The 57,671-nt window shown below is 40.3% G+C and carries 50 protein-coding genes, 2 pseudogenes and 1 riboswitch (2 of these 53 only partly in view); of the genes and pseudogenes, 32 read left to right on the top strand and 20 right to left on the bottom strand.

Annotated features, from left to right (window positions below; all coding sequences use genetic code 11):
* The 6 genes from ACU696_RS12245 to mntP all read left to right on the top strand — a co-directional run.
* On the top strand, positions 1-688 hold the 3' portion of the coding sequence (locus tag ACU696_RS12245; RefSeq protein ID WP_004911271.1) for an L-serine ammonia-lyase. 677 nt of this gene lie to the left of the window's left edge; only the last 688 of its 1,365 coding nucleotides appear in the window; its start codon lies off the left edge, out of view; its stop codon occupies positions 686-688.
* Between the two features lie 665 nt (positions 689-1,353).
* Positions 1,354-2,322: a PTS mannose transporter subunit IIAB gene (manX, locus tag ACU696_RS12240; protein WP_204163271.1), complete on the top strand. Its 969-nt coding sequence runs from the start codon at positions 1,354-1,356 to the stop codon at positions 2,320-2,322.
* An 80-nt stretch (positions 2,323-2,402) separates the two neighbouring features.
* On the top strand, positions 2,403-3,206 hold the full coding sequence (locus ACU696_RS12235) for a PTS mannose/fructose/sorbose transporter subunit IIC (protein WP_004253851.1): 804 nt from the start codon (positions 2,403-2,405) through the stop codon (positions 3,204-3,206).
* A gap of 12 nt (positions 3,207-3,218) precedes the next feature.
* Positions 3,219-4,070, top strand: a complete 852-nt coding sequence (locus ACU696_RS12230; protein ID WP_102138691.1) for a PTS mannose transporter subunit IID — start codon at positions 3,219-3,221, stop codon at positions 4,068-4,070.
* Between the two features lie 89 nt (positions 4,071-4,159).
* The gene (locus ACU696_RS12225; RefSeq protein ID WP_115167164.1) at positions 4,160-4,618 is read left to right on the top strand and encodes a DUF986 family protein; all 459 of its coding nucleotides are present in this window, start codon (positions 4,160-4,162) and stop codon (positions 4,616-4,618) included.
* A gap of 151 nt (positions 4,619-4,769) precedes the next feature.
* A riboswitch (yybP-ykoY riboswitch) is annotated at positions 4,770-4,914 on the top strand.
* Between the two features lie 46 nt (positions 4,915-4,960).
* Entirely contained in the window at positions 4,961-5,542 is a 582-nt protein-coding gene (mntP, locus tag ACU696_RS12220) for a manganese efflux pump MntP (RefSeq protein ID WP_004911288.1), read from the top strand.
* Between the two features lie 31 nt (positions 5,543-5,573).
* Here the strand turns inward: mntP and rlmA are convergent, their stop codons facing one another.
* Complete coding sequence (rlmA, locus tag ACU696_RS12215) at positions 5,574-6,398, bottom strand: 23S rRNA (guanine(745)-N(1))-methyltransferase (RefSeq protein WP_004911290.1); 825 nt, start codon at positions 6,396-6,398, stop codon at positions 5,574-5,576.
* A 133-nt stretch (positions 6,399-6,531) separates the two neighbouring features.
* On the opposite strand from rlmA, the gene ACU696_RS12210 reads away from it, so the two are divergent.
* Complete coding sequence (locus ACU696_RS12210) at positions 6,532-7,002, top strand: GNAT family N-acetyltransferase (protein ID WP_042851840.1); 471 nt, start codon at positions 6,532-6,534, stop codon at positions 7,000-7,002.
* A gap of 112 nt (positions 7,003-7,114) precedes the next feature.
* Here ACU696_RS12210 and ACU696_RS12205 read toward each other — a convergent pair whose 3' ends face one another.
* Together ACU696_RS12205 and alr are read right to left on the bottom strand one after the other, a co-directional pair.
* Positions 7,115-7,852, bottom strand: a complete 738-nt coding sequence (locus ACU696_RS12205) for a phosphatase (protein ID WP_109912498.1) — start codon at positions 7,850-7,852, stop codon at positions 7,115-7,117.
* 218 nt (positions 7,853-8,070) lie between these two features.
* Positions 8,071-9,300 (bottom strand): alanine racemase, encoded by a 1,230-nt coding sequence (alr, locus tag ACU696_RS12200; protein ID WP_109912497.1) that lies wholly within the window; start codon positions 9,298-9,300, stop codon positions 8,071-8,073.
* A 366-nt stretch (positions 9,301-9,666) separates the two neighbouring features.
* On the opposite strand from alr, the gene ACU696_RS12195 reads away from it, so the two are divergent.
* Positions 9,667-10,761: a porin gene (locus tag ACU696_RS12195; protein ID WP_109912496.1), complete on the top strand. Its 1,095-nt coding sequence runs from the start codon at positions 9,667-9,669 to the stop codon at positions 10,759-10,761.
* A gap of 561 nt (positions 10,762-11,322) precedes the next feature.
* Here ACU696_RS12195 and guaA read toward each other — a convergent pair.
* Both guaA and guaB read right to left on the bottom strand, forming a co-directional pair.
* Positions 11,323-12,900 carry a glutamine-hydrolyzing GMP synthase gene (guaA, locus tag ACU696_RS12190; RefSeq protein ID WP_109912450.1) on the bottom strand — a complete coding sequence of 526 codons (1,578 nt, stop codon included), beginning with the start codon at positions 12,898-12,900 and terminating at the stop codon, positions 11,323-11,325.
* An 85-nt stretch (positions 12,901-12,985) separates the two neighbouring features.
* Positions 12,986-14,452, bottom strand: a complete 1,467-nt coding sequence (gene guaB, locus ACU696_RS12185) for an IMP dehydrogenase (RefSeq protein ID WP_004253607.1) — start codon at positions 14,450-14,452, stop codon at positions 12,986-12,988.
* 171 nt (positions 14,453-14,623) lie between these two features.
* Here guaB and xseA point away from each other — a divergent pair, with 171 nt between their 5' ends.
* On the top strand, positions 14,624-15,991 hold the full coding sequence (xseA, locus tag ACU696_RS12180; RefSeq protein ID WP_209101588.1) for an exodeoxyribonuclease VII large subunit: 1,368 nt from the start codon (positions 14,624-14,626) through the stop codon (positions 15,989-15,991).
* 62 nt (positions 15,992-16,053) lie between these two features.
* Here the strand turns inward: xseA and ACU696_RS12175 are convergent, their stop codons facing one another.
* From ACU696_RS12175 to maeB, 5 genes are all read right to left on the bottom strand, one after another.
* Complete coding sequence (locus tag ACU696_RS12175; protein ID WP_109912448.1) at positions 16,054-18,312, bottom strand: TonB-dependent receptor domain-containing protein; 2,259 nt, start codon at positions 18,310-18,312, stop codon at positions 16,054-16,056.
* Positions 18,313-18,452: 140 nt separating this feature from the next.
* Positions 18,453-20,585, bottom strand: coding sequence for a S9 family peptidase (locus tag ACU696_RS12170; protein WP_110731975.1), 2,133 nt, complete (start codon positions 20,583-20,585; stop codon positions 18,453-18,455).
* Between the two features lie 12 nt (positions 20,586-20,597).
* Entirely contained in the window at positions 20,598-21,401 is an 804-nt protein-coding gene (locus ACU696_RS12165; protein WP_004911322.1) for a cell envelope integrity protein TolA, read from the bottom strand.
* 142 nt (positions 21,402-21,543) lie between these two features.
* Positions 21,544-22,413 (bottom strand): ChaN family lipoprotein, encoded by an 870-nt coding sequence (locus ACU696_RS12160; RefSeq protein ID WP_245211116.1) that lies wholly within the window; start codon positions 22,411-22,413, stop codon positions 21,544-21,546.
* 118 nt (positions 22,414-22,531) lie between these two features.
* On the bottom strand, positions 22,532-24,811 hold the full coding sequence (gene maeB, locus ACU696_RS12155; protein ID WP_109912445.1) for an NADP-dependent oxaloacetate-decarboxylating malate dehydrogenase: 2,280 nt from the start codon (positions 24,809-24,811) through the stop codon (positions 22,532-22,534).
* Between the two features lie 544 nt (positions 24,812-25,355).
* On the opposite strand from maeB, the gene ACU696_RS12150 reads away from it, so the two are divergent.
* From ACU696_RS12150 to ACU696_RS12135, 4 genes are all read left to right on the top strand, one after another.
* Positions 25,356-25,976, top strand: coding sequence for a LuxR C-terminal-related transcriptional regulator (locus tag ACU696_RS12150; protein ID WP_004911325.1), 621 nt, complete (start codon positions 25,356-25,358; stop codon positions 25,974-25,976).
* Positions 25,977-26,122: 146 nt separating this feature from the next.
* Entirely contained in the window at positions 26,123-26,494 is a 372-nt protein-coding gene (locus ACU696_RS12145; RefSeq protein WP_164528763.1) for an ArsC family reductase, read from the top strand.
* Between the two features lie 13 nt (positions 26,495-26,507).
* Positions 26,508-27,638 (top strand): succinyl-diaminopimelate desuccinylase, encoded by a 1,131-nt coding sequence (gene dapE / locus ACU696_RS12140; RefSeq protein ID WP_209101658.1) that lies wholly within the window; start codon positions 26,508-26,510, stop codon positions 27,636-27,638.
* The gene (locus ACU696_RS12135; RefSeq protein WP_209101593.1) at positions 27,635-28,303 is read left to right on the top strand and encodes a M15 family metallopeptidase; all 669 of its coding nucleotides are present in this window, start codon (positions 27,635-27,637) and stop codon (positions 28,301-28,303) included. The genes dapE and ACU696_RS12135 overlap by 4 nt, the downstream gene beginning before the upstream one ends.
* Before the next feature lie 60 nt (positions 28,304-28,363).
* Here the strand turns inward: ACU696_RS12135 and ACU696_RS12130 are convergent, their stop codons facing one another.
* Complete coding sequence (locus ACU696_RS12130; protein WP_004911334.1) at positions 28,364-28,756, bottom strand: DUF454 family protein; 393 nt, start codon at positions 28,754-28,756, stop codon at positions 28,364-28,366.
* A 244-nt stretch (positions 28,757-29,000) separates the two neighbouring features.
* Here ACU696_RS12130 and ACU696_RS12125 point away from each other — a divergent pair, with 244 nt between their 5' ends.
* Both ACU696_RS12125 and ACU696_RS12120 read left to right on the top strand, forming a co-directional pair.
* Positions 29,001-29,252, top strand: a complete 252-nt coding sequence (locus tag ACU696_RS12125) for a hypothetical protein (protein WP_004911337.1) — start codon at positions 29,001-29,003, stop codon at positions 29,250-29,252.
* 147 nt (positions 29,253-29,399) lie between these two features.
* Positions 29,400-29,591, top strand: a complete 192-nt coding sequence (locus tag ACU696_RS12120) for a YpfN family protein (protein WP_109912443.1) — start codon at positions 29,400-29,402, stop codon at positions 29,589-29,591.
* Here ACU696_RS12120 and ACU696_RS12115 read toward each other — a convergent pair.
* Entirely contained in the window at positions 29,572-31,593 is a 2,022-nt protein-coding gene (locus ACU696_RS12115) for a tRNA(Met) cytidine acetyltransferase TmcA (protein WP_209101595.1), read from the bottom strand. The genes ACU696_RS12120 and ACU696_RS12115 overlap by 20 nt on opposite strands.
* A 7-nt stretch (positions 31,594-31,600) precedes the next feature.
* Positions 31,601-32,053: a DUF441 domain-containing protein gene (locus ACU696_RS12110; RefSeq protein ID WP_004911348.1), complete on the bottom strand. Its 453-nt coding sequence runs from the start codon at positions 32,051-32,053 to the stop codon at positions 31,601-31,603.
* A gap of 582 nt (positions 32,054-32,635) precedes the next feature.
* Here ACU696_RS12110 and ACU696_RS12105 point away from each other — a divergent pair.
* The 5 genes and pseudogenes from ACU696_RS12105 to ACU696_RS12085 all read left to right on the top strand — a co-directional run.
* Positions 32,636-33,061: a PPC domain-containing DNA-binding protein gene (locus ACU696_RS12105; RefSeq protein ID WP_109912441.1), complete on the top strand. Its 426-nt coding sequence runs from the start codon at positions 32,636-32,638 to the stop codon at positions 33,059-33,061.
* A gap of 36 nt (positions 33,062-33,097) precedes the next feature.
* Positions 33,098-33,679: an ECF transporter S component gene (locus ACU696_RS12100; RefSeq protein WP_209101598.1), complete on the top strand. Its 582-nt coding sequence runs from the start codon at positions 33,098-33,100 to the stop codon at positions 33,677-33,679.
* Positions 33,680-34,384: an energy-coupling factor transporter transmembrane component T gene (locus ACU696_RS12095; RefSeq protein ID WP_164528761.1), complete on the top strand. Its 705-nt coding sequence runs from the start codon at positions 33,680-33,682 to the stop codon at positions 34,382-34,384.
* Positions 34,375-35,238: an energy-coupling factor ABC transporter ATP-binding protein gene (locus ACU696_RS12090; protein WP_109912440.1), complete on the top strand. Its 864-nt coding sequence runs from the start codon at positions 34,375-34,377 to the stop codon at positions 35,236-35,238. The genes ACU696_RS12095 and ACU696_RS12090 overlap by 10 nt, the downstream gene beginning before the upstream one ends.
* Positions 35,225-35,866: pseudogene (locus tag ACU696_RS12085) on the top strand (ABC transporter ATP-binding protein); the annotation flags it as partial. The gene ACU696_RS12090 and the pseudogene ACU696_RS12085, both read left to right, overlap by 14 nt.
* Before the next feature lie 232 nt (positions 35,867-36,098).
* Here the strand turns inward: ACU696_RS12085 and purC are convergent.
* From purC to dapA, 3 genes are all read right to left on the bottom strand, one after another.
* On the bottom strand, positions 36,099-36,812 hold the full coding sequence (gene purC / locus ACU696_RS12080; RefSeq protein ID WP_004911363.1) for a phosphoribosylaminoimidazolesuccinocarboxamide synthase: 714 nt from the start codon (positions 36,810-36,812) through the stop codon (positions 36,099-36,101).
* A gap of 525 nt (positions 36,813-37,337) precedes the next feature.
* Entirely contained in the window at positions 37,338-38,390 is a 1,053-nt protein-coding gene (gene bamC, locus ACU696_RS12075) for an outer membrane protein assembly factor BamC (protein WP_004911365.1), read from the bottom strand.
* Between the two features lie 16 nt (positions 38,391-38,406).
* On the bottom strand, positions 38,407-39,315 hold the full coding sequence (gene dapA / locus ACU696_RS12070) for a 4-hydroxy-tetrahydrodipicolinate synthase (protein ID WP_004911368.1): 909 nt from the start codon (positions 39,313-39,315) through the stop codon (positions 38,407-38,409).
* A 287-nt stretch (positions 39,316-39,602) separates the two neighbouring features.
* Here dapA and ACU696_RS12065 point away from each other — a divergent pair, with 287 nt between their 5' ends.
* Positions 39,603-40,160: a glycine cleavage system transcriptional repressor gene (locus ACU696_RS12065; RefSeq protein WP_004253549.1), complete on the top strand. Its 558-nt coding sequence runs from the start codon at positions 39,603-39,605 to the stop codon at positions 40,158-40,160.
* Positions 40,161-40,174: 14 nt separating this feature from the next.
* Positions 40,175-40,645 (top strand): thioredoxin-dependent thiol peroxidase, encoded by a 471-nt coding sequence (gene bcp / locus ACU696_RS12060; protein ID WP_004911370.1) that lies wholly within the window; start codon positions 40,175-40,177, stop codon positions 40,643-40,645.
* Between the two features lie 47 nt (positions 40,646-40,692).
* Here bcp and ACU696_RS12055 read toward each other — a convergent pair whose 3' ends face one another.
* Positions 40,693-41,757 (bottom strand): AI-2E family transporter, encoded by a 1,065-nt coding sequence (locus tag ACU696_RS12055; RefSeq protein ID WP_004911372.1) that lies wholly within the window; start codon positions 41,755-41,757, stop codon positions 40,693-40,695.
* A 195-nt stretch (positions 41,758-41,952) separates the two neighbouring features.
* Between ACU696_RS12055 and bepA the strand changes: the two genes are divergently transcribed.
* Both bepA and arsC read left to right on the top strand, forming a co-directional pair.
* On the top strand, positions 41,953-43,416 hold the full coding sequence (bepA, locus tag ACU696_RS12050; RefSeq protein WP_004911374.1) for a beta-barrel assembly-enhancing protease: 1,464 nt from the start codon (positions 41,953-41,955) through the stop codon (positions 43,414-43,416).
* Between the two features lie 12 nt (positions 43,417-43,428).
* Positions 43,429-43,785: an arsenate reductase (glutaredoxin) gene (gene arsC, locus ACU696_RS12045; RefSeq protein ID WP_109912437.1), complete on the top strand. Its 357-nt coding sequence runs from the start codon at positions 43,429-43,431 to the stop codon at positions 43,783-43,785.
* 43 nt (positions 43,786-43,828) lie between these two features.
* On the opposite strand, the gene hda is transcribed toward arsC, so the two are convergent.
* The 3 genes from hda to upp all read right to left on the bottom strand — a co-directional run bounded on the left by hda (position 43,829) and on the right by upp (position 46,678).
* Complete coding sequence (gene hda / locus ACU696_RS12040) at positions 43,829-44,530, bottom strand: DnaA inactivator Hda (protein WP_036957653.1); 702 nt, start codon at positions 44,528-44,530, stop codon at positions 43,829-43,831.
* A 127-nt stretch (positions 44,531-44,657) separates the two neighbouring features.
* Positions 44,658-45,953, bottom strand: a complete 1,296-nt coding sequence (uraA, locus tag ACU696_RS12035) for a uracil permease (protein WP_004253542.1) — start codon at positions 45,951-45,953, stop codon at positions 44,658-44,660.
* 98 nt (positions 45,954-46,051) lie between these two features.
* Positions 46,052-46,678 (bottom strand): uracil phosphoribosyltransferase, encoded by a 627-nt coding sequence (gene upp / locus ACU696_RS12030; protein WP_004253541.1) that lies wholly within the window; start codon positions 46,676-46,678, stop codon positions 46,052-46,054.
* 355 nt (positions 46,679-47,033) lie between these two features.
* Between upp and purM the strand changes: the two genes are divergently transcribed.
* The 8 genes and pseudogenes from purM to ACU696_RS11990 all read left to right on the top strand — a co-directional run.
* Complete coding sequence (purM, locus tag ACU696_RS12025) at positions 47,034-48,074, top strand: phosphoribosylformylglycinamidine cyclo-ligase (RefSeq protein WP_004911381.1); 1,041 nt, start codon at positions 47,034-47,036, stop codon at positions 48,072-48,074.
* Positions 48,074-48,712 carry a phosphoribosylglycinamide formyltransferase gene (purN, locus tag ACU696_RS12020; protein ID WP_109912435.1) on the top strand — a complete coding sequence of 213 codons (639 nt, stop codon included), beginning with the start codon at positions 48,074-48,076 and terminating at the stop codon, positions 48,710-48,712. The genes purM and purN overlap by 1 nt, the downstream gene beginning before the upstream one ends.
* 233 nt (positions 48,713-48,945) lie before the next feature.
* The gene (gene speG / locus ACU696_RS12015) at positions 48,946-49,533 is read left to right on the top strand and encodes a spermidine N1-acetyltransferase (protein WP_004911388.1); all 588 of its coding nucleotides are present in this window, start codon (positions 48,946-48,948) and stop codon (positions 49,531-49,533) included.
* A 54-nt stretch (positions 49,534-49,587) separates the two neighbouring features.
* Positions 49,588-51,657, top strand: coding sequence for a polyphosphate kinase 1 (ppk1, locus tag ACU696_RS12010; protein ID WP_109912434.1), 2,070 nt, complete (start codon positions 49,588-49,590; stop codon positions 51,655-51,657).
* Positions 51,658-51,661: 4 nt separating this feature from the next.
* Entirely contained in the window at positions 51,662-53,191 is a 1,530-nt protein-coding gene (locus tag ACU696_RS12005; protein ID WP_109912433.1) for an exopolyphosphatase, read from the top strand.
* A 360-nt stretch (positions 53,192-53,551) separates the two neighbouring features.
* A pseudogene (gene mgtE / locus ACU696_RS12000) lies at positions 53,552-54,838 on the top strand (magnesium transporter); the annotation flags it as partial.
* 584 nt (positions 54,839-55,422) lie between these two features.
* A complete protein-coding gene (locus ACU696_RS11995; RefSeq protein WP_004911396.1) occupies positions 55,423-56,775 on the top strand; it encodes an MFS transporter in 1,353 nt (450 codons plus the stop codon).
* 246 nt (positions 56,776-57,021) lie between these two features.
* Positions 57,022-57,671 carry the 5' portion of an MdtA/MuxA family multidrug efflux RND transporter periplasmic adaptor subunit gene (locus ACU696_RS11990; protein ID WP_109912431.1) on the top strand. 595 nt of this gene lie beyond the right edge of the window, so the window shows 650 of its 1,245 coding nt (coding positions 1-650); it begins with the start codon at positions 57,022-57,024; its stop codon lies beyond the right edge, outside the window.

Below are 57,671 nucleotides of genomic sequence, written 5' to 3'. Positions count from 1 at the left end.
CGAAGGTGTTTTACCGGGCCCATTACGAGTACCTCGTCGTGCACCGGCACTTAACCGAATGGTGACCTCAACAAGTAAGCTATCTAATGACCCAATGAATGTGGTTGACCTGATCAATATGTATGCCTTAGCCGTGAATGAGGAAAATGCTGCAGGTGGTCGCGTTGTCACAGCCCCGACTAACGGTGCATGTGGTATCGTCCCTGCCGTATTAGCTTACTATAACCATTGTATAGAACCTGTAACGCCTGAGTTATATATGCGCTATTTCTTAGCTTCAGGCGCTATTGGTATTTTATACAAAATGAATGCGTCCATTTCAGGTGCTGAAGTTGGCTGCCAAGGTGAAGTCGGTGTGGCATGTTCGATGGCCGCGGCTGGCCTGGCCGAATTATTCGGTGGTAGCCCTGAGCAAGTGTGTATTGCTGCTGAAATCGGCATGGAGCACAATTTAGGTTTAACTTGTGACCCTGTCGCTGGCCAAGTTCAAGTTCCTTGCATTGAACGAAATGCAATCGCCTCTGTTAAAGCAGTGAATGCCACACGTATGGCTCTACGTCGAACAAGCGAACCACGAGTTTCACTTGATAAAGTCATTGAAACTATGTACGAAACAGGGAAAGACATGAATGCAAAATATCGTGAGACATCCCGAGGCGGGTTAGCCATCAAAGTACAATGTGACTAATTTTTAATCCTTAAGCACCCTTTTCTATTCTGTTATCACTTTAAACAGGATTTTGAGGGTGCTTTTTTAGCATGTATTAAAAAGTTTTTTCTATTTTTGCTATGCTTCTCTTCCCATATAGTCCAATTCAACTAATCAATTACCCACAGTTTTTTCATTGAATTAACTCAATTTTCTTATACTCAACAAACCACATCAAAACAAAATTCATACTATTTTGTGCTAAAGACTGTTTTGACATGACGGAGAGACAACCGTTCCCCATTGAAATTTGGTTGTTTTTCACTCTAAAAATCAATATTACACTATTTTTTTGGCTATTTTTGTTACCGATAACAAAATTATATACCAATAAATTATAAATATTTAGTTTATTGATTTTTTCAAATAAAAATAAACAGCAACTAACTGCAATTTAATATCATTTTTTAGATGTATTCTTATTTTTCTGACGCGAAACAAGTTTTTAGGATAACACGAGATGATATGCTAATAATGTAATTGATACTAACAACACCATGAGTTAGCTCATGAATATTATGAGACGTTTGTAATTATTCAGCTAAAATTATCTTACAGGGGAAACTGATAAAAAGGAGTCTAACTTAAGTGTCCATTTTATCAACAGATGATATTTTGTTTTATCTATCTATGAGGGAAAAATAGTGAGTATAGCTATTATGATTGGTACACACGGAGTCGCTGCAGAGCAGCTTCTTCGAACAACCGAGATGTTAATAGGCGAACAAGAAAATGTGTCGTTTATTGATTTTATCCCTGGGGAAAACGCAGACACCCTATTTGATAAGTACACCCAAAAGCTAACTGATTTAGATACATCAAAGGGTGTCTTATTCCTTGTTGATACATGGGGAGGCAGTCCATTTAACGCCGCTAGTCGCATTGTTAATGAAAATAGTAATTATGACATTATCACAGGCGTGAATGTTCCAATGTTAGTTGAAACCTTCATGTGCCGTGATGATGATCCATCTATGAATGAGCTAATCACTGTCGCACTTGAAACAGGACGCGGGGGGGTTCGTTCATTTAAATTCAAAGAAGCTGAAGTAGAAGTAGAACCCGCTCCTGTAGCAGCCAGTACCCCTGCCCCAGCACCAGTGAAAGCTGGCCCTGGCGAACATATGGTGATCGCACTTGCCCGTGTGGATGACAGATTAATTCATGGACAAGTCGCAACACGCTGGACGAAAGAAACTCAAGTTAAACGCATTATTGTGGTCAGTGATGACGTGGCTAAAGACCAAGTTCGCTCAACATTGCTGAAACAAGTCGCACCACCAGGTGTCACCGCGCATGTTGTCGATGTGGCTAAATGTATTCGCGTTTATAACAACCCGAAATATGCCGGTGAGCGTGTTATGTTGCTTTTCACTAACCCAACTGATGTTAAACGTATCGTCGAAGAAGGCGTTGACGTGAAATCCGTGAATATTGGTGGCATGGCATACCATGATGGGAAAACTATGGTTACAAATGCCGTTTCTATCAACCAAGAAGACATTGATGCATTTAACTATTTGAACGACAAAAATATTGAACTTGAAGTCAGGAAAGTTTCATCAGATAGCAAAGTTTACATGATGGACTTGATTAATAAGCTCAAAAAATAATTTCTATCGCAATTTTTATATTGATTTTAATCCATTACTCAAAACAGATTTTAAAACTTTTGGTTACAGGAGATTAAACAATGGAACTTACCGTTGTTCAAATAGTAATGGTCTTTATCGTCGCGTGTATCGCGGGGATGGGATCAATCCTTGATGAATTCCAATTTCACCGTCCTCTCATTGCTTGTACACTTATAGGTATCGTTCTGGGAGATATGAAAACGGGTATCATCATCGGTGGTACATTAGAAATGATCGCACTTGGGTGGATGAATATCGGTGCTGCTGTTGCACCTGATGCCGCTTTAGCCTCGATTATTTCAACTATCCTCGTCATTGCCGGTGGTCAAAGTATTGGTGCAGGTATTGCCATTGCCATCCCACTTGCAGCAGCCGGTCAAGTATTAACCATTATCGTTCGTACTGTGACAGTTGCATTCCAACATGCTGCCGATAAAGCCGCCCTCAATGGCAATTTAACGGCTATTGGCTTTATTCATATATCTGCATTATTACTGCAAGCGATGCGTATCGCAATACCCGCGTTGATTGTTGCCATTTCGGTTGGTACATCAGAAGTACAACAAATGTTGGATTCTATCCCACAAGTTGTTACTGATGGTCTTAATATTGCGGGTGGTATGATTGTCGTTGTCGGTTATGCGATGGTCATCAATATGATGCGCGCAGGCTACTTAATGCCATTCTTCTACTTAGGTTTTGTTACCGCAGCATTTACTGACTTCAACCTAGTTGCACTTGGGGTAATCGGTACTGTGATGGCTATTTTATATATCCAACTCAGTCCAAAATACAATAAATCACAAACTGTTGTTACCCAAGGAAATAGTAGCAATAACAACCTTGATAATGAGCTAGACTAGGAGGAACGTATAATGGTAGATATCACAAAACCGACAGCTAAAAAGCTTACACAAAGCGATATTCGCGGCGTATTCTTACGGTCTAACCTATTGCAAGGTTCTTGGAACTTTGAACGTATGCAAGCCCTAGGCTTCTGCTATTCAATGGTTCCGGTTATTCGTCGTCTTTATCCAGAAAATAATGATGATAGAAAACAAGCAATTAAACGCCATCTTGAGTTCTTCAATACCCATCCATATGTTGCAGCGCCTGTTCTGGGTGTCACAATGGCAATGGAAGAGCAACGTGCCAATGGTGCAGACATTGATGACGGTGCAATAAATGGTATCAAAGTCGGTCTAATGGGGCCATTAGCCGGTGTTGGTGACCCCATTTTCTGGGGAACTGTTCGCCCTGTATTTGCGGCTCTCGGTGCCGGTATCGCAATGACAGGTAGCTTACTTGGCCCTCTACTGTTCTTTGTTTTGTTTAACCTTGTACGTTTATTAACCCTTTACTATGGTGTTTCATATGGCTACAAAAAAGGGATTGATATTGTTCAAGATATTGGTGGCGGTTTCCTACAAAAGCTCACCGAAGGAGCATCCATTCTCGGTTTGTTTGTCATGGGGGCATTAGTAAACAAATGGACACATGTCAATATCCCACTTGAAGTTTCACGGATCAAAAACCCAACAACGGGCACTGAAGATATTACCACGGTCCAAATGATCCTTGATCAACTCATGCCAGGCTTAGTCCCGCTATTGCTAACCTTCGCCTGCATGTGGCTGTTGCGTCGTAAAGTCAACGCGTTGTGGATTATTATCGGCTTCTTTGGCTTGGGTATCCTTGGTGCTTGGCTGAACTTCTTGGCGCCATAATTTTCCATCATTATTTGAATTGGGAGGTTGCAGCCTCCCTTTTTTAATTTTAAGCTCTGCATTATGTTTACTTATCCAAGGGCTCACAAATGACCTTCAATGATGCCATTCTTGCTATAATCATTTTGATCATGCTTGTTTATGCGATTTATGATGAATTCATTCAGCATTTGTTAAAGGGTAAAACCTTATTAAAAATTAATCTAAAAAGAAAACATCGAGCAGATGCTATTATTTTTATTGTTCTAATTTGTATCGTTATTTATACAAATATTGTACGCCATGGTAATTTATTAACCACTTACTTATTATTGATTACTATTTTCATGTCAATTTATTTGGCATTTATAAGAACACCAAAGCTATTTTTTAAACAAACTGGTTTTTATTTTGCCAATGCCTTTATATTATATGACAGAATAAAAACAATGAACTTATCCGAAGACGGTATATTAATAATAGGTTTAGAAAAAAAGAAAATTAACATCCAAGTTTCACATCTTGATGATTTACAAAGAATTTATGAATTCCTTATTAATCATAAGTAAATAGACTTTATATTGTCACTAAAAACAAGGTTAATTATTAATTTAATTAACCTTGTTTTTACCAATAACCTTGTTGATAATAATTCTCACTACCGTTTAATATCCACAATTAATTAAGTGTTGCCTTTAATATAAATTATGGTATCTTTCTTTCCACGTCATTGGGGAGTAGCCTGTTCTGGTTTCATATATAATACCAGAAAGTCCGTATCAACATACTCGTTTGGTTTCAAACGTGGTGCGGACACCAAAATTCGGTTGGCAAGACCATAGACACATAAATAAGCCTTTTGGTTGGGGGTAATTTATGTGTATATGGAATCACCCAACCGAGGTTCTGTTATGAGTTTCTATGCTACCCTTATCTTAGCCCTTGCCCTGTCAATGGACGCCTTCGCTGTTGCTATTTGTAAAGGTGCAGTGCTTCATAAACCCCGCTTTAGAGAAATTCTCCGTACTGGTTTTATCTTTGGTTTTATTGAAGCCATTACCCCCATTATTGGTTGGGGCATCGGTATTTTAGCCAGCCAATATGTTATCCGCTGGGATCATTGGATTGCATTTGGTTTATTATTTGTTTTAGGTGCTAGGATGATCTGGCAGAGCATTAAAACAAAAGATGAAGAATGCTGTTCTAAACCTTCTAGTCATAGCTCAACAAGCCTGATTTTTTCTGCAATAGCCACCAGCCTTGATGCGATGGCCATCGGCTTAGGCTTAGCATTCTTACAAGTAGATATCGTTCATACTGCAATGACTATTGGCTTAATGACAATGATCATGGCCACTATCGGTATGATGATTGGCCGTTATGTAGGCCCATTACTCGGAAAAAAAGCAGAAATTATCGGTGGATTGGTACTAATAGGTATTGGTTTTAATATCTTATTTGAGCACCTTGAATTATTTATGTATGCCCATTAGTTTTTGTGCCCCCTATATGGGGGCAATAGCTCTACTCTGCATTAGATTGATAAACACGAATTAAAAAATCAGCCGTATATTCTTTCACCTCTGCTTTCTGTAAATCCTCTTTAACCTGTTCTGATGCACGCCAAGCAAATGGTGTCATCATCAATAATTCATAAGCTTCTTGCCCAGTCAGCGCCATCTTATAATTTAGTTGGCAACTATCTATTAACGAAAAATTTGGCAGATCTTCATCTTTCGCTGGGTGTAACTTAACCTCATCGTAGATTAACGCTTTTAATTCTTGCAGATGTTCCGCCGCAGGCGTAACGGTTATTAACATACCTTTAGAAACTAATACACGACTTAATTCTTGTGCCTTGCAGGGTGCGTAAATTCGTACAATTCCCCCCAAGCTGTTATCAGAAAATGGCAAGCGATGACTTGTACCAACGCAAAAACGAACGGATTTATAGCGTTTCGCCGCATAACGAATCGCAGCCTTCGAAACATCTAGGCCTAAAACTGTATATTTTTCAAAATGTTTTGCAAGTTCTCGTGAAAAATAGTCTGTGTAATACCCTTCTCCGCACCCAATATCCAGCAGGCTAGTACAAGATGATGGAATAAACTGAATAAGTTTTTCTGCCACCTTTCCACGCATAGGGTGGTAATGCCCTGCATCAAGAAATTGCCTACGCGCTTGCATCATTTCAGCATTATCACCGGGGTCTTTAGAACGTTTATGCTGTACAGGTAACAAGTTAACATAGCCTTCTTTTGCACAATCGAACTGATGATTTTCTGCACAACGATAACTGTTATTAGCAAGATTTAGTGGTGTAAAACAGAGAGGACATTGATAATTCATAGCAGTCACTGATTTAAAAATAAGGGGGAGTATACCATATTCAAATTAGTTTTCTTTCTGTTATATATCTTGCTTTTTAACTGTATTTTTTGTTCTCTAAAAGTAATAAAAAAACATTAGCGGGTGTCTCATGATAAAAATTAGGTTAGCAACCCCCGATGAAGCCGAACTTCTTTGGTCTATACGTAACCAAGCAATTCGCCATGGTTGCACAACGAGTTTTGATGCAAAAACGATCCGTGCCTGGACACCTGATGAAATGCCGGTAAGTTATATACACATTGTGAGGAATAACCCATTCTTTGTCGCGGTAAATAACAATGATGAGCCCGTTGCAACTGGTTATCTTAATTTAGAGGCTAACAGTGTTGATGCCATATTTACCTTACCACAATACACTGGCTGTGGAGCTGCTAGCTTAATATTAGATGCCATTAAAGCTGAAGCCAAAAAGAGAAATATTAAAAAATTGGTATTAGATTCATCACCAAATGCTGAACGCTTTTATCAGAAACATGGTTTTACTTCGATTAAACATGCTAGCTACTACTCTTGTCTCGCACAAGTCGAGTTAGATTGTGTTCAAATGGAAATTGAAATATAACTTTCAATTTAATTGGAGTTAAAAGCCACTAAGCTATTCTGTGGCTTTATTCTATTTAATATTGACTGTATTTTAGGCTAACTGTATTTGTGAATGCAGTTTTGAATAACAACTAAAAATCAGCAAATTCGGCAATAGGCTTACGCCCATGGGACACTAAAAAGTCCAATACACGACGTGGAGAAACATTTAAAATTTGTGATTGTGGAAAACTAATTGATTCCAACATTTCAACTACGCGATCAAAACGGCCGAGATACCCGGCAAAATGTGAGTCTGAACCTAATGCAACCCACCCGCCAGTTTCTTTAACTGCCTTAGCTATTTCTAAGCAATTCTGTTGACTACCCGCTCTTGAATGTAGGAATGAAGAGTTATTCATTTCCAAAGCAACATTACACTCTTTCGCGGCTTGCGCTACTGCTTTGATATCAATAGGATATTTAGGGTTGCCTGGATGGGTAATTATTTGCACTTTACCACTACGGATCGTGGCAATCATAGCTTCTGTATTATCAGCTAAACTTTGGGGCTCAAGAACCGGTTCATGAAAACCAGCTAAAATAATATCTAAATGACGAGCGATCTTTTCATTGCAGTCTGTCTCACCCAACTTGTTCTTTATATTTGCTTCAATACCGTACAATAAACCAACACCATCAACAATTCTCGGCAAGATAGGCATATTACCAAAATGCCACTCATGTGGAGCATCTTGCATTTCAGGCCCGTGGTCGGTAATCGCAAATAGTTTGACACCACGGCTTGCGGCCTCAGCGAAATATTCATTAACTGTACTATAAGCATGGGTGCTGGCAATAGTATGCGCATGTAAATCAACTTGATACATAAATGATATCCTTCTATTTTTTCTACTTGCCTTCCGAGCCTACCTGCTCAGGAAAGATTCAACCAAGCTAACATATCAATTTAAAAGTTTCGATAGTCATTCACCTAAACAGCATTTTATCAACATATTGCAATATATTAGATAATATCCTAAGAAACTTTCAGGATAAAAAAACCCGCGATTATTGCGGGTTAAAATACACAGAATTAAAAATTAACTTAATCAACTAAGATACGTTTATTAGTCGCTCCCCACAAAATTGACATTTCGGTAAATAATGCACCACTGATATCCTCAACCTCTTCGGCAGTAATTTCAGCATTACCTTGTTTACCAAAAAATACAACTTCATCTCCTGGGCTAACGTTTTTTAAATCAGTAACATCAACCATGACTGTATTCATTGATGTTTTTCCTAAAACAGGAACTGTTTGGCCATTAATTAATGCATGTCCCGCATTGCTAAATACACGGCGATAGCCATCCGCATAACCTACAGGGATATTTGCTAATACAGAATCACGTTTCAAGGTATACGTTCTATCATAACCCACTGTATTTCCCTTTGGATAATGATTCACAGAGGCAATGCTCGATTTCAGTGTCATCACGCGTTTATAGTCATTTGTCGCAACGGTATCGCCGTAGAAAATGCCACCGACACGTACCATATCCAACCATGATTCAGGTACCGTAATAGTTGCATAAGTATTCGCGACATGTAATGTAATGTCTTCACGCTTTAGCCCTGTCGTATTCAATACTTGTTGAGATTCTTTCTTGAATTTTTTGAGGTCCTTACGGATCTGAGTTTCATCCTCTTCTGGATAATGAGACATAATACCGACGATTTTTAACTGAGGTAATTGTGAAATCAGCTTAGCTTCATTAAGGCCAGCAAGTGTACTCACCTCTAAACCGTTGCGCGACATCCCGGCTGAGTTCAGTGCCAGATGAATAGGAATCACTTTATTCTGCTTTTTCGCAATCGCATTTAAGCGCTGCGCCATTTCTAAATTACCGATTAACTCTTCCGTTTCATATTGTGTAGCCTGAGCCATTTCTTGCTCTGTCGCACTTCTCACTCGCATTAATCGGCCTTTAAAACCTAAATCTCTCACGGTCTTAAGCTCTTGATTATTTGTTACCCCAATGCATTGCACATTATTTTCAATCATTATTGGTGTAACTAAAGAAAGGTCATGCCCATATGCATCTCCTTTCAAAACGGCACACAGCGAAGATTTATCTCCTAGTAGGTTTTGTACTTTCTTAATATTAAAATCTAATGCGCTGCGAGATATTTCAATCCATGCGTTATTAACCACCACCGGTTGGTTTTGTGTCGCATATGTTTCTACCGGTGTTGTGATATTGTTTGGCTGTTGACAAGCTGTTGCAGCAACCAGTAAAGGGAGTAATGCCAGATACTTCAAACGAAAAGCCACGTGTTGTTCCTTATCTCTAGTGATTTTTACCAAGACATTATTTTTATAATTCTAGGTGGAAATAGACAAAATATGTATCGGTTTTAAATAATACCAACCTTCATACCCCGAACAAGTAATAATTCACTTTTTTTGCATAAAAAGACAAAATATCTTTTTCGAGTTAATTTTTCTTTTTTAGAAATAAAACATTTGGTTGAAATCATCGTAAATCAAATTATTTTTATTATTTAATAGGTTATGGCAATAATTTCACTAACATTTACTTTTGTTACACTTTTTATTTGGCGAATTAACATGCTTAAATGATAATAACTATCAATTAGGAATTTTTACTAAATATCACTCAATCCATAAGGCTATGTTATGAAGTACAAATTACTCACACTCATTATTCCAACACTACTTACTGTCAATGTTGCTAACTCCGCTGAAATGTACAATAAAGATGGTAATAAACTTGATGTATACGGACAAATTGATGTCCGCCATCATATTGCCAAAAACCGTAGTGGCGAAGATGGTGACGACTCACGTGTCAGACTAGGGCTAAAAGGTGATTCGCAAATCACCGACCAGCTCATTGGCTTTGGGCGTTTTGAATGGGAAACGAAAACTAACCAATCGGAATCAACTGAAGAAAATAGCAATCGTTTAGCTTATGCAGGCTTAAAATTTGCAGATTACGGCTCCCTTGATTATGGCCGCAATTATGGTGTTATTTATGATACCAATGCTTGGACAGACGTATTACCACTCTGGGGAGCGGATACGATGGATCAAGAAGATAATTACATGCTAAGCCGTAACCGCAATTTACTCACTTATCGCAATAATAATGCTTTTGGTTACATTGACGGTTTAAGCTTCGCACTACAATATCAGGGTAAAAATGGTGAAAAAAACCTATCATCCGGAGATGAATTAACCGATAACGGCGATGGTTTTGGCTTATCGACTGCTTATGAGTTAGGTTATGGTATTTCCCTTGGCGGTGGTTACTCCTCATCTTCCCGCACACCAAAACAAAAAGATGCCACAACCAGTAGTGCAACGGGTAAACGCGCCGAAGCATGGAACGTAGGAGGGAAATTTGAATACGAAGACCTCTATCTCGCCGTCATGTATGGCCAAACACTTAATATGAGCCGTTTTGGTAATGATGATATGGAGTCAATAGCAAATAAAACTCAGAATCTTGAAGTGGTTGCCTTATATTCTTTTGACTTCGGTCTAACCCCATCAATTGGCTATAACTATTCCAAAGGTAAAAACTTAGGCAACTTTGGGGATAAAGAATTAGTGAATTATATTGCCATCGGCTCAGCTTATGACTTTAATAAAAATTTGAGTGCTGTTATCGATTATAAAATCAACTTGTTAAACGATAATGATTTTACTGACCATTACAAAGTGAATACTGATAACGTGCTTGGCTTAGGGTTAGTGTATCAATTCTAAAATTATTATCCCTAGCGTAAAGTAAAAGCATCCGTTATAGACGGATTGCTTTTACTTTATAATCCTGTTGCTCAATCATGCATTAAATATCTAACTGAATTTAATATATCAGTAAGCCCTACTTTCCCCTCATTAAAATTATCTCTCATCATTTTATAAAAGTTTTAAAATTCGTAATCAGGTAAAAATTTATTATTGCTACAGCATGGCTTCAAAAATACCACTTTAGGTGATATTTATTATCCCTCATCGATAAGTATATATTGACCTAATATCCATTTTATTACCGTTACGATAGACGTCATTGAAGCACAGATATAGTATTTGCGAGTACTCTATTGAAGGGCTTTTTAGGTTACCTAAAAATCTAAGAGCATCTATTATAACCATTGTTACTTTTTTCATTTCAGTTCCACCTATAAGCATATTAATCAATAAAGTGATCATCACTTAACCAGAATAAAATGACCTACTCGTCACCAAAAAACAAAAAGGCACCAGTAACTAACTGATGCCTTTGAATTTATCGATAACTAAAAACTGTTATCAACAATTGCTATATTATTCCCACTCAATTGTTGCAGGCGGTTTACCGCTGATATCATAAACAACACGGGAAATGCCATCGACCTCATTAATAATACGGTTTGAAACTCGGCCTAGGAAATCATATGGTAAGTGCGCCCAATGCGCGGTCATAAAGTCGATAGTTTCTACTGCACGTAATGAAACCACCCAGTCGTATTTACGGCCATCACCCATGACACCAACAGAGCGGACAGGTAAAAATACGGTAAACGCTTGGCTAACTTTATGATATAAATCAGCTTTGTGCAGTTCTTCAATAAAGATAGCATCTGCGCGACGTAATAAGTCACAGTACTCTTTCTTCACTTCACCTAATACGCGAACCCCTAAACCTGGGCCAGGGAATGGGTGACGATACAGCATGTCGTACGGGAGACCTAACTCGAGACCAATTTTACGGACTTCATCTTTAAACAATTCTTTTAATGGCTCAACCAAACCAAGTTTCATGTCATCCGGCAGACCACCGACGTTATGGTGAGACTTAATAACATGCGCTTTGCCAGTTGCTGATGCCGCTGACTCAATAACGTCTGGATAAATAGTCCCTTGAGCCAACCATTTGATATTAGGCAGCTTAGATGACTCTTCATCAAATACTTCGATAAATACATGACCAATTTTCTTACGTTTAGCTTCTGGATCGCTGATCCCAGCTAACGCATTTAAGAAGCGATCTTCTGCTTTAGCATGGATAATGTTCAGGTCAAATTTACCTGCAAACATTTCCATCACTTGGTCTGCTTCGTTTAAACGTAATAAACCGTTATCAACAAATACACAGGTTAAACGTTTACCAATTGCGCGGTTTAATAGCAACGCAGTAACCGATGAGTCAACACCACCCGATAGCGCGAGCAGTACATGGTCATCACCAATTTGCTCTTTTAAACGGGCTACCGTGTCTTCAATAATTGCAGCTGGCGTCCACAGTGCCTCACATTGGCAAATATCTTTCACAAAGCGCGTTAAAATATTTAGGCCTTGGTGAGTGTGAGTCACTTCTGGGTGGAATTGAACACCATAGAATTTTTTCTCTTCATTTGCCATGATGGCATATGGGCAGCTTGGCGTGCTGGCAATAGTTTTAAAATCCGCAGGAATAGCGGTAACTTTATCACCATGGCTCATCCAGACATCAAGTACTGGCTTGCCAGCTTCGTTCAGAGAGTCATGAATATCACGGAATAATTCACATTGCTCAGTGATTTCAACATTGGCATAACCGAACTCACGTTCACCAGAGACCTCAACTGCGCCACCCAGTTGCATTGACATGGTTTGCATGCCATAACAAATACCTAATACAGGAACACCTGCATTAAATACGTAATCAGGAGCACGTGGACTATCTGATTCAGTCGTACTTTCTGGCCCACCAGAAAGAATGATACCGTTTGGATTAAATTCTCGAATTTGTTCTTCTGTAACGTCCCACGCCCAGAGTTCACAGTAAACGCCAATTTCACGGATACGACGGGCGATCAGCTGTGTATATTGCGAGCCGAAATCAAGAATAAGAATGCGATGTTTATGGATATTTGTTGTCATTTGAGGAGAATTCCAAAAATTCAAGTCAAAAATAAGAATCGGTGACGCAATCGAACGAATGCGCCACCCTGAGAAATTTTATCGATTATTGCCCCAAACGATAGTTTGGAGATTCTTTCGTGATAGTAACATCATGGACGTGGCTTTCTTGGATACCGGCTCCACTGATACGAACAAATTCTGCTTTTGTTCTCAATGCATCAATAGTACCACAACCTGTCAGCCCCATACAGGAGCGTAAGCCACCCATTTGTTGATGAATGATTTCTTTTAATCGGCCTTTATACGCTACGCGGCCTTCAATACCTTCTGGCACTAATTTGTCTGCCGCATTATCTGATTGGAAGTAACGGTCTGACGAGCCTTTAGACATTGCACCAAGTGAGCCCATACCACGGTATGCTTTGTAAGTACGGCCTTGGAATAAAATAGTTTCTCCTGGAGACTCTTCAGTTCCTGCGAACATTGAGCCGACCATCACACACGCAGCGCCTGCCGCGATAGCTTTAGAGATGTCACCGGAGAAACGAATCCCACCATCCGCAATAACAGGAATACCCGTACCTTCAAGTGCTTCCGCCGCTTCAGCAATAGCCGTGATTTGTGGTACACCCACGCCAGTGACGATACGCGTAGTACAGATTGAACCCGGACCAATTCCCACTTTAACCGCGCTAACACCTGCATCCGCTAAGGCTTTCGCCCCTTCCGCTGTTGCAACGTTACCACCAATAATTTGTAAGTCAGGGTATTTTTGGCGAGTTTCGCGGATACGTTGTAGTACGCCTTCTGAATGACCATGTGATGAGTCAATTAATAAAACATCAACGCCAGCAGCCACCAGCGCGTCAACACGTTCTTCATTCCCTGCGCCTGCACCAACCGCAGCACCAACACGTAAACGGCCTTGCTCGTCTTTACACGCGTTTGGCTTACGTTCTGCTTTTTGGAAGTCTTTAACCGTGATCATCCCTAACAAATGAAAGTTATCATCGATCACTAAGGCTTTTTCTACGCGCTTTTCGTGCATTTTTTGCAAAACGATTTCGCGTGCTTCGCCTTCTTTCACGGTGACTAAACGTTCTTTTGGCGTCATCACCGCAGTAACAGGTTGGTCTAAATCTGTCACGAAACGAACATCACGGCCTGTAATAATACCAACTAATGAGTTATCGTTTGCCACGACTGGATAACCAGCAAAACCATTGCGCTCAGCCATTTCTTGCACTTCACGAATAGTGGTATCCGGCGTTACTGTAACAGGGTCCGTTACGACACCACTTTCATGTTTTTTTACGCGGCGAACTTCTTCCGCTTGGCGCTCAATAGTCATATTTTTATGGATGAAACCAATGCCACCTTCTTGTGCTAAAGCAATAGCAAGGTCAGATTCTGTGACAGTATCCATGGCTGCAGAAAGCATAGGAATGTTCAGGCGGATGTTTGCAGTCAGTTGAGTTGATAAGTCTGCGGTATTCGGTAATACCGTTGAGTGTGCAGGAACGAGTAAAACGTCGTCGAAAGTTAGTGCTTCTTTTTTAATGCGTAACATAGGCAATATCCCACCAGGCAGCGTTATGGAAAGGTATAAAATATTGCCGCGGCATTATACACACCGAAAACGGTTGCTTCCAGCACTTTTTTGAAAAAAAACTTGATAACTCCTATAGCTGCGTTAGTATCTATCGATTAAGTCATTGTTTTAAAATTTGATCTGGCTCACATGTCGACTTCACAAAATAGCGCAATTTACTCTGTTAGTAAGCTTAACCAATCGGTTCGAGAACTTCTCGATAGCCAAATGGGGCGTATTTGGTTAACAGCTGAAATTTCCAATTTTTCACAACCCAGTTCAGGTCATTGGTACTTAACCTTAAAAGATGACCGAGCGCAGGTGCGAGCGGCCATGTTCCGTGGGCAAAATGCACGAGTCACTTTCCGCCCACAAAATGGCCAGCAAGTTTTAGTTCGAGCGACAGTGACCTTATATGAACCTAGAGGTGACTATCAATTAATCCTTGAGAGCATGCAACCAGCCGGTGAAGGCTTACTGCAACAACGTTTTGAGCTATTAAAACAAACACTAAGTGCCCAAGGTTTGTTTGATATTATTCATAAAAAACCACTACCTAGCCCAGCTAAATCCGTCGGTATCATTACCTCGGCAACGGGTGCAGCCCTACATGATATTTTAAATATTTTACGTCGTCGCGACCCTTCCCTGCCTATCATTATCTACCCAACGGCCGTTCAAGGTGAGATGGCACCAGCACAAATTGCTCGGATGATTGAGCTAGCAAATTTGCGTCAAGAATGTGATGTGTTGATCGTCGGTCGCGGGGGCGGTTCACTTGAAGATTTATGGGCATTTAATGAAGAAATCGTTGCTAGAGCCATTTTTGCTAGTCAACTGCCTATAATTAGCGCTGTTGGTCATGAGACCGATGTGACGATTGCCGACTATGTGGCGGACGTAAGAGCACCCACCCCATCTGCAGCGGCCGAGCTTGTTAGCCGTAACCAGTTAGAAATGCTCCGTCAGCTAAAATCTGCGCAGCAACACCTTGAAATGGCAATGGATTATTATGTAGCAGGTCAACAACAAAGGTTTGCTCGTTTGCATCACCGTTTACAGCAACAACACCCACAATTACGTTTGGCACGGCAACATAATCAACTTAATTTATTGCAACAAAAACTTGCGCAGTCGATGACTCGACAACTACAAAATTCAACATCTAAGTTCGAAAGGCTCGACCGTCGTTTACTGCAAAATGATTTGCGCCCTCAATTGCAAAAACAGCAACGTCAGTTGCAGCAGACACAGTATCATTTGCAGAATATGGTCACGAGTTTGGTTAACAGTTACCGCCAACGTTTCGCTGTCGCTTGTTCAAAAATGGAAGCAGTTAGCCCATTAGCCACCTTAGCTCGCGGGTTTAGTATCAGTGAAACCGCTAAAGGCACCGTACTGAAAAAAACCACCCAAGTGAAAGTTGGCCAACCACTGAAAACTCGCCTGAATGATGGCTGGGTTGAAAGCCAAGTTACTCATATTGAGAAGGTTAAAGTAAAAAGAATATCGAAATAATTATTTTAACCACTTATCTCGATAAAAATAACGGGATAAGTGGTGTTAAATTTATACGTTGATTAGAAACGCACCTGTCCACCAATCATATAAGTACGCCCTCTTGCTGTTGCATTATTTTTACCGCGTTCTTCCATAATAGCGGTAGAATTTGCACGATTTAATGCATCCGAATAATTTTTATTCGTGATATTATTAACCGTCATCATCAATTTAAAGTTTTTATTAACTTCATAGTCTGTATATAAATCAATGATTGTAGGTTGTTTTTCATACTTATCTTTTAGTGCATTTCCATCGTTATCAACGATAGACTCTACACCAATTCGTTTTGAAGGACCGGTCCATGTAATAGTTGTACCTACGGTTAATTTTTCATCCAATAAACGCACACCTGAATCCAAGGTCACATAATAATCAGGAAGCTCAGTGAAATCTCCCGCACTAAAATCAGCAACCTTAGCTATGGAGTTAGGTTGATCCCCAGTTTCTTTGGTATAGGATAATGTTGAATAAACTATACCTGCATCATAATTAGCCTGTAATTCATAGCCACGAAGATTAACATCATGAGGCTCATTGACATACATATAGCTTTTACGCATAAATTCTGGGAATTCTTTGTCCCATACATCATCATTCATTAAACACCAAGCCAGTTCAGCATTTGATCTTGGGCGACAAAGTAAATAAGGCTTACTCGTAATATAGTCTTTAATTTTTGTATGGAACCATAATGCCTTCATATTAAATTGGTCACCTTCAAAAATTAAATCCGGTTTAAAGCTATTAAAACCAACTTGCCATGTCTGTGATTTCTCTTCTTTTAAGAATGGGTTCATTGAATTACCACCTTCTTGAGAATAAAAAACTTCTTGCGTATTCGGCGCTCTCATTGAATGCGCATAACTGACAAATGGCTGGAATTCAGGAATAATTTCTGCTGATAATAAAACTCCGGGGTTAAAACCATTACCCCGTAAATTTAAAGTTGCAGCTTCCTGTGGAAAACAAAAATCTTGATCACCACATGCAGGTTTAAAACCTTTTAAGTGATAATTCATATAATTCAAATCAAAAATTGCTGTATAGATCCCATACTTGGCTTCCAATTGTGTATATGCGCTCGCAAGATCTAACGACCCACTTGGCGAGAATGGATTATAGTTCAACGTATCTTGGTCAATAACAGAACTAACCTCTCGCTCATACTTCGTTTTAGATAACTTAGAACCTATTTTCCATTCAAAATCAATATCACCATAGGAAAACCGGCTTGTATTAGAAAGATTAAGACCATCGCCAATATTTTTGGATTTACCTTGCCTTAATGCCCAACCTAATGAGTCACCTTCAAATTGTTGGTCATTTTTTCCATGACTCGCTAAAACCTCAACATCAATTAATTCATTTAGCGGCGTATATTTATATTTAATATAATAATCTTCACTATTAATCTTTCTTCGTGTGAGCTTATTTTGTAAGAAACGACCACTGAATTCTAATTCATGGCTGTCATTAGGTTTATATTTCAATTTAGCTAATTGCGATTGTGGCTTTTGTTTGAAAGTGGAGTCGGTGGCAAATTCATCACTATCAAACCCATCACCATTTTTATAACTGCCAGGAATATTATGGCCGCTAACCGCAATTAAACCGCCAAAATAGCCATCATCTTGCAATAATGTCTTTCCTGCGACCGCTACCATGCCATTATAACCGAGACCATTATCTCCCCAGCTAGCTTTACTACGCAGCCCATATACATTATCTTTAAAAATCACATCATCAATACCGATAGTACGAAAATTTGCACTCCCTGCTAAAGCGTTAACACTATTGCCTCCATTTAATTGCCCTTTCTCTACTTCAACTTCAACAATAAAATTTGGATCAATTAAAGCGCCAAAATCATTATTTGGCTGTTGTCCATGTGTATATTGACTTGGGGAAATTCCATAATAACTTTGCGTGACACCATCCACCATCATATTCACGCGACCAAAACCACTCAACCCGCGAATATTGACATTAACGGTACCTTGGCTGGCATCCATTTGAGTATAGGTTCCGGGCATGGTACGAATAATTTTATCCATCGACTGCAATTTATTTTCCGTACCCACCGCGCTATAAGCACCCGGTTTTTCCAATGCTTTGACTAATGGCGTTTGTTTCTGCGCACCTGAGACTTTTAATTGGCTAAAATTAACCACACCTTCTTTCTGCTTATTCTGCTGCTGCGTATTTTCAGCCAAAGCAATCCCTTGGGAGCTAGTGGCAATAATGCTAGCAACCATAATTATTGTTTTATTATTCATTAAACCATTCCTGTAAACGTACTGTGTGTCATACGCTCACACTGCTAGCACAGGCCAAATAAAGCCTGTGAAGAGGCTCAGCAACAATGTCATTCATATTGTTGCTGGCCTGAAATCACCTAAATTTTATAGGTTAATTATTATTTTAAATATGGAAAATATTTATCTTTATTTTCAAGCATGAGAATAAAACTATATTCTTGGGCGATATCATCTAGTGCATTAAAACGCCCTGATTTACCACCATGCCCCGCATTCATATTAGTTTCTAATAATAATAATGAATTGCCTTGTTTAATATCTCGTAATTTAGCTACCCATTTTGCAGGTTCCCAATATTGAACTTGAGAGTCATGTAACCCTGTCGTCACTAAAATATGTGGGTAATGTTGTGCTTTGATATTGTCATAAGGGCTATACGCTTTAATTCTCCAGTAATCTTCTTCATTTTCAGGGTTACCCCACTCATCGTATTCCCCGGTGGTCAGAGGGATTGATGGGTCTAACATTGTGGTTACCACATCAACAAATGGAACAGCGGAAACAACCCCCTCGTATAAATCAGGCGCCATATTCACAACCGCTCCCATTAATAAGCCACCCGCACTGCCCCCCATGGCATACACATGTCCTGCTTTACCATAACCTTCTGATAATAACCCTTTGGTTGCATCAATAAAGTCAGTAAAGGTATTCATCTTGTGGATTGTTTTGCCTTGTATGTACCAATTTTTACCTAAATCACCACCACCACGAATATGTGCAATCGCGTAAACAAAGCCACGATCCAATAAAGACAAACGAGATGAACTAAATGAAGGATCAATGCCATACCCATAAGCGCCATAACCATAGACTAACAATGGATTTTGGCCATGTTTGAATAGATCTTTACGGTAAACTAAAGAAACTGGGACTTTTACCCCATCTTGTGCAGTAACCCAAATACGCTCACTTTGGTAGTTTTGCTTATTAAAATCTTTAACTTCTTCTTGTTTTAACAGCTGCTTTTCTTGAGTCAGCATATTAATTTCATATACTGAAGACGGTGTGGTCATTGATGAGTAACCGTAGCGTAGTTTATCCGTATCTGGCTCAGGGTTATTTCCGATCCACGCCATGTATGTTGGGTCATCAAAGCTCACTTGGTTTTCTTTATTAGTTAACCAACTGATTTGGCGAATATTCACTAAACCATTTTGGCGTTCTTCCACAACTAACCAATTATTAAATAAAGCAAAACCTTCAAGATCAACCCCATCACGCGGTGCAATAAAGCTTACCCATGGTGCTGAAATATTGTCTGCAATATATAAACCAAATAATGGATGCTGGTGATTAGAACGAATATAGAATTTACCATTGAAATGGTCAGGATAGTACTCAACCCCCGTTTGACGTGGTTTTAAAATTTTAACGTCATTTTGTGGCTGATTGGCATCAATTAAACGGTACTCAGAGGTTTCAGTACTCGTGATCCCCATTAAAATAAAATCTTTTGAAGTCGATTTCGCTAAACTAACGTAAAAAGTATCATCCTTTTCTTCATACACCAGTTTATCTTGAGTTTGCTGTGTACCATATAGATGTTTAACCACTTGATAAGGTAGCAATGTTTGCTTGTCCTTATTCACATAGAATAGCGTTTGGTTGTCATTAGCCCAGACAATATTACCTGAAGTATTGGTTAATACATTTTCCTGCCACTTGCTCTCATCAATTTTGCGAAATGATACTGCAAATTCATTACGTCCTTGGCGATCTTCAGCAATCGCTAGCGTGGTATTATCCGGCGAAATCGCTAACGCTCCCATACGATAATATTCAGTGCCTTCGGCTCGTTCATTACCATCAACTAATACAACCCATTCATCTTGGCTATTTACAGGGCGTCTTTCAAAGATAGAATAATTTTTCCCCGCGACAACTCGTGAACGGTAGGTATAACCATTATAATCATAGGGAACTGACTCATCGTCCTGCTTCATACGTGAAAACAATTCATCGTAAATTTCTTTTTTTAACGATTCACCTTTTGCAAGTTGCTGCTGCGTATAATTATTCTCTTGCGTTAAATATTCAATAATTTCTGGAGACTCGCGTTGATCATCTCTTAACCAATAATAGTTATCTACACGGGCATCTCCGTGAGTGGTGATAGTATAAGGTTGTTTTTTGGCTATTGGTGCTGACATTCTATCCTCCGCAGCACTGGTTGCTGCATATAAACCAAGTAATGTAATAAAACAAAACTCAGTGAGTTTATTACGCATAATTTATCCAATCTATTTTTCATTAAGAGTAAAATCAATAGGTATCCTGACAGTTACCCGCCCATTGATTAAAATTTCAGCTGGGGGTTCAGGTAAAGGTGCTGCTCTCGATAGCACCTGCAATGCTTCTCTATCCAAAGATCGTGTTCCTGATGAACTTACTAGGTCGCTACCAAGCAAAAAACCTTGTGGGTCAACCGTAAATGTTACTGTTGATTGACCGACTCGCCCCCGCCTTACGGCGTCTTCAGGAAACCGCTTGTATTTATTTAGTTTCCCCAATACTTGTGCTTCCCATAGCCTTTTCGCGTTATCTACCGATTGTGACTGGCTATTAAATTCTGCGGCAATTTTTTGAGTTTGTAATGGCGCTGCAGCATCACTGGTGACAGGGGCATCATTGGCTTTTGAATCAGTCGCTTGTTTTTGTTCAACCGCCTGCTTTTCATGCTTTTGTTTTTTGACTTCAGCAGTTCGTTTTGTACTCACCGCTTTAGCGACTTGCACTTCAGCCTGCTCATTGATGGCTAATGGTGGGATAATTTTCTCTTCCGATGGGGCTTCATGAGCCTGGCTCGCCACCGATAACTCTTGTAGTTGGCCAATGTTAGCTTCTGTCAATTGTTCGGCTTGCGATTCAATTGAAATTTCCATCACCACTGATGGCGGAGGCAATAACTCATCCCATTGTTGATTGTGAGTTACCCATATATACAACCCAACAACCCCAATATGAAGAGCAATTGCCAATGCGAAGCCCCCACTTATCTTCGTTGTTCGCTTTAAATACTCATTTTCAAATGTTGTTATAATCATTTTTATCTTATGCACTGACGTATTTATGTATAAATGCAAATGATAATTAATAACAAATGAAAATGGAAATCATTTCTTACTGGAAATAAAGATTACTTCACAAAATTAACTTTTTTGAAATCATTAGCTTGCTATTACTTAGTCATCCTTTAGGCGTGTACCACACAAAATCAGCATGTAAATGGTCTATTTCTTCACCTCTTTCTGAAATAATTAATACTTTTACGGGTTCTTCGGGCGCTAGGTCTTGCACATGTAAAGGCACACCAATTGCTCTTGTTGCATGATAGCCACCTGCGAATAGAAGCGCGGGTGTAGGTGCATTTAATAACGACTCTGCCATACGGCGGTCACGCAACTGCTGTATAAAGGTCATTTTAGCCACTTGTTCCACTGTCAGTTCCCCACCATGAGAACTTTCAATCGTTTTACTGATAAGTTCTTGAACAATGGGTTGAGCTGAATATTGCCCCGTTACTGATGACGGGTTAGCGTAGGCGGCAAGTACCTCTTTTTTATCTAGGTTTGCCGACAGTAGCGGATAAGGCGAGCTCAGCAAATGGCGGATTAAAGCCCCATATTGCTCCCAAGGCCAACCACTATTCCAATTTAAGGCGGACTGTAGCTTTTCGTCACGAATATAAGGGTTATTTTGCATCTGCGCCTGTACACGGTTCACACTATTTTGCTGCGACGGTGTCAACATTTCGAGTAGAACCGCACCTTGAGGCCGTATTTTTGGCATTTCTTGTGCAAGCCATTGCTCAATTTGGTGGTGATAATGGTTATCATGCTTTTCTCCGACAATGACGCGTGGAGATTGAGCAAGCTGCTCGATTAATTGCTGAGGTGTTAAAGACTTACCTGTTGCTAAGTCAATAATTTGGTTGCTTACTGTTAGTTGGCTATCTAATTGTACGATTGTCGGTTCAATTTTTTGTGTACAACCGATAAGGAAAAATAACCCAACCATTAAAGTGGCTATTTGAGAGGTCAATCTTATTGAAATCATTATGCTTTCCATCTTATGTTATCAAGCTAATAAGATACAGATAATGATAATCATTTTCAATAAAAAGGCTCCTATAAAATCATAGAAGCCTTTAATACGTATTAATTAATATTAACCGTTAGAGTGGATTGGTTTGCGCTTCAACCACTGCTAATGCCACCATATTCACGATACGGCGTACCGACGCAATTGGTGTCAAGATATGTACCGGCTTCGCAACCCCCATCAATACCGGGCCGACCGTCACGCCATCAGAGCTTGTCACGCGCAGTAAGTTATAACTAATACGTGCAGCTTCCATATTTGGCATAATTAATAAATTTGCTGAACCTTTTAATGGGCTATCAGGCATCACATCTTTACGGATCGATTCAACTAATGCGGCATCCGCATGCATTTCACCATCAATTTCAAGATGAGGGTCACGTGCTTTGATCATCGAGAGCGTATCACGCATTTTTTGTGCTGATGCGCAGTCTGAAGAACCAAAGCTAGAACGCGATAACAGAGCCACTTTTGGCTCAATACCGAAGCGTCTTACCGTATCCGCTGCCATTAACGTGATTTCTGTTAACTCTTCCGGAGAAGGGTCTTCATTAACATAAGTGTCTGCGATAAACGTATTACCCGTTGGTAATAACAATGCATTCATTGCACCGGCAGCATGAACACCTTCGCGGAAACCAAATAAATCTTTAACAACTTCATAATGTTCACCATAGCTGCCCACGGTACCACAAATCATCCCGTCAGCTTCACCACGTAACACCATGATCCCACCAATTAAGGTTGGGTTATTAATCACTGCACGACGTGCCATTTCTTGTGAAACACCACGACGTTTCATGATTTGGTAGTATTCTTGCCAGTATTCTTTATAACGCGGGTCGTTTTCGTTATTGACCACTTCAAAATCTTTACCTAACTCAATGTGTAGGCCAAGTTTTTGAATACGCATTTCAATCACACTTGGGCGCCCAACTAAGATTGGGAAAGCCAAACCTAAAGAAACCAGCTCTTGTGTGGCATGTAATACACGCTCTTCTTCCCCTTCAGCTAAAACAATACGTTTTTTGGCAGTCTTAGCTTGAGAGAAGATAGGTTTCATGAATAAATTTGTCTTATAAACAAACTGATTTAATTTTTCGATATAGACATCGAAGTCTTCAATTGGACGCGTTGCTACCCCTGAGTCCATTGCTGCTTTTGCCACAGCAGGTGCAATTTTAACAATCAAACGTGGGTCAAATGGCTTCGGAATAATGTATTCAGGGCCAAAGAATAAATCTTGGTTACCATAGGCTGAAGCCACTTCTTCACTTTGCTCTGCCAATGCAAGGTCTGCAATGGCATACACACAAGCCAGTTTCATTTCTTCATTAATCGTTGTTGCACCGACATCTAACGCACCACGGAAAATGAATGGGAAACACAACACGTTATTAACCTGATTTGGGTAATCAGAGCGGCCAGTACAGATGATGGCATCAGGACGAACTTCTTTCGCCAATGGTGGCAAAATTTCAGGCTCAGGATTTGCTAGCGCTAGGATCAGTGGATCTTGCGCCATGGTTTTCACCATTTCCGGCGTTAAAAGACGTGGACCTGAACAACCTAAGAAAATATCCGCATTAGGAATAGCATCCGCCAAAGTACGTTGGCCGTTATCTTCAATGGCATACGCAGCTTTGGTGACATCCATGCGTTCATCACGCCCCTTATAAATCACCCCCTTAGAATCACAGACGGTGATATGTTCACGTTTCAGTCCCAACGCGACTAATAAATTCATACAAGCGATTGATGCTGCGCCAGCGCCAGAAACCACAAGGCGGACATCACCAATTTCTTTTTTTACAATTCGTAATCCATTGATAACAGCAGCTGTACAAATGATAGCGGTTCCGTGTTGGTCATCATGGAACACAGGGATTTTCATGCGCTCACGGAGCTTTTGTTCAATATAAAAGCATTCTGGTGCTTTGATATCTTCTAAGTTAATACCACCAAAAGTCGGCTCAAGAGACGCAATGATATCAACTAATTTGTCTGGATCTGTTTCATCAACTTCAATATCAAAGACATCAACACCAGAAAACTTTTTAAATAGTACACCTTTTCCTTCCATGACTGGTTTACCAGCCAAGGCACCAATATTACCTAACCCAAGGACGGCAGTACCATTAGAGACAACCCCGACAAGGTTACCTTTAGCAGTGTAACGATAAGCTTTAAGTGGGTCATCTGCAATTTCAAGACATGGAACTGCAACACCTGGTGAGTATGCTAATGCGAGATCTCTCTGGGTTGTTAGTGGTTTAGTTGGGGTAACCGTAATTTTCCCAGGATGTGGAAACTCATGAAAATCAAGAGCACTTTGTTTTAATTTGTCATCCATCGTCAAGTCCTTTCAAAATAAGTAAGGTAAGAGCGATAACAGTATAAACACATCTCACTAGCAAATCATGATCATACCGGCAATTTCCAGAAAAATCTTTCAATTACAATAGAGTTAGGTCACTGTCCGAGTAAAACATAGTCACCTTGGTTATATTGTTCATAGCGCAACCCTGCTTTAATTTTAAAAAGCACGACTAAAAATAATTTATTATTAATTTTATTAGGTTAATATATATAAATAATTAATTGCATAATAACACAATGAAATCCCACCTTAAATATGTTCATCTGTTTAACTTTAATTTAACTATTCGATATTATTTTTTCTATTTTAATGTATTATCAACAAGCACAATATTATTGGTATGGAACTATAAAATATTAAGCAAACGATTAATATCAATCTCACTTCTCCATACTGCTGATTATATAATTATTAAAACTCCAATTAAATATAATAAACGTACCGAAATTAAATTGTCTATTTTATAGGAAATACCTGAGTAGACGTTGGCATTTGAGACATAAAAAAGGAACCCTCTATGTCTAAATATACAGTAATGATTATTGACGATCACCCTATTATACGCTTGGGATTGCGGCAGCTCATAAATACCGACACACACTTTATTATCACAGCAGAGTGCGCTTGTTGTTATGAAGCTTTAAGCATGGCAAAGCAGTTAAAACCTAATTTAATTATTATAGATACCAATATTCAAGGTATTAAAACATTTGAAACTATACGATTACTTCGTAAACACTGCAATGATAGCTACTTATTAGTGTTATCTGCATCGACAATTAAAACAGATATATATGGTGCTATTGACGCAGGAGCACAAGGTTATTTATTAAAAAACAGTGAACTTGATATGCTATTCTACAGTATGAAGAAAGCCTCTAAAGGGCAATTGGTTTTTAGTGAAAAAATTTATCAACATCTTATTTCACGTCATCATTATAGTGACCCACTATCCGCATTGACAAAACGAGAGTCTGAAATTTTGCATGAAATGGCTGTGGGTTTAAAAAATCGTGAAATATCTAACTTACTTTTTATTTCAGAGGAAACCGTTAAAGTTCACATTCGAAATATTCTTAAAAAATTACGCGTTCGATCTCGCCTTGAGGCTAGCTTAATTTATATGCGTTCAAGATAATCTATTTTTAATATATTAATTATCGGGGCTAAATTACATTTAATGTAATTATAAGGTTATTATAGATTTCTCACATTTGGGCTAGATCCCAAGTGAGTTTTGCCGCATTATGTAAGGATTATCGCTAGTTTTTTGAGGAAAATCATATGCCCAATACACCTAACTCTCCTTATATTATGTACGGAATTAAAAACTGTGACACCATTAAAAAAGCACGCCGTTACTTAGAAGACAATGGAGTTAACTATCAATTTCATGATTATCGTGTTGATGGTATTAGCGATGAACTGCTTTCTATCTTTATGGAACATATTGATTGGGAAGTGTTAGTCAATAAACGAGGAACAACTTGGCGAAAATTGACTGATGATGAAAAAAATGCAGTTATTGACGCAGATAGTGCTAAAAAAGTGCTAATTGCAGAGCCTGCCATGATCAAAAGACCCGTACTTGTTTCTCCAGATAACCGATACTTAGTTGGGTTTAACGCTAATGACTACCAAAACTTCATTCGATAATCAGGTGGATTTAATGGATTGTCCCGTTATTCAGCTTGCCAAAGAACTAATTGCACGCCCTTCTATCAGCCCCGATGACCAAGGCTGCCAAGTGATCCTTACCAAGCGCTTAAACCAACTTGGTTTTACCATTGAACCAATGCATTTTGGTAGCACATTAAATTTTTGGGCTCATCGAGGCACTCAAGGACCAACCCTCGCATTTGCAGGTCATACCGATGTTGTACCAGCAGGCAATAGCGAAAATTGGCAGACTCCTCCGTTTAACCCAACAATTATTAATCAACATCTGTATGGCCGTGGTGCAGCTGATATGAAAGGTTCTGTCGCAGCAATGGTTGTCGCAGCAGAGCGCTTTGTCGAAAAACACCCTCACCATCAAGGGCGCTTGGCCTTTTTAATCACATCAGATGAAGAAGCTGATGCATTAGATGGCACGGTTAAAGTTGTTGAAACATTAATGGCTCGTAATGAGCGTGTTGATTATTGTTTAGTCGGTGAGCCATCAAGCCAATCTCATTTAGGTGACATCATAAAAAATGGGCGTAGAGGCTCTATTACAGCAAATTTGACTATTTTAGGAACGCAGGGGCATGTAGCTTATCCACATCTAGCTGACAACCCGGTGCACCGAGCAACCGCTTTTTTGCAAGAGCTCACTTCAACTATCTGGGATAACGGCAACGAATTCTTCCCTGCTACCACCATGCAAATTGCCAATATTCATGCGGGTACTGGGGCAAGTAATGTAATCCCCGGTGAGTTATTTGTTCAATTTAATTTTCGTTTCAGCACAGAATTAACCGACACACAAATACGTGACAGGGTCACAAGCATGTTAGACCGTCATGGCCTCGTATATAAAATAGAATGGTCATTATCTGGTCAGCCATTTTTGACTGAAAAACAAGAACTTGTCACTGCAACCTTGCAGGCAATCCATGAACTAACGGGTCTTAACGCAGAGCTATCTACCAGTGGTGGTACATCTGATGGTCGTTTTATCGCTCAAATGGGCACTCAAGTAATTGAGCTTGGCCCATTGAATACCACTATACATAAAGTTGATGAATGCGTTAGTGTCAAAGACTTGCAACAACTGGCCTTAATTTATGAGCGAGTCATGGAGCTATTGTTATTATGATCACCATCGCAATGTTAACAGGCCGTTCCACGGACCATTTAGTGACACTTGGCGGCACTCATCGTCTACAATTTAATGCCACTAAGGCATTTTTAGCCATGCAACAAGCTGCAGTAAAAGCGGGCTTCAAGTTACAATCTGCAAGTGCATTTCGTGATTTTTCACGTCAACAGTTAATTTGGAATGAAAAATTCACTGGTCTCCGCCCTGTTCTTGATGCACAAAGCCAACCTTTAGATATTACAACGCTTTCAGAAGGTGAGCTGTGTGAAGCTATTTTACATTGGTCTGCATTACCCGGAGCAAGCCGTCATCATTGGGGAACCGAAATAGATGTTTATGACCCATTACGGATCCCAGCAGGGCAAACTTTGCAATTAGAGCCTTGGGAATATGAAACTGGCGGCTATTTTGCTGAATTAAACCACTGGCTCACGGATAACATGGCGACATTTGATTTTTACCGTCCCTTCACGGCAAAAAATGCAGGGGTTGCCTATGAACCTTGGCATATTAGTTACTGGCCGTTATCCTATGAAGCTGAACAGCTGTTAACGCCAGAAGTCATTACGCAAGTTCTTGAGCAAGAAGATATTCGTGGGAAAAATTGGTTAAGCACTAACTTAGATTATGTATTCGAACGCTATATTAGAGCTCCTGAATAATTTCTAAGCTAACAAAGCAATTTCTATAGCGCCAATGCCCCATAGATGATGCGACATCATTTATGGGGCTTCTTTATTTTGTTTGGAAATTTGTTCATCAACAACTGGAAGCCGATACATAAAAATAAGCAGCCAACACAACAGTGCCAATAAACCAATTTTTAACCATAAATAACTAACAACCCAGATTGATAGTGAAAAAGTGAGAACTATCAATATAATTGCTTTTGGTTTTGCCCCTTTCGGTAACCCTTTATGCTTTTGCCAGTGACGAATATACCCCCCAAACCAAGAGCGATATAATAACCAATGATGAAAACGTGGAGATGAACGAGAAAAGCACCATGCCGCCAATAATAAGAAAGGTGTGGTAGGCAAAACAGGAAGAACGACGCCAGCAAAAGCCAGCGCAACGGCTAACCATCCAATAACAATGAGGAACAATTTTTTCAAAATCACCCCTCCTCCCGAATAAATAAATTAAATGGTAAAAACCGCATAAAATCTGTGGTAACTCATAATAATATCAATGGTATACTCTAATGGTAAACAAGCTTAATGAAAAGTCGCTTTTGCCTGTTGATGCGATTATTATTCTCTTGTTCTACGACGAAAAGAGCGCTAATAGCCCCAGTCATTGACTTGCAAAGCCTGAGAAAATGACAGGAGCCTAAACTTAAGACTATTAGGAAGCCCCATGAATCATTACTCTTTTTTTATGAAGGCCGGAAAGGTAATTGCTATCGTTACACCAAATGAGCAAGAGACCCAAAAGCTAATTGCTGCCGGATATGAAAAGCAATTTGAAGAGATTGAAGCCGTTTCAACAGAAAAAGCACTTGAACGCTTTGCTAATATTCGCGGTGAAGAGGTTAAAAATATCTACGCACTTACAGGCTCTGATATTTTGCTTGGCATTGTTGGTGCATTTGCCATGGTATTTAAATAAACAATAAGCTCTGTAGGTATATTTTCTGTAGCTATCTCTGAAAAAACACACAGTTTCATATAAAGTGTAAATGGTACTCTAATGGTATAAATTTTAAATAATTTAAAATCAACATTTAGCTTTTACCCAGTTTCATAGAGGTAATGTATGCAATGGTTAGCCGACTACTGGTGGATAATTTTACTCTTATTGGTAGGTATTATCTGGAATTCAGTCAAAGAAATGATGAAATTGGACCCCAAAAAGTTTTTAGATGACAAGCCAGAAATTCCCCCACATCAAGATAATAACCACCTTTGGGATGATGAAGACGATTGGCCTAAAGACAAGAAGAAATAACCTTTTGCTTTATTTCAGCTAAAAGCGCTGGTTGGTATTGTTTTACCTGTATACCAACCTCTTCTCTTACTCGTTGTAACCATTGCTTTTGCCCTGTCATACCAATATCCGCACAAATCTGTGCGATAGGCTCGCCTGACAGCAAGTGCCGTCTGAGCAGCGCAAGCCCGGCTGTTTCTTCCCTTAATAAACGCATAATCGCACTTTGGCTCGCAGAAATAGGCCGTTTAAACTCACTAAAACCGATCAGTTCTATCCAATCATCAGGGGTTAATTGCTGCTGCTCACTGGTTTCTAAAGCAAACTCAGACAGATCATTTCGCCAATAAATATCGCGTTTTAATTGCATTTCCCCTTGCTGGCAAAGTCGCCTTGCTCGATCTGATAGCGGTAATATCGCCATTGCCGTGAAACAACCACTACTCGCTTCTTTGTGCGAACCTATTCGCATTAACCGAAAGCCCGCTTTTTGCCAAAATGCGACTAAGTCTGGTGTTAATCCAAAACTAACAGACAAAAAATCTAATCCTTGCTCTGTAGCAATTGCTTTCTGTTTTTCTAAAAGCGTTAAACCAATTTGGCGCCTACGGTGGTTCGCATCAACGGCAATACGCATCACTCGGCGAGATAGCCATTGTGCCGCAATAGGGAAATAACTATGAGCTGCTAAAGATTGGACAACTAAATTTCCTCTTGGTCGACGAAGCCCAGCCCATATTTGCCAGCTCAATGATTCGGTCAACTGTCCTTCATCTACCATCCATAATGCACCTATATAAGCACAATTATGAGACTCGGTTTTTGCCACCATAAAATGTTGCTGTTGGGCATCCAATAGACGTCGTAAATCTAATGGTGACGTTCGATAATGTGCACTCATCAATAAGCCATAAAACGCTTTTAATTGCTCATTATTTTCCGCTAATGATGCCTGGGTTAACGCTTTATATTCAATATTTCCAGCAAAAACCGTTTGAGTGACGGGTTCTTGCAGCAATAAAGCCTCATTGACCCATAATTCTAAGGGGTCATTAGCCGCATAGCGCATTGGGTTATCAAGTTGCAGTAAAGTGAAATGGGCTAAACTTGCACAGAATTTTAGCGTAAATCCACGCCCTGTTCCTTCATAGCCATCGACTGTCGTGGTTAATAAAACTCGAGGGAAATACCCCACTAGTTCTCGTAAAATATAATTAGGGATTGCAGAAGCTTCATCTATGATCAGCCAATCTGCGGTTATATTTTCATTGCTACGGCAGTATGCGAGTAAGCTATCTGGAGACCAAAAATTAATCTTTTTACCTGCATGCCGGCTTAAGACTTCCGTTGCCACTTTTGCAGGAGCACAACACCAACACTCTCCTGCAAAATGCTGTATTAACATCCCTGCTATTGCCGATTTACCGCGCCCCCTCGGAGCTATCAAGCCCCAAACTCCATGTTCCGCGCTTAATAATCGGCTAATTATTTGCTGCTGCTGTTCTGTTGGCTGGCCTGTCGGTGCTTGCCATAATGGTTTGTTTTTTAGTAATGAAAAATCAGGCTCATTCCCTTGTTTATAAAATAAAATATCGGGAGATGTTTGGAAAGTTCGCTGCAAGTGATGTACAAAATTCGGTGTCGAAATGAGCCCCAATTGTTCATTCCAGCGCAAGCTGTCTAGATCGGTATTTGTCGCCCACTCTTTTTGAGGCGCCGTACATAAAACTAACAAGCTCCCTGCTTTTAATGTGCCAGCAAGCATGGCTAGTGCTTCACTATGAAACCCTTTACGTACATCAAAAATGCCATGTAAAAATTCACGGCCCAATAATAGATGCGCATTTTCAGGGGAAACCCCTTGCGGTAAGTTTGATGAAATCGTTAACCAATCGCCATCAATAGCAACTTGAAGTTGTTTTAGTTGTTGTTCTACCCATGCATCGTCGCCAGAAAGAACCATAAGACGACGCATACCAACTATATGCAGTTGTTCTATAATGACAGGAAGTAATTTCACCATCGTAATACTATGATTTACCAATTAATAGTGACAAAATCCCAGCAGCGATTAAGGGCCCTACCGGTACACCACGGAATAAAGCAACGCCAATGACGGTTCCAACCAGTAAGCCTGCAACCGTAGACGGTTGATGGGACATTAATGTGACGCCCCTACTACCCAACCAAGAAACTGCGATCCCAATAACAATTGCCAAAATCGATTTCCAATTCAAAAATGAGCTTAATACCTCATTAGCCGTTATTTTACCACTCGCAATTGGAGCCATAACACCGATTGTTAAGATAAGTATCCCAATGGTTAAGCCATATTTTTCAATCCATGGAAAATAATTATTTAATGGTGTTATTCTGACCACCAATAAAAATAGCATCGCAAGGGTGACTGTCATATTATGACTAATGATACCTAACCCGGCTAAGACCAGTAAAATGATTAATGTTGGATCAACATGACTCATAGATTTGTCCCTGTAAAACGCACAATTATAATTTATTAGCAGCAACTAGGCTGATTTAAAAACATGTTATTGGCTCATCATCAAAGAAGCAAATATTAACGCCAACTCTTTTTATTTTTACGGCGACGATATTTTTAATTAATAAAAAATCTCACTATCTCCACACAATTAATTAACTAAAATGCGACATTTTAGCTGTTCTTTATTATCTATTTAATACTTTTTAAAAGATGTATTCTCAGCATATTTCACGGTAACAAGCTTAATTGTACAAAAATTAGCATGGCAATACAGATAATCCCCACCACCAGTAAAACTTAAGCTAAATATTCGGAATATTCATCACTGTTTATTTTTTTATTTCTGCGTTTTTCTTATATTTATCATGATAAAAACTAACTTGTAGTGCCTTTTGCTGAAGATAGGTCTAAATATCTTTACAACCAGACAATCCATCTCAATTGCGTATAATAATCACAGATAATTAATACAGAAAAATCATAACTTAGCATTATTTATAATTTTAATGATTTAAATGGTTGTGCGACGCTCTGCATAAGCACAATTATTAGGATTAAGAATATGAACCAATCTTTATCGCCCTATTCAAACGCGCGTTTTATTGCTATTCGTTTAATCCCTGGCGAAGACGCACTTTTAACATTAAGACATAAAATTGAGCAACATGGCCTACAAGCTGCGTTCATTGCTAGCAGTGTCGGCAGCTTAACTGACGTTGCACTACGTTTTGCAGGCCAAGAAGAGACCTTTCAAACAACAGGTAAATTTGAAATTGTTTCATTAATTGGCACTTTAGATGCCAAAGGCGAACACCTGCATTTAGCTGTCTCTGATGAGCAAGGGCAAGTCCTCGGTGGTCATATGATGCCAGGTTGTACGGTCAGAACAACATTAGAGCTGATTATTGGGGAACTGGAAAAGGTAAATTTCATTCGTGAACCTTGCCCGTTATCAGGTTATGAAGAACTTATCATCACTTCTCGCTAATTTTATTATTCCATTACTGTAAGGAATGACTTTGTCATGGGTAAAACGTCGATTATTTCTAGTCGTACACTGACTTTAATTGTTTTTTCTATTGCCATTAATATGGTTATTGGCCAATTAAGTTCAATGCTAAAACTGCCTATTTTTCTGGATTCTATAGGAACGTTAATTTGTGCGTTATTAGCAGGCCCTTGGGTTGCGTTATTAAGTGGTTTATTAACTAATTTATTATGGGGTTTACTCAGTGGGCCAATTGCCGCTGCATTTGCACCTGTTGCGATGATGATTGGACTCAGCGCTGGGTTATTAGCTCGCGCAGGTGGTTTTCGCACCTTACCAAGAGTGGTTTTATCCGGTGTAGTGATTACTTTTGCATTAATGATAGTTGCTGTTCCTATACGTACATACTTATTTGCAGGAACAACCGGTAGCGGAGCAGACTTTTTTGTCGCGTATTTCCATGCTGTTGGCGATAACTTATTAGAATCAGTGGCAATTACGGTATTAGGCGCCAATATTGCGGACAAAGTTGCATCTGCCATTATTGCTTGGCTACTCGTTCGACAATTACCAGAATGTGTCCAACGTAATTATCCAAATATGGCGAAGGTCAGTTAAATGCATCCATTCACCTCGCTGACAATTTGGTTTTGGCTCAGTGTAAGTTCGCTTTTCTTACCTCTGAACTGGCTATTAATTGTGCTAGGTTGCAGTACTTTCGCTGCTTTATTATTTTGGCGACCTGCACGTCATCGTTGGCGCATTGTTGCATGGATTATGCTCCCCATGGCGGCAGGGCTTTGGTTAATTCACGGGGGTTGGCTAGCTCAACAATTAACCGGGGATGCCTTAAAAAATAGCCGTCCTGAATTTGCACTAGCATTGTGGTTTAAGTTATTAACGATTATTAGCGCTTCTCAGCTTTGGTTGCAATATGTACCGACTGAACGCTTTATTCGTGCGTTGTTTGCTAGCCGTTTACCTGCTAGTTTTGCATATCTACTCGCGGGTCCGTTATTGCTTGCAGAACAATTTCGTCAGCAATTAAACACCATCCGTGAGGCACAATTGGCAAGAGGCGTCCCTCTTGACGGGCGCTTTTGGCAACGTGTTACATCATTACCGGCCCTATTATTTCCACTTGCCAGTAATACTCTTAGTGATCTGAGTATTCGTGGAGCCGCATTAGATATGCGTGGTTTTCGCTATTGCGCTAAACGCACGACATTGAACCCACCTACGGATAGTTCATTCCAAGCCCTACTTAGGTATGGGCTAGTTTTGTTAATTTTTATTGAAGGTGGTCTCTCTCTATGGTGGTGAATCTACAACAAATGCGCTTCATTCCACAAAGCGCGGAGCTGTCCTTATTAGGACCGATAGATCTTCAGCTTAATGCAGGCCAATGGCTATGTGTATTTGGCGGTAATGGCAGCGGGAAAAGCACACTAGCGCAAATACTTGCAGGTTGGCATAGTGACCTTATTCAAGGGAAAATAGAAGGAACCGCTGAAGTATTACAAGTTCCCTTAGCTGACAGCTCTGTGGTTCAGGTATCAGTATCACGCCAACTTGTTCAGCAATCCCCCCAATTACAACTCTCGGGTTGCGCGTTTACCGTTGAACAAGAAATTGCGTTTGGGCCTGAAAACCTTGGCTTGTCACCCAGTGAAATTAGTCAACGAGTTGAACACGCGATTGCGCTCACGTTTTGTGAAGCTCTACGTACGCGCCATCCTGCGACATTATCGGGTGGTGAAGCACAACGCGTCGTGTTAGCAAGTGCATTAGCGATGCAACCTAAACTCCTCTTGCTCGATGAAGCCTTTAGTCGGCTAACACCCAGTGCAACACAACGTATTTTAGTGCAATTGCAACACTATACAGAACACACAAACTGCAGCATTATTTTTTTTGAACGCAATTTATTACCTGCCATCAGTTTCTGTGATTCATTCCTTTTGTTGAGTACTGGCAAAGCCTTTTTAGAATCTGGGAAAGTGGTTGCTATAGGCTGTTTGGATGATGTTTTTCTTGATGCTATTGAAACAATCAATATGCCAGAGGCTTGGCGTGCTATAGGTGAACTGGTCAAATTAGGGCATTGGCGAGACACAATTCCCCACAATGAAGCGCAATTGCTACAGATGTTTAAGGAGCGGCATGTTACAGCTTAAAAACCTGAGCTATCGTTGGCCAAGCTCTACTATTGATAATATACAATCTTTATCTCTATCTATTCACCCTGGTGAATGGGTCGCTTTAGTTGGGAATAATGGCGCAGGTAAATCAACATTATTACGCCTGCTCGCAGGGTTATTGCGCCCTACACAAGGTGATATTCAGCTTGATAGCCAGCCGCTTAACCTTCTTTCCTCACCACAAAGAGCCAACCATATCGGTATTTTATTCCAAGAAGCTGAGAAACAAATTTTTCATAGTTGTGTGCGTGATGAGATTGCTTTTGGTTTAAAACGCCAAAGATATCATAAACGTGATATTCACGCGCGAGTACAGCAAGCACTTGAAATTTGTCACTTAGTCGATGTAGCAGATAAACACCCTTTAGATTTACATGCAGGCCAACGCAGGATGGTTGCTGTTGCCTGTTTAGAGGCCGTTTCACCTAAGTTATTGCTGCTTGATGAACCAAACCGTGACTTCGACGCTTTTTGGCTGCGCAAATTTGAACATTGGCTAACCTTGCAACGCGAAAAAGGGGTAACCGTCGTTTCTATTAGCCACGACCTTGATTTTGTTGCCCGCCATTTTCAACGCGTATTGCATTTATCAAATGGCCAACTCATCGCTGACGGTCAGCCAACGGAAATATTAAGCCATCCAGAGTTACAAGTCGAAAGCCCATTGCCCGCGCCTACGTTGACGTCACTTAGTCAACAACTACAAATAAAGACTACTGATACCGCCCTCTCATCATGGATTACACATTTTATTAGCCAACAATCACCCTCGATTAGCGACTAAAAAAATAGCCTGCAATGCAGGCTAAAATCTCATTCAAATTATAGGAAATTGATTAATCTAGCTGTACGCCAATACGGCGTGCGACTTCTTCGTAAGCTTCGATTAAGCCACCAAGGCTCTGACGAAAACGGTCTTTATCCATTTTATTGAGCGTTTCTTTATCCCATAAACGGCTGCCGTCTGGTGAAAACTCATCGCCTAATACCACTTGGCCTTTATACAAGCCAAACTCCAGTTTAAAATCGACTAAGATTAACCCTGCATCCGCAAAAATCTTACTGAGTACTTCATTGGCTTTGTAGCTTAGCTCACGCATTTTTGCCAAGTTTTCTTTGCTCACCCAACCAAAGGTTTCACAGTACGATTCATTCACCATTGGGTCGTGTTTGGCATCGTCCTTTAAAAATAAGTCAAATAGTGGCGGATTTAACACCATGCCTTCTTCAACACCTAAGCGTTTTACTAGTGAACCTGCGGCACGGTTACGGATCACACACTCAACAGGCACCATATCTAACTTTTTCACCAGGGCTTCTGTGTCAGACAATAATGCTTCCATTTGTGTTGGAATACCGGCTGCTTCTAATTTGCTCATAATGAAATGGTTAAATTTGTTATTTACCATACCTTTACGGTCAAACTGCTCGATACGCTCACCATCGAGTGCTGATGTATCATTACGGAACTCCAGAACCAGTAGATCAGGATCCTCTGTGGTATAGACTGTTTTTGCCTTACCACGATACAACTCAGCTTTCTTTTGCATCTTACACACTCCAGGGATGTGATTAAACTAAACAAAAATCAACCTGCACAGCAGATTCAGATAAGTAACAGAAGAACAAAAACCAATTAAATGGCCTATTCATTGTTAATTTTCTGCTCTGTTTCAGTCAGTTACTGAAATTCACCATGTGAAACGCTAACTAGCTGATATTCAATATTTTATAATTCACTGTTAATCATGATAATAAAATTCCCGAGCAGACGCAAACGATTACTTAACCATAAACACTGATTTTTTGTCCATTTGTTTTAGGTGAAAACATGAAAGATAAAATTAGCCTACCAGAGAAGGAAAATTCAAATTGATGAAATGCTATTTAATAACTAACTAAGTATATAGATTACGAGTAGCATGAAATAAACAAAATACAGAGTTGATAACCACCAGCCTATGCGTATGAAGCTTAATATCTTTACCCCAATACAAACCCATCCAATTTAAATAAAAAAACCGCAGCTTGTATTTAAGCTACGGTTTAATTAGTCATCTCAAAATGTTGAATGATTACTTTTTGGCAGGCGCTTTACTAAATGCTGCTTTCAGCGCTGCAACCATTTCATCATTTTGTTTTTGTGTTAAAGGCACACCTTTGGTGGTGATAAATTGCAGTGTACTACGGTTATTTAAGTCACCAACCTGCACTTTATAATCTGCTTCTGGCACAGTTGGGTCATCAATACCCAAAGCCTGCCATTCTGAGCTGCTTAAACCTTTGTAAGTTACCATCACAGAACCACTTGAGCGCGTACGGTCACCCACTTTCATACCAACACTTTCTAAGGTGTGAGGTAAACGTTCCCATACTGCATCAAATGGCGCACGAACCACAACTAAAGGTAAGCCAGTATCATCACTACCGGTTTGAACATCAATGATACCGTAGGCATTTTGGATACTATTTTTGTTTGAAGTATCACGTAACGTATATAAGTTATCGGTTAATTCATTCAATAACAGCTTGTTATAACGTTGAGTTTCGACAACATCCGTAATTGTCTCTCCCCCTTGACGTAAGCCTAAGCTAGTTACCGTTAATGCCATCATACCGTTTTCTGGCTGCACTGTAACTTTATGGCGACTCTCAATCGGTACGTTTTCATCTGCGCGATCCCATTTCACCCAATCGGTTTCAATTGAGCGAGAGCCATCGTCTTTAGATGAAACTGGAATCCCTCTTTGCTCTAAGATCATCGTAACTTGTGACCAAAGTGCACTATTTTCAGGTGTATTTTCTAGCAACAAACGACTTGCTTGAGCGCTATCCTCTGTACGAGAACCCGCTAATTGCGAAATTGTCAGTACTGGTGGACGAATGTCTAACGCTTTTCCTATTGCCCCTGTTGATGTGGCTTTAGGGATATCATACTCACCATTTTGTTCTGGTAATGTAAGCCCCTGTGGCACATTCAACACTTTCAATGGCGCAGCATTGAGATATTCCTCATCACCACTGACCTGACGTTTATAGCGCTGATCGCTGGAGCAGGCTGCCAGTAACACAACAAGTGACAGGCCAGCAACCTTCATAACCTTCGATTTTTGCAATAATGTTGCCATTAAAATTCCCTAAATTTTACAGTAATCCAGCGAGTTTCAAGGCTTCCTCAACTTTTTGCTGGCCCGAGGTGGTTAACGGTGTCATTGGCAACCGTAATGTCCCATCTGCAATCAGACCTAAGCGATGACAGCCCCACTTCGCTGGAATTGGATTTGGTTCAACAAATAACTGAAGATGAAGCCCCATCAGTTTTTTATTTAATTCACGCGCCTCAGTATATTTGCCTGCAAGCGCTAAGTCACACATTTTTACCATCTGTGCGGCCGCAACGTTAGATGTGACCGAAATAACGCCTTTACCACCTAGTTGCATGAAATCAAGCGCCGTTGCGTCATCACCTGTTAACAGTACAAAATCATCATCAACCAGTTCTTTGATTTGATGAACCCTAGCTAAGTTCCCTGTTGCCTCTTTAATTGCAACAATATTCGCCAGTTTTGCTAAACGCCCCACAGTTTCAGGCAACATATCACAGCCAGTGCGTGATGGTACATTATAAAGAATCTGTGGCAAGCTGGTGTTTTCTGAAATTGCCTTAAAGTGTTGATATAGCCCTTCTTGAGAAGGCCTATTATAATAAGGTGTTACCGTCAGGCAAGCAACCACACCGCTGTTTTCAAACTCATTTGTCAAAGAAATAGCTTCAGCGGTAGCATTTGCACCGGCTCCTGCAATAATAGGAATACGACCATCTGCTAATTCAAGCGTCGCTTTCACGACATCCACATGTTCTTTGTGCGTTAAGGTTGCTGATTCGCCAGTTGTACCAACAGAAACAATCGCAGTTGTTCCACTTTCAACATGATAATCCACCAACTTTTTCAGGCTCGCTTTATCTAAACGCCCTGCCGAATCCATTGGTGTAATAACTGCAACAATGCTTCCCGTTAAAAAATCTTTATAATTTGCGTTTCCATTAGCCATAGCGATACCCCCTTAATAATTGAACTACCATGTTACTTTTTCATTTCAAAGAAGAAAACCACCCAATAGCAAGAATTTAATGAATTTTGTTAATGCCGAGGACATTAACTTAAATAGAAGTAATAATTCACTGATATTTCTCGCAAGAGTCTATTTACCCCCTTGGCAGATTGCCTTTTTTATGGTTTCCTTACCCTCATAGCCAGTCAGTTGTTAGCGCTAGAATTTTACTGCTATATTCTAATTAAATGTTTAACTGATATAATTAAAATACTAAGGAATAGACTTTGCCTAAGACTGAACAGCAATTTCTTGTCATTACTGCGCTGGGAACAGATCGTCCGGGCATTGTGAATACTATTACACGTCTCGTCAGCGAGTGTGATTGTAATATTGAAGATAGTCGCTTAGCGATGTTTGGCAAGGAATTCACCTTCATTATGATGCTCTCCGGCAGTTGGAATGCTATCACCCTTTTAGAAGCGACATTACCACCTAAAGGCGCCGAGCTCGACTTGCTTATCGTAATGAAAAGAACTCAGAGTGTGCAAACAACCTATTACCCATCGACAGTAACAGTGAATGTTGTTGTCGACGATGCACCTCGTATTGTCGAGCAATTCACAAATTTATTCACAACTTCGCAGTGTAATATCGCAGAGCTTGTTTCTAAAACACAACCAGCCAATAATGATATGCCCGCTCAACTGGAAATTCAGATTACTGCACACGATCCGTTGGACGATAATGGCATAATTATAAAAAATAAATTTCAACAACTATGTACAATGCTAAATGCTAAAGGCAACATAAGTATTGTTAACAACCCCAACATGCAAAGTTAACGGAGATATATTTAATGAACCCATTGAAAGCCGGTGATAAGGCGCCTCAATTTAGCCTTCCTGACCAAGATGGTGAGCTCATCAATCTTTCTGATTATCAGGGTCAGCGCGTATTAGTTTACTTTTATCCTAAAGCGATGACTCCTGGCTGTACTGTTCAAGCGTGTGGTCTACGTGATGAAATGGATACACTTAAAGCGAAAGGTGTCGAAGTATTAGGTATTAGCACAGACAAACCAGAGAAACTATCTCGTTTCGCTGAAAAAGAGATGTTGAACTTCACTTTGTTATCAGATGAAGACCACCAAGTATGTGAGCAATTTGGGGTTTGGGGTGAAAAACAATTCATGGGGAAAACCTATGATGGGATTCATCGCATTAGCTTCCTTATTGACCCTACTGGGAAAATAGAGCACGTCTTTGACAATTTTAAAACCAGTAACCACCACGAAATCGTGCTTGATTACATCAATACACACGCTTAATCGTTACTTCTTAGTGCTGTATGCCCCCATACAGCACTATTACTAACCTAGTTCGTTGACTCCGTTGGCTCTTCCGGCCAGACATGAATAACCGCTTTAATCAGTGTTGCTAAAGGTATTGCAAAAAACACGCCCCAAAAGCCCCATAACCCACCAAACACCACAACAGATAAAATAATCACTAGTGGATGTAAATTCACGGCTTCAGAAAACAATAAAGGCACCACAACGTTGCTATCCAAACCTTGAATAACTAAATAAAACAACATTAAGTACCAAAATTCACTACCAATACCGTACTGAAAGAGCGCAACAATAACCACGGGGATCGTGGCTGCGACCGCACCAATGTAAGGGATTAATACCGCTACCCCGACAAGAACCGACAGCAATACGGAATAGCGCAAGTCAAAGTAAGCAAAACATAAATATGTTGCCACCCCAACAATCACCATTTCAGTAACTTTTCCTCGCAAATAATTGGTGATTTGTTCATTCATTTCGACCCAAACTTTACCCACTAACAAACGATTTTTCGGTAACAGCTTGAGGAAGCTTTTGCTAATACGCTCTTTATCTTTTAAAAGAAAGAATGTCATCAACGGCACTAGAACTAAGTAAACTGCTAAAGTAAAAATACCTATTAATGAAGCAACTGACGCTTTAACCACAGAGTCTGCAATACCCGACATACGGCTACGCAGGTTATCTGCCATCATATCGATAATGCCGACATCCACTAGTGCTGGATATTGCTCTGGCAGTTTTTGTGCAAATTCATTGAAACGGTTAACCATATTTGGCAGATCGGCCATCAAATTAATCCCTTGCTGCCATGCGGTTGGTGCAATAATTAAAATAACCATGGCACTTATTCCGGCGAATAAGGTCAAAATAATACCGACAGCAACTGAACGGGATAACCCTATGCGTTGTAATAAATTGGTTGGCCATTCAAGCAAATAAGCTAAAGCAATTGCCGCCAGCAATGGAGCCAGTATACTGCTGAAAAAGAAGATGATCACAAACCCTGATACGAGTAATGTAAAAAGGGCTATGGCTTGTGGGTCAGCAAAACGCCGACGATACCACTGTAAAAACAATTCCAGCATTTATTGCTCCTAGGGAATAACACAAAGGACAGTTCCTAAAGTAACGAAAATTATACCGAAGAACAGATTTTACGATAGCTTTTGCTATCATGTGTTTTAAACTTTTCGTATTTTTAAGTGCCTTACTTAAAGCACACCCGAAATAAAGTCGGTACTTACCCTAAATTAAAATGTTGTATGGGATACTCACGTTTCATGAAGAAAAATTTAAAATATCCATTATTGGCTTTCATGATCGCTGCGCTAATGAACGGTGCAGTATTACCTGCTTATAGTGCAATTGAAGATACCTTACCCGATATAGGAACCACAGCAGGAGGCACACTTAGCATCAACCAAGAAATTATTATGGGAGATGCTATTACACGCCAAATACGTGCCAGCACCCCTCTTATTTATGACCCATTGTTAACCCAATATGTTAACAAACTTGGCATGCGGTTAGTGAAAAATGCCGACTCAGTTAAAACACCGTTTAAGTTCTATTTAGTCAACAACCCCAATATTAACGCATACGCCTATTTTGGGGGCAATGTAGTGCTACACTCAGCATTGTTCCGATACAGCCAAAATGAAAGTCAGCTAGCATCCGTCATGGCGCACGAAATATCTCACGTTACGCAAAGGCACCTTGCGCGAATGATGGAAGACCAAAAAAGCACCACTCCTCTCGCGATTGCAGGGACGATTGGTTCTTTGCTGTTAGTGATGGCGAATCCTCAAGCCGGTTTTGCCGCTTTAACAGGCACAATGGCTGGGGTTCAGCAAGGTATGATCAGCTTTACCCAAGCCAATGAACAAGAAGCTGACCGTATTGGTTTACAGACATTAAGGCGCTCTGGCTTTGACCCGCATGCGATGGCTGATTTTATGCAAACAATGTCAGACCAAACTCGCTATATGTCAAAGCCCCCTGAAATTCTATTAACGCACCCCTTGCCGGATAGCCGTTTAGCTGATGCCAGAAACCGATCGAACCAATACCCTAAAGTGAGTGTGCCATCATCACTGGACTTTATGTTAGCCCGAGTTCGTATTTTGGCTATGTATAGTACCGAGCAAAAACATGCTTTAGACCAAATCATTGAAAACTATGGTAAAGGTTCTGCACAAGAACAAATTGCAGCGCAATACGGTAAAGCGCTACTACTTTCTCAAGACAAAAAGTACGCAGAAGCAGGAAAAATCCTGACAGAGCTATTAGCGAAACAACCCGATAACCCTTGGTTTATCGATAGCATGACTGATGTCGACATTGAACAACATCAAGTCTCTAGAGCGGTCTCTCGTTTACAGAATGCTTTGAGAAAATCACCGAAAAATACCGTATTTATTGTCAACCTAGCTAACGCATTAATTAATAATCATCAATATAAAGAAGCAACAACCTTACTGAATAAATATACGTTTGATTACCCTGATGACCCGATTGGTTGGGATTTACTGGCAGAAGCGTCCGCAAAACAAGGTAAGCGTACCGAAGAACTTGCTGCTTACGCAGAAGGGATGGCGTTACGGGGTAACTATGACACTGCAATTAATTATCTCAGCGATGCTAGCCGTCAAAGCCGTTTAGGCAGTTACGAACAGCAGCGTTATGACGCTCGCATTGATGCGCTTAGAAAACTACAATTACGTGACAAAAATGCAAAACCGTAAGGAGTTATAATAATGACGGATTCGATTAAGATTTACCACAACCCACGCTGTTCTAAAAGCCGTGAAACCTTAGCCCTTTTAACTGATAAGGGTATCTCCCCCACGGTGGTCGAGTATTTAAAAACGCCCCCAACGGTCGCTGAAATCAAAAAACTCCTTAAAATGTTAGGCTTTAAAGATGCTCGTCAATTAATGCGCACCAAAGAAGAGTTGTATAAGGAATTGAATTTAAACGATGACAGCTTAACTCAGGATCAACTCATTAAAGCAATGCATGAAAATCCTAAATTGATTGAACGCCCTATCGTTGTTAATGGTGATAAAGCACGTTTAGGTCGTCCGCCTGAGCAGGTTTGTGAAATCTTATAAACTCTATTTTGGCAGCTATATGGCTGCCAACTCATTTAATCAACTAGAGTTTTAAAATATCTTTTACGAAAGGAATCGTTAATTTTCGCTGAGCGACAATTGATGCGTGGTCAAGTTTGTTTAAGATATCAAACAACGTTCCCATTTTTCTATCTAGACGTTTTAATACGAAACGACAAACATCTTCCGGTAATTCAAAACCACGAATACGAGCGCGTAATTGCAGTGCCCAAATCTTATCTTCGTCACTCAGTGGGTGCAGTTTATAAATTTGCCCCCAATCAAGGCGAGAGGCTAAATCGGGTAATTTCAGTTCGATTTGCCGAGGAGGCCTGTCCCCAGTAATTAATAGACAGGTGCGACCAATTTCCAAAATACGGTTATACAAATTGAAAATCGCCATTTCCCACTCTTCATCACCCGCGATGCACTGAATATTATCAATACAAACGAGTGATAAATGTTCCATACCGTCTAGTACTTCAGGAACAAAATACGCACGTTTATCCAAAGGAACATAACCGACTGCAATGCCTTGTTCAGACAGCTCTGCACAAGCTGCGTGCAGTAAATGGCTTTTCCCGCCGCCTTCACGCGACCAATAATAGATATAACTGCCATGGGGTTGATTAATAGCAGACTGAATAGCAGACAGCAACGCCCCATTTTCCCCTGCATAAAAGCTCGCAAAGGTTTCATCATCTGGCAGATATAGTGGTAATGAAAGCTGTGATGGTGTGTTCAGAAGCGCCTCTGGCTGTACAAATCAATTTTCATCTAGCAGTTTACCATAAAAAACACGGATAGATGAATAAGAACGGTGACCAAATGCCGTTCAAACAATTGAACGGCAATATGGAAAATTGTGTGGCTTATTTTTTATTGCTATCAAGCTCTTGGACTTCAGATGTCACAAACTGCTTTTCAGGCCTAACAAACGTTATAAAACGGAATAATAATGCCATAAAGATCCCAACTATCGTTGCTAGCGCCATACCTTTGAGTTCAGCTTGACCAATATGGATAACGGCTCCGCTCACACCAATAATTAAAATCACTGAGGTTAAAATCAAATTTTGTGGCTTGTTATAATCGACTTTTGAATCAATCAACACTCGAATACCTGATGCACCAATTACCCCGTACAATAAGAGTGAAACCCCGCCCATCACAGGAACTGGTACTAATTGGATAGCAGCCGCTAATTTACCAACACAAGATAATAAAATAGCAATAATTGCGGCTCCGCCAATTACCCAAGTGCTGTATACCTTGGTAATAGCCATGACCCCAATGTTTTCACCATAAGTCGTATTTGGTGTCGAGCCAAAGAAACCGGAAATCACCGTAGAAAACCCATTAGCAAACATTGAACGATGTAAACCTGGTGATTTCATTAAGTCACGTTCAACAATATTCGCAGTGACGACCAAGTGCCCTACGTGCTCAGCGATAACCACTAATGCAGCGGGCAAAATGGTTAAAATAGCAAACCATTCGAAGCGTGGAGTATAAAATGTAGGAATAGCAAACCACGGCGCTTCAATAACCGGGGTAAAGTCCACAATGCCCATAAAATAGGACAATGCATAACCCGCTAAAAAGCCAATCAAAATTGGAATAATAGATAAAAACCCACGGAAAACGACCGCGCAGAGAATAGTGACTGACAACGTGGTCAGGGAAATAATTAACGTGTTCGAATCAACCACTGCGCCATCTTTAGGTAATAGCCCAGCCATACCTGCAGCCGTTTGAGCTAATTCTAAACCAATTACGGCTACGATTGCCCCCATTGCTGCTGGGGGGAACATGACGTTTATCCACCCTCTTCCTGCAACTTTAACAATCAGTGCAACAATACAGAACAGCACGCCACAGATAATGAAGCCGCCAAGTGCCAGCTCATAACCTAATGGTAATAAAATCAGCACTGGGGAAATAAATGCAAAACTTGAGCCTAAATAAGCAGGAATTTGCCCTTTACAAATAAACAGATACAGCAGCGTTCCGATCCCATTAAACAGCAAAATTGTAGCGGGGTTTACACCAAACAGAATCGGTACGATAACGGTTGCGCCAAACATAGCAAATAGGTGTTGAAGGCTCAGTGGTATAGTTTGTAATAATGGTGGTCTTTCTTCAACACTGATGGTGCGACGTGTCATGTGGCTTTATCCTCTTTTAGCGAAATGGCTAATCACTGAATAAGCAGTGAGTCTCTACAATTAATCAAAAAAAAGCCGACTTCTCAGTCGGCTTATCATTATTTAGTACCAAATATCTTGTCGCCCGCATCACCGAGACCCGGAACGATATATCCCTCTTCATTTAAATACTCATCAATTGAAGCGGTATATAATTCAACATCTGGATGCGCAGCTTCCAACGCTTTTAAACCTTCAGGCGCTGCAACAAGAACTAAGATTTTAATCGAGGTACAACCCGCATTTTTTAATAAATCAATGGTAGCAATCATTGAGCCACCCGTCGCTAACATTGGGTCGACCACTAATGCCATACGTTCTTCAATGTTAGAGGCGAGTTTTTGGAAATAAGGGACAGGCTGCAGTGTTTCTTCATCACGATAAACACCTACTACACTGATACGTGCACTTGGAATGCTATCTAATACACCGTTCATCATACCAATACCCGCACGAAGAATTGGTACTACAGTGATTTTCTTACCTTTAATTTGTTCTATTTCTACAGGACCACACCAACCATCGATAGTCACTTTTTCAGTTTCAAGGTCAGCAGTTGCTTCATAAGTCAGTAGGCTACCAACCTCTGAGGCCAGTTCACGAAAGCGCTTTGTGCTTATATCATGATCTCGCATCAGGCCGAGTTTATGTTTAACGAGAGGGTGTTTTACCTCAACGATCTTCATGGGTTTCTCCTACTATTTAAGACGGCGGCGGACAAAAAAATCGCCGGATTATACCTCTTTTAGCTTTGGTTGCCACTAGATAACGCTTGATTTTGGTCAAAACAACAACGATTAACGCCATTTTTTTAAAAATTATACCTCATCTCAGTTAAGTTGAAATTGGTAAAACCGCAAATTTGATTTAAATAAATACATTTCTTATTTTGCTATACAACTTCTATAACGTTCTACCATTCTTCGATTATGCGTACCCAAAAATTTCCAACACAAAGCTATCGCAAACGTTTGCCTAGCCTGTTAGAATAATGTCAATGATGTTATTTTTCTCAAAAATGTAATTGCCTTGGGGGCCGTAGTGACTGATAAAACCTCTCTCAGCTATAAAGATGCCGGTGTTGATATTGATGCGGGTAACGCCTTGGTTGAACGTATTAAAGGTGTCGTAAAAGAAACCCGCCGCCCAGAAGTCATGGGAGGTCTTGGGGGATTCGGTGCATTATGTTCCCTACCGCAGAAATACCGTGAGCCTGTTTTAGTTTCAGGCACTGACGGTGTCGGTACCAAATTACGCTTAGCAATGGATTTAAAACGTCATGACTCCATTGGGATTGACCTTGTGGCTATGTGTGTCAATGACTTGATTGTTCAAGGCGCAGAGCCCCTGTTCTTCCTTGATTATTACGCGACCGGTAAACTAGATGTCGATACCGCTGCGAGTGTGATTACGGGTATCGCAGAAGGTTGTAAACAGTCAGGTTGTGCGTTAGTGGGTGGTGAAACCGCGGAAATGCCGGGAATGTACCATGGTGAAGACTACGATGTGGCTGGTTTCTGTGTGGGTGTTGTTGAACGCTCAGAAATCATCGATGGTAGCAAAGTGAGTGCTGGAGACGCCTTAATTGCTTTAGCCTCTAGCGGCCCGCATTCAAATGGTTACTCGCTGGTTCGCAAGATCCTCGAAGTCAGCCAAACCAACCCAGAAGAAACTCAATTAGATGGGAAACCTTTAGCTGACCACTTATTAGAACCAACACGCATTTACGTTAAAAATGTATTAGAGCTGATCGCAAACAGCGATATCCATGCAATTGCCCACATTACTGGTGGTGGTTTCTGGGAAAATATTCCTCGCGTACTGCCTGACAACACACAAGCAATTATTGACGGTAGCAGCTGGCAATGGCCTGCTGTCTTTAACTGGCTGCAGCAAGCTGGTGATGTGAGCACTCATGAAATGTACCGTACCTTCAACTGTGGTGTGGGGATTATTATTGCTCTACCACAACAGGAAGTTGAAAATGCACTTGCTCTGTTGAACAAGCTTGGCGAAAACGCATGGCAAATCGGTACAATTGGCGCATTACCAGCGGGTGAAGAGCAGGTTGTGATCCGCTAATGAAAAAAATTGTTGTCCTCATTTCTGGCAGCGGTAGTAATTTGCAATCATTAATTGATAGCTGCCGCACTGGGGCAATTGGCGCTCACATTGTTGCTGTCATTAGCAACCAAGCCAATGCTTATGGGCTTGTTCGGGCACAACAGGCTGGAATACCAGCCTGTTTTTTAGATGTCAAACAGTATACTGACCGCCAAGCATATGATGCTGCATTACTCGCACAAGTCGACCAATATCAGCCTGATTTAGTCGTATTAGCGGGTTTTATGCGTATCTTATCAGCCCAATTCGTCAACCACTTTGCGGGTAAATTACTCAATATCCATCCTTCTTTGTTACCGAAATACCCCGGTTTACACACGCATCGTAAAGCGCTAGAAAATGGGGATAAAGAACATGGCACATCCGTTCATTTCGTTACCGAAGAACTGGATGGCGGGCCAGTTATTTTGCAAGCTAAAGTGCCTATCTTTGAACAGGATAACGAAGACGATATTATCGAGCGGGTAAAAGCCCAAGAACATACGATTTACCCATTAGTTGTTGAGTGGTTCATTAGTGGCCGATTAACAATGCAAAAAGGTAAAGCTGTGTTAGATAACCGAATTTTACCGCAACAAGGTTACGCTAACGAATAATATTCGTGATGAGCAAAACGTCATTTCAAGGGTGGGTATCCACCCTTTTTCTTCGCATTCACATAAAAACACGATCGCAAGCTATTACATAAAAACATTAGCGTTGGGTAAAATGAATTATTTTTCAACAAGGTGATAATCTCTCTGTGCTGTGTCATTATTTTATCGCAAATAAATGTTATCCTTATAGTCGAAGAACAAAACATTTTTCCTAACTAAATAGAGGTATTTTTATGACGACCGGGCAAGTTCATCCGTTTAGGTTGCGCCCACTTGAACGTGAAGATTTAGCATTTATTCACCAGCTTGATAACAATGCCAGTGTTATGCGTTATTGGTTTGAAGAACCTTATGAAGCTTTCGTTGAATTAAGCGATCTTTACGATAAACATATTCATGACCAGTCTGAACGCCGTTTTATCGTTGAAAATGACAGTGAGAAAGTTGGCTTAGTCGAATTGGTAGAAATTGATTATGTTCACCGACGCTCTGAGTTTCAAATTATCATTGCACCGAGCCATCAAGGCCATGGCTATGCGAGTCGCGCTGCGAAATTAGCAATGGACTACGCGTTTTCCGTACTAAACTTATATAAACTTTATCTTATTGTTGATAAAGAAAATGTTAAAGCTATCCATATTTATAATAAACTAGGCTTCCATACTGAAGGCGAACTGATCGACGAATTCTTTGTCAATGGTCGCTATCACACCGCTATCCGTATGTGTATTTTTCAGCAACAATATTTTACGATGAAGCAACAATCTGCTAATCCAGAAAGTGTTATTACCCAAGATAAAGCAATTAAACAACACATTTAGCTAACTGACTGGTATCATAGCCATAAAGTAACAAGAGTCTAATACGGAGTTAGAATGTCCCAAGAACGTCTCTATCATGAAAAAGAGTTAAGCTGGCTGTCTTTTAACGAGCGTGTTTTACAAGAAGCAGCCGACAAGCGTAACCCTCTTATTGAGCGAATGCGTTTTTTGGGAATTTATTCCAATAATCTAGACGAGTTTTATAAAGTCCGCTTCGCCGACGTTAAACGCCGTATTTTAATTAATGAAGAACGCGGCTCGGCAAGCGGTGCTCGCCACTTGTTAAAGAGAATTCAGTCAAGAGTTGCCAAACAAGAACAAGAATTCGACATTCTCTATAATGACTTATTATTGGAAATGGCGCGCAATCAAATATTCTTGATTAACGAACGTCAAATTTCGCCTCGCCAACAGATATGGTTACGTCAGTATTTCCGCCAGAATCTGCGGCAGCATATTACGCCAATATTAATTAATCCTGATACCAATCTCGTTGAATTTCTAAAAGATGACTACACTTATCTTGCAGTTGAAATCATCAATGGCAATCAGATTCAATATGCACTATTGGAAATTCCATCCGATAAAGTCCCGCGGTTTGTTAACCTGCCTCCAGAAATGCCAAAGCGTCGCAAGTCAATGATCCTAATTGATAATATCCTTCGCTATACGCTCGATGAAATTTTCAAAGGTTTTTTTGATTACGATAAGCTCAATGCCTATTCGATGAAAATGACGCGTGATGCAGAGTACGACATCGCAACAGAGATGGAATCGAGCTTGCTCGAAATAATGTCATCTACATTAAAACAACGTTTAACCGCAGAACCCGTCCGTTTTGTCTATCAGCGTGATATGCCTGACGAAATGGTTGCTCTTTTACGTGAAAAACTGGGGCTATCCAGCGATGACTCCGTGATTGCCGGTGGCCGCTACCACAATTTTAAAGACTTTATTAATTTCCCTAATGAAGGAAATAAAAACCTATTAAACAAGCCATTACCAAGGCTGCGTCACCGCTGGTTTGATAACTTCCGTAACGGTTTCGATGCCATTCGCGAACGCGATGTACTGTTATATTATCCCTACTATACCTTTGAACATACTTTAGAATTATTGCGCCAAGCGTCTTTTGACCCGAATGTATTATCGATTAAAATTAATATTTACCGTGTCGCGAAAGACTCACGCATTATCGATTCTGTCATTCATGCCGCTCATAATGGAAAAAAAGTCACAGTGGTCGTTGAGTTACAAGCACGATTTGATGAGGCCGCTAATATTCATTGGGCAAAACGATTAACTGAAGCGGGCGTGCATGTTATTTTCTCCGCGCCCGGGCTTAAAATCCATGCAAAATTATTTATTATTTCACGCATGGAAGAAGGCCAAATCGTGCGTTATGCCCATATCGGTACGGGCAATTTTAACGAAAAAACCGCTCGGCTTTATACTGATTACTCCCTACTCACTGCAAATGAACTGATCACCAACGAAGTTCGTCGGGTATTTAGTTTTATTGAAAACCCTTATCGCCCAGTGACTTTCGATAATTTAATGGTATCACCACAAAATACACGTATTCGTTTGATGGCCTTAATTGACCAAGAAATCGAAAATGCGCTCGCTGAACGGCCCAGTGGTATCACATTAAAAATTAATAACTTAGTCGACAAAGAATTGACTGACAAACTGTACGATGCCTCCAATGCAGGTGTCAAAATTCGTTTATTAGTCAGAGGGATGTGCTCTTTAGTCGCCGGCCAAGTCGGCTACAGTGAAAATATTCAGGTAACCAGTATTGTTGACCGCTTTCTTGAACATGACCGTGTTTATGTTTTCACCAATGGGGGGGACGAAAAAGTCTTTATTTCTTCTGCTGACTGGATGACCCGCAACATTGATTACCGCATTGAAGTCGCCGTTAGCTTAGTCGACCCGCATTTAAAACAACGGGTATTGGATATTTTAGAGTTGCAATTTAGCGATACTGTTAAAGCACGTTATGTTGACAAAGATTTAAGTAATCATTATGTTCCCCGCGGAAATAAACGTAAAATTCAGGCCCAGCTTGCTGTGTATGATTATTTAAAATCAATCGAAACACCGGATACAAGAGCTTAAAAATATGCCAATAACCAACGCCTCAACACCGAGACCACAAGAAATTGCGGCTATAGATTTAGGCTCAAACAGTTTTCACATGGTCATTGCTCGCATCGTTAATGGTGCATTGCAAGTTCTTACACGGTTAAAAAAACGTGTTCACCTAGCTGATGGTCTAAGTGATACCAATGAATTAAGTGAAGAAGCCATGGAACGTGGGCTTGCCTGCCTCGCGTTGTTTGCCGAACGGTTACAAGGCTTTCCCCCTGAAAACGTATGCATTGTTGGCACTCATTCATTACGTGTAGCAACGAATGTAAAACTGTTTTTGCAGCGCGCTAAAGAAATCATGCCTTACCCTATTGAAATCATTTCAGGTCAAGAAGAAGCACGGTTAATTTTTATGGGCGTTGAGCACACTCAACCCGAAAAAGGTCGTAAATTAGTACTCGATATCGGTGGTGGTTCGACAGAGTTAGTTATTGGTGAAAAATTTGAGCCGCTTTTGATTGAAAGCCGCCGTATGGGCTGTGTTAGCTTTGCCCGTACTTACTTTCCAAATGAAGAAATTACCCCTGAATATTTCAATCGAGCCTACCTAGGGGCTTGCTTAAAATTAGAAAGCACCGCGATTTTATTTAAGAAACAAACTTGGGACGTTGCGATGGGCGCCTCGGGCACCATCAAAGCTGCCCATAGTGTGATACAAGAATTAGGCTATAAAGACGGTATTATTACACGGGAACGTCTTATCGAAATCAAGCAAATGGCGTTGAAATATAAGTCATTTAGCACCCTGAATATATTAGGCCTATCGAATGAACGTAAACACGTATTTGTTCCTGGCTTAGCGATTTTACTTGCCGTATTTGATTCATTAGAAATTAAAGAGTTACGTTTATCTGACGGTGCATTGCGTGAAGGTGTTTTATATGAAATGGAAGGCCGTTTCCGCCACCAAGATATCCGCCAGCGTACTGCTTTAAGCCTTGCTGAGCATTATAATATCGATAGAGAGCAAGCTAAACGCGTATTAAAAACCATGGAAGAACTCTATTTCCAGTGGGGACAACAAAACCCCAAGCAACTTAACCCACAACTGGAATCCATTTTAATATGGGCAGTTATGCTCCATGAGGTTGGGTTAAGTATTAATCATAGTGGTATGCACCGCCATTCTGCTTATATTTTGCAAAATACCAACTTACCGGGCTTCAACCAAGAACAGCAACTATTACTGGCAACATTAGTACGTAATCATCGTAGGGCTATTAAGTATGACGATATCCCTAAATTTAATTTATTTAAAAGAAAACAATTTATGCCGCTTATTCAAATTTTGCGGCTAGCCATTTTGTTAAATAATCAACGCCAATCTACCACAATCCCCTCTTCGTTACGGATAGAAACGGATGATGGGCACTGGACTCTCTATTTACCATCTGAATATCTCGTGCAAAATACATTGATGATATTGGATTTAGAAAAAGAAAGTGGCTATTGGGAAGATGTCCCCGGTTGGTCGTTAACTATTTGTGCAGAAAATGAGTGATTTGCGGCCATTATTGTAGTGATTTATGCTTATTCTTCATCACTGATGACTTTGAAATCACCGCTTATTTGACTCAACTATTTGATATATTATTTAAATAGGCGACAATAATGATAATAAATTTCGTCCGCTCGCAGACGAATTCATAAAAAGCGCTTTTGCGCTGCTATTGCTTTAAGGATTAAAATGTCACAACCTGCTTTTTCAATCGATGCGGTGCCAACAGTCAACCCGCACTCTCAAAAACTGGCACATATTCGCCAGCAAATCCTGACGCTATTTTTAGATGACGAAGAGTTCGTCCATGCGCTTGTTGAAAATGATCAACACGTCAGTATTGATGACAAAGCAATTAGTGAAAAAATTAGTCTTGTAAAAGAATTGCTACTTGATTTACACACTGCGGATATCGCCGATATCTTAGAAATGCTCCCTTATGATGAGCGTCTCGCGTTATGGCGTCTTGTTGATAATAACGAACGTGGTGAAGTCTTAGTTGAGGCCTCCGTATCTGTTTGGGATAGCCTAATTAAGGATATGTCTGACAGAGAACTGCTTCGCGCCGTTGCTAATTTGCATGTTGACGAACAAGCTTATATTGCTGAGCATTTACCTCGTGACACCATGCGCCGGCTCCTCACCTATTTAGAGCCTAGCCTACGTAGCCGCATTCGCGAAGTTTTACAATATGCGAAAGATAGCGTCGGGCAAATGATGGATTTTGAATTCGTCACCGTACGCCCAAATGTGACACTAAAAACGGTTCAACGTTATTTACGCCAACGAGGCAAGATCCCAGAAGCCACCGATAAAATTTTTGTTGTCGATAACAATAATTATCTGCAAGGTGAATTACCACTAACCACTATTTTGACGCAATCCCCTGAAAAAATAGTAGCCGATGTCATGAAAACTGACACTGTGACCTTCTTGCCCGATGAAAAAGGCGAAGATGCCGCTAGTGCGTTCGAACGTTATGACTTAATTTCTGCTGCTGTTGTTGATAATAGCGGCCTACTGATGGGCCGCCTGACGGTTGAAGATATCGTTGATAACATCAGTGAAGAAAACGATAACAGTATTCGTCGTATGGGGGGGTTAAGCCCTGAAGAAGACGTTTTCGCCCCGGTTGGCCAAGCCGTTAAAACCCGTTGGACATGGTTAGCCATTAACCTATGTACCGCTTTTGTCGCTTCTCGTGTTATTGGCGTCTTTGAAGATACCATTTCCCAATTAGTCGCGTTAGCCACATTAATGCCAATTGTGGCAGGAATTGGGGGAAATACGGGAAACCAAACCATCACCATGATTGTTCGCGCCATTGCCCTGCACCAGATACAAAATAATAGTTTCTCTTTCTTAATGTTAAGAGAGCTTGGCGTCGCCTTTATTAATGGCGTTGTTTGGGGCGGAATTATGGGTGTCGTTACCTATTTCCTATATGGCGATATCGCTATGGGCGCTGTCATGACATTAGCGATGATTTTGAACCTACTGATGGCAGCGATTATGGGGGTGCTTATTCCGCTCATTATGCTGAAAATGGGCAAAGACCCTGCTATCGGCTCTAGCGTGATGATCACCGCTATCACAGACACTGGCGGGTTCTTTATTTTCCTTGGCTTAGCCACACTATTCCTCGTTTAAATTTACTTTGCACGCGTCCTGTTTCTTGGCGGGCGCGTGCAGTTTACAAAACACTCCCTGTACTAACAAAATCCCGTTAAAAACCCAAAGTTTCGCAAGTAGGCTTGTTATTTATCTATTAATTAAATGCTTTTATAGTTATTTAGTTCATCGAGATGAATAAAGTTAATTATAACAAAAAATAATTAGGTAATATTTGTTTACTATATTTCAGTAAGAATTTATTAAATTAAATATAATTAACACTGTAACTGACTAATTTAAATATACGATATTCTGCAAAATTCATATTATTAACATCATATAAGGTTATTTATCATCGCACCAAATCAATAATCCAGACAAACAAAACTAATTGGAATGTTATTCTTGTTTTTAGGGTTGAGGTTTACAGAATATAGAATTTCCTGCTATAAATATACACATGCAAAAAAGATACTGTGTATTAAACTAAGTTATACCCATCCAACGTTTTATACCTCTTATCTGCACCAATAAAAATGATTAGCTCATTATTATGAGCCAATGCTTATTATTTTGAATTTATGCAATTTAGTATTTCAGGTAGTTAGAAGGAAACTATAATGACACCGCAAACAGCCAGCCAGCCCTCTGCGAGGCCTTTGGGCAAAGAAGACTATAAAACATTAGGCTTATCCTCTTTAGGGGGTACCCTTGAGTTTTACGATTTCGTTATCTTTGTTTTTTACGCAAAAATTATTTCCCAACTATTTTTTCCAGGGGATAACGAATTTCTCGCGCTAATGGCAACACTGGGCCTATTTGCAGCAGGTTATCTTGCTCGTCCTCTTGGTGGCATTATTATGGCTCACTTTGGAGATAAAATTGGCCGCAAGAAAATGTTTACCTTAAGTATTTTCTTAATGGCATTCCCAACATTTGTCATTGGTTTTTTACCGACTTTTGAAACCATTGGTGCTGCAGCCCCATTACTGCTGCTGTTAATGCGTATTATGCAAGGTGCCGCGATTGGTGGTGAAATGCCAGGAGCATGGGTATTTATTGCAGAGCATACACCAAAGCAACGCTATGGCTTAGGTGTTGGTACACTGACTTCTGGGATCACTGGCGGTATTTTATTAGGCTCTATCGTCGCTATTATTATTGAACGCTCTTATACCACAACTGAAATTCATGATTTCGCATGGCGTATTCCATTTATTCTTGGTGGTATTTTTGGGTTTATTTCTGTGTATTTACGCCGTTTTTTACAAGAAACTCCGATATTCAAAGAACTGGCCGCTAAAAAGGCTTTGTCACAAGAATTACCCGTCAAAACTGTGATTAAATCTCATAAGCAAGCCTGTATGATCACGGCGGCACTGACGTGGTCATTATCAACCGCTATCGTTGTCACTATTTTGATGACGCCAGATGTGGTGTTAAAAGGGATCTATAACATTGACCGAAATATTGCATTGCAAGCCAACTGTGCCGCAACATTAACCTTAACATTAGGCTGTATCTTCTGGGGTTGGTTAGGCGATAAAACAGGAACACGTACCTCAATGACTTTATCCTGGGGTGGATTGGCCGTAACGGCAATTTACTTCTATTCGTCATTATCCAGTGATATTGCGGCGAGTACGTTGATTTTTAACTATGGCTTGATGGGCTTCTTTGTTGGCGCGATTGCAACGACACCAATTATCAGTACACGCGCATTTCCACCTGAAATTCGCTATTCTGGCCTGTCATTCGCTTACAATGTGGCTTATGCAATTTTTGGTGGTTTAACACCAATATTAACTGGTGCTTGGTTGCAGCAGTCTCACATGGCACCTGCCTATTATGTTGCTGGCGTCTCATTATTAGCGGTTGCTGTAGCCTTTATTCCTCTATCTTGGAAGGGTTGGACAGTCAATTCTGAATCCTCAAACGAAAAATCTGCGGTTCTAAACGCTTCTAGCTTATAACATTTCTTGCACCCTATTTATTAGGGTGCAATTCTTATTGAGAAAAATTAATTTCCCCCACGCCCTCCTTTACACACACCGCAGCATACAAGTACAGAAATTGACACTTATTCATATTTCCTCCATTTTTCTTTGTACCTATCACGTTAAACTACTAATATGTCTAACTGACTCTTTTTTGTTAGTTTTTTAGTATACAGCCTGACGGATCTCATCCACTTTTTTGAGTTAAGCGAATTACCCAAAATGAATAAACAAAAACAACGTAAACCTTTTATTCGCTCTGCCATTTTTATTGCCATTATTGCGGCAGCTGGCGCTTCTTGGTATTTTTATCATCAAGAAAAACAATCAGATACACAATCTACTGACGCCGTAGCAAAACCAAACTCACAGCGAAGTGCAATGGGCCGCCCACCACGTGTTTTAGCCCCTGTACAATTTGCCGTCGCAGAACAAAAAGTCGTTCCGCGCTTTTTATCGGGTTTAGGCACAGTCCAAGCCGCGAATGTTGTCACTGTAACCAGTCGTGTTGAAGGCCAGTTAATGCAGCTGTATTTTACCGAAGGGCAATACGTCAATAAGGGAGATTTATTGGCACAGATTGACCCTCGCCCATTTGAAGTTCAGCTATCACAAGCAGAGGGGCAATTGGCAAAAGACAAAGCAACATTAGCAAATGCACAATTAGATTTAGCTCGTTATCAAAAGCTTGCTGGTACTAAAGTGATTTCGCAACAAGAGTTAGATAACCAAAAAGCGGCGGTATTACAGGCGCAAGGCAGTATTAAAGTCGACCAAGCGGCTGTTGATAATGCCAAACTGCAATTAACCTACAGTAAAATTACTGCGCCTATCTCAGGACGCGTGGGTTTAAAACAAGTGGATGTTGGAAA

It is taken from the genome of Providencia sp. PROV_01 (assembly GCF_053098325.1).
This window is presented reverse-complemented; position numbering and strand designations above follow the sequence as displayed.

Excerpts from the sequence above, each read along its gene's own strand:
- ACU696_RS12005 (WP_109912433.1), top strand. The coding sequence starts at position 51,662 with ATGCCAATAACCAACGCCTCAACACCGAGACCACAAGAAATTGCGGCT.
- ACU696_RS12225 (WP_115167164.1), top strand. The coding sequence starts at position 4,160 with ATGACCTTCAATGATGCCATTCTTGCTATAATCATTTTGATCATGCTT.
- ACU696_RS12120 (WP_109912443.1), top strand. The coding sequence starts at position 29,400 with ATGCAATGGTTAGCCGACTACTGGTGGATAATTTTACTCTTATTGGTA.
- ACU696_RS12125 (WP_004911337.1), top strand. The coding sequence starts at position 29,001 with ATGAATCATTACTCTTTTTTTATGAAGGCCGGAAAGGTAATTGCTATC.
- ACU696_RS12230 (WP_102138691.1), top strand. The coding sequence starts at position 3,219 with ATGGTAGATATCACAAAACCGACAGCTAAAAAGCTTACACAAAGCGAT.
- ACU696_RS12145 (WP_164528763.1), top strand. The coding sequence starts at position 26,123 with ATGCCCAATACACCTAACTCTCCTTATATTATGTACGGAATTAAAAAC.
- uraA (WP_004253542.1), bottom strand. The coding sequence starts at position 45,953 with ATGACACGTCGCACCATCAGTGTTGAAGAAAGACCACCATTATTACAA.
- speG (WP_004911388.1), top strand. The coding sequence starts at position 48,946 with ATGACGACCGGGCAAGTTCATCCGTTTAGGTTGCGCCCACTTGAACGT.
- purC (WP_004911363.1), bottom strand. The coding sequence starts at position 36,812 with ATGCAAAAGAAAGCTGAGTTGTATCGTGGTAAGGCAAAAACAGTCTAT.
- ACU696_RS12135 (WP_209101593.1), top strand. The coding sequence starts at position 27,635 with ATGATCACCATCGCAATGTTAACAGGCCGTTCCACGGACCATTTAGTG.
- guaB (WP_004253607.1), bottom strand. The coding sequence starts at position 14,452 with ATGTTACGCATTAAAAAAGAAGCACTAACTTTCGACGACGTTTTACTC.
- ACU696_RS11995 (WP_004911396.1), top strand. The coding sequence starts at position 55,423 with ATGACACCGCAAACAGCCAGCCAGCCCTCTGCGAGGCCTTTGGGCAAA.
- rlmA (WP_004911290.1), bottom strand. The coding sequence starts at position 6,398 with ATGAATTATCAATGTCCTCTCTGTTTTACACCACTAAATCTTGCTAAT.
- maeB (WP_109912445.1), bottom strand. The coding sequence starts at position 24,811 with ATGGATGACAAATTAAAACAAAGTGCTCTTGATTTTCATGAGTTTCCA.
- ACU696_RS12170 (WP_110731975.1), bottom strand. The coding sequence starts at position 20,585 with ATGCGTAATAAACTCACTGAGTTTTGTTTTATTACATTACTTGGTTTA.
- ACU696_RS12235 (WP_004253851.1), top strand. The coding sequence starts at position 2,403 with ATGGAACTTACCGTTGTTCAAATAGTAATGGTCTTTATCGTCGCGTGT.
- purN (WP_109912435.1), top strand. The coding sequence starts at position 48,074 with ATGAAAAAAATTGTTGTCCTCATTTCTGGCAGCGGTAGTAATTTGCAA.
- ACU696_RS12160 (WP_245211116.1), bottom strand. The coding sequence starts at position 22,413 with ATGATTTCAATAAGATTGACCTCTCAAATAGCCACTTTAATGGTTGGG.
- ACU696_RS12090 (WP_109912440.1), top strand. The coding sequence starts at position 34,375 with ATGGTGGTGAATCTACAACAAATGCGCTTCATTCCACAAAGCGCGGAG.
- ACU696_RS12055 (WP_004911372.1), bottom strand. The coding sequence starts at position 41,757 with ATGCTGGAATTGTTTTTACAGTGGTATCGTCGGCGTTTTGCTGACCCA.
- bepA (WP_004911374.1), top strand. The coding sequence starts at position 41,953 with ATGAAGAAAAATTTAAAATATCCATTATTGGCTTTCATGATCGCTGCG.
- ACU696_RS12105 (WP_109912441.1), top strand. The coding sequence starts at position 32,636 with ATGAACCAATCTTTATCGCCCTATTCAAACGCGCGTTTTATTGCTATT.
- upp (WP_004253541.1), bottom strand. The coding sequence starts at position 46,678 with ATGAAGATCGTTGAGGTAAAACACCCTCTCGTTAAACATAAACTCGGC.
- mntP (WP_004911288.1), top strand. The coding sequence starts at position 4,961 with ATGAGTTTCTATGCTACCCTTATCTTAGCCCTTGCCCTGTCAATGGAC.
- ACU696_RS12100 (WP_209101598.1), top strand. The coding sequence starts at position 33,098 with ATGGGTAAAACGTCGATTATTTCTAGTCGTACACTGACTTTAATTGTT.
- dapA (WP_004911368.1), bottom strand. The coding sequence starts at position 39,315 with ATGGCTAATGGAAACGCAAATTATAAAGATTTTTTAACGGGAAGCATT.
- dapE (WP_209101658.1), top strand. The coding sequence starts at position 26,508 with ATGGATTGTCCCGTTATTCAGCTTGCCAAAGAACTAATTGCACGCCCT.
- ACU696_RS12150 (WP_004911325.1), top strand. The coding sequence starts at position 25,356 with ATGTCTAAATATACAGTAATGATTATTGACGATCACCCTATTATACGC.
- ACU696_RS12095 (WP_164528761.1), top strand. The coding sequence starts at position 33,680 with ATGCATCCATTCACCTCGCTGACAATTTGGTTTTGGCTCAGTGTAAGT.
- ACU696_RS12115 (WP_209101595.1), bottom strand. The coding sequence starts at position 31,593 with ATGGTGAAATTACTTCCTGTCATTATAGAACAACTGCATATAGTTGGT.
- ACU696_RS12110 (WP_004911348.1), bottom strand. The coding sequence starts at position 32,053 with ATGAGTCATGTTGATCCAACATTAATCATTTTACTGGTCTTAGCCGGG.
- bamC (WP_004911365.1), bottom strand. The coding sequence starts at position 38,390 with ATGGCAACATTATTGCAAAAATCGAAGGTTATGAAGGTTGCTGGCCTG.
- xseA (WP_209101588.1), top strand. The coding sequence starts at position 14,624 with ATGTCGACTTCACAAAATAGCGCAATTTACTCTGTTAGTAAGCTTAAC.
- arsC (WP_109912437.1), top strand. The coding sequence starts at position 43,429 with ATGACGGATTCGATTAAGATTTACCACAACCCACGCTGTTCTAAAAGC.
- ACU696_RS12195 (WP_109912496.1), top strand. The coding sequence starts at position 9,667 with ATGAAGTACAAATTACTCACACTCATTATTCCAACACTACTTACTGTC.
- ACU696_RS12165 (WP_004911322.1), bottom strand. The coding sequence starts at position 21,401 with ATGATTATAACAACATTTGAAAATGAGTATTTAAAGCGAACAACGAAG.
- ACU696_RS12175 (WP_109912448.1), bottom strand. The coding sequence starts at position 18,312 with ATGAATAATAAAACAATAATTATGGTTGCTAGCATTATTGCCACTAGC.
- guaA (WP_109912450.1), bottom strand. The coding sequence starts at position 12,900 with ATGACAACAAATATCCATAAACATCGCATTCTTATTCTTGATTTCGGC.
- ACU696_RS12205 (WP_109912498.1), bottom strand. The coding sequence starts at position 7,852 with ATGTATCAAGTTGATTTACATGCGCATACTATTGCCAGCACCCATGCT.
- bcp (WP_004911370.1), top strand. The coding sequence starts at position 40,175 with ATGAACCCATTGAAAGCCGGTGATAAGGCGCCTCAATTTAGCCTTCCT.
- ppk1 (WP_109912434.1), top strand. The coding sequence starts at position 49,588 with ATGTCCCAAGAACGTCTCTATCATGAAAAAGAGTTAAGCTGGCTGTCT.